The sequence below is a fragment of the Undibacterium sp. TC9W genome (assembly GCF_049339865.1).
In the GTDB taxonomy this organism is placed as follows: domain Bacteria; phylum Pseudomonadota; class Gammaproteobacteria; order Burkholderiales; family Burkholderiaceae_D; genus Undibacterium.
The window spans coordinates 1-57671 of the sequence record NZ_JBMPPJ010000031.1; the positions used below are offsets into that span (position 1 = coordinate 1).

The following is a 57671-nucleotide window of genomic DNA, read 5'->3' on the forward strand; positions in this document are numbered from 1 at the left end:
TCGCCAGCTCTTTGGCCAGCGCCTGCAGTTTGCTTCTTTCCATTGCGTTTGTCGTCATTTTGGCAATTCCTCATTATAGGAGCTTCATCTGCCAGAATTACTTACACACTTTTATTTACAGGCTCGACAAATCGCAATTCTGTCTCAGATTGAACGTCGGAATTCTCCCCGACGTTCTGCGATAATTTGAGTTGCCATCCTCAATTTTTTGCAATCGGGAATAATTAGAAAATCTAATGCATATTTATTTCAAAAAAATACTGATTGGATTTGAAAGTCGAGTTACAAGTCAAAACTTTTTTTACGCCTCGTTCTCGCTATTTCTCTATGCAGTCGTGCCTACATTGTTAATTGCTTCAAGCGCGCTACTACTGGCGAAGTTCATTTCGCCCTCCATTTATGCGACAGTTGGGACTGGCGGTGGACAGAAAAATCTTAGCTTATTCCCTACTCTCATTTTTAATCCATTTGTTGAGTCTCTGTTGTTGGCATCCCTGATTTTTCTTTCCATAAAATGCCGGTTCAAAACAACTTTAACTGTATTGCTCCCTGCAATACTGATGGCAGCAATGCATGCTGTTGCCAATCCTATGTGGGGAATAACGATACTTTGGACATTTATTACTCATTCTAATGCCTTTCGCTTGTCTTTCAGAAAAGGGCTAATGAGAGCTTACTACACTATTGTTGTCGCCCACTCGCTTCAAAATGGATCAGTGTTGCTCTTTGCCTATTTTTGGGAACAAGGTCGTGGCCTCGGATAGGTCTGCTCTTCAAACTAGCCAGAACAACATAAAGATAAGCGGTGAGCCTCGCTGCATGGCACGATTAGTAGCATTTATACTGCCATTCCTGATCTGTTCACGGCAGCAGTTATTACTCTAAAGCACTCAAATTCACCAGACCCACACGTTGCCCCGCACAGGCCCGGCAAAAAAATTTACTCAAGCAAAAACCGCATTCAAACTAGCAATAATCGCTGTCTGACTACCATCCGCCAGCGGAACCGTAACGGTGGAACCTTTGAAGGCGACCACGCTTTGCCCGGATGGCGCAGCTTGTGAGAAAGCTTTGCTGGAGCTGGCGTGGGCCATGCTGCCGTAAGGGCCATAAGTGGTGCCGCTTTTTCCGGTCAGGGTCAGTTGCAGGACGCATTGCCAGCCAAACCATGTACCTGTATAGCCAGAGACAGACACTATCGGATCGTTATACGGGATGTTGACAACCTGGCTGGTTCCGCTATTGCCACCGTGCTGCAAGGTGGTGAAGATACCGGTTTCCTTGTTCTGCGTACCGATGTTGTATGGGCCGGTGCCGGTATTGATGGACTGTATGGCATTGAGCACATCGCCAGAGCGCACCATCACCTGCGTAATATTCGGGTTACCCGCTGCTGCGATAATTGCGGTGTCGTCAAAGGCATTGCCTGATGGCGGATTGGCGAGCTGATCAAGGATCATGAACTGTGCCTGCTCGAACTGGAAGTTGCCTGAGTTCAGGCGCCACATGAAAATATCCTGATAATGGTACTGCTTGTCACCGCTGTTAAAGCCTGCGGAAACGACATTCCATACCTGTTGTGCGCTGGAGTTTGGGGCAGAATTACCTGGTTCAAACTGCGCGCCATAACCGATGACAGAGGGGGATATTCCAGCATCGAGAAACTTAAACAAACGTGTGCCATCGTAGAATTGCGGCGAGACAAAATCGAAGGCGCTGTTGACGGTGGGATAGTCTATGGAATCAGTTGGCCAGGCGGGTGTGAATGACAGGAAATATTTAACGGGCTGCTCATCAAACACCTGGCGTATCGTGGAGAACAATATCTTGAACTGGTCCTGGGTCATATCGTCAGAGACATCACCTTCCCAGTCTACATCGAGGCCATTCATGCCATTGCCTTGCAGATAGCTGACAAGATTATTGGCAAATTGTGTTGCCTGTGTCTGCGGGTCGCCTGTCTTGGAAAAAATCGCAGCCAGGGTATTGGCGCCTGCATACACCATGGTCGCCAGAAACTTGATGCCAGGGTTGACCTGGCGCGCATCATGCAGCACAGAATTCAGGTAATCCTGATTGCTGAGTCCGCCTTCATGCGTTGAACTGCCAATTTCTATGGTGTCACCATTGACGGCTGGGGTGACGGCAAAAAATGCGATGCCGAGAAAGTTGGCGCTGTTATAGGTTTTATTGTTGATGAGTGTTTGAAAGCAACTGTTTGCGCTGTTGTAGTTGGTGCCGGGTGGTTCATCTTCGTTCAGATAAATCCACGCATTGACTCCATTTGCCATGTCTGCCATGTTGATACTCCTTTGGATTGATGTGATAGTTTGCCTATCCTCAATATGCAGCCATCAGCACAATGGCCGTAAATGCCATAAAGTCGGCGTGACACCTCATGCCATCTGCATATCTTCATAAAGAAATCGGACTGGGTGGGCTTTGCAATCGCGCTAAAAAGCGGATTGACGTTAACAATTCCGGTGCCAGGATCAACATCTGGACTTGCATAAAAGATAACATTTTTATTATATCAAAAAAACAATATGTTTCCAGTTTTTTTGCTTTTTAAATATGATCTATAGGCCCCAAGCCTTTTGATGAGAACAACTGTGTTGCTTCGTCAAAGGCAGGCTCCAGTCCACCACAATAGTCGAGTGCGCCAAAAGTATGGGCGAGGTCTTTCAACCAGACAAAAAAGTCTGTGGCCAACACCAGGCCTGCGTCCCTGCAGTCTTTGGTGGATAAAAGTATGACTACATCAAAAGCATTTTCCCCGTAGATAATCTGCATGCTTGGATTTTTCAGCATTTGCTGATCAATCTTCATTTCATGAAGATTCAAGAAAAAGCTGCTGTAGTTTTCGCCTTTGGATATCTGCGCCCAAAAGTTTTGACTAAAGACGTTTTGAAATTCAAGTTCTCCAAGACCACTTTGCTCAAAGCTTCGCACATTAGAAATATCGATAGCGAGCCTGGACATCAAAGATGCAAGCTGATTTGCAGGAACTGATTCCAGCAAAAACTCTAGTAGTCCATTCAATCTGTAGCCTTTACAAGTTTTATCCGTGTGGTTCATATAGCGCGATCTTCAGAAACGCAGTCGCGATATCGCCTCAAGTATAAACCACGCGCTTGCTCAATTAGCGCGCGAAAGCCGCAGAATATACTAGTAGCCCATTCTTCAAAAAATCCCAAGTCCGTTTCTGGCGAGACTGTGCGGGCCTGAACATCAATACTGCCTGCTCTTGTCCAACACGATATAGACACCATAAAGAGGAAGAGCATGATAGAACTGAACAATAAAATCGCCATCATCACCGGAGCCAGCTCGGGCATTGGGCGGGCTGCCGCCTTGCTATTTGCCAGCGCAGGCGCAATCGTGATTGTCGCTGCGCGGCGGCAGCCTGAGCTGGATAGTCTGGTAGCACAGATAAGGCAGGCTGGTGGCCGTGCCGCAGGCATTGCGGGCGATGTCAGGCAAGAAGCCTATGCGCAAACCCTGGTTGAATTTGCCGTGCAGGAATTTGGCGGGCTGGACATTGCCTTCAATAATGCAGGTACCATGGGCGAAATGGGGGCAACGCTGCAAGTGTCTGCCGCAGGCTGGCAAGATACGCTGGATACCAATTTGAACAGTGCATTTTTTGGCGCGAAATATCAGATACCTGCGATGCTCAAACGCGGTGGAGGCAGCCTGATTTTTACATCTAGCTTTGTCGGCCATACGGTGGGTTTTCCTGGTGTAGCCGCCTATGCCGCCAGCAAGGCGGGGTTGAATGGCTTGACGCAAGCACTCGCAACAGAATTTGGCGCGCAAGGCATACGCGTGAATGCGATCTTGCCTGGCGGCACAGAGACACCGATGGCACATCAAATGAACCACACGCCAGAGGCCATGGCCCAGGTCGCCAGTCTGCATGCCTTAAAGCGTCTGGCGCAACCGGAAGAAATTGCGCAGGCAGCACTGTTCCTGGCATCGGATGCATCTTCATTCATGACGGGTACTGCGATGCTGGTGGATGGCGGGGTGTCGGTGAACAGGACTTGAGGCGGGTTCCTTACTTGTAGTGATATTCCACTGGTAGGGTGCGCACGGCGCATCCTGCTCACCTTGCTGGCACCTGCATATATACAAGTTCCTGTTTTTTTGCGATGATGCTGACTCTTTTGGCAAGGCATTGCCCCACTCCCGCTCAGCAAGAAGGTTTTTAGATGGCCACCGAAGTCGAGATCCAGAATTTGTACATTGCTTATTTCAACCGCCCTGCCGACAAGGCTGGTCTCGCTTACTGGAAGGATGTCAGCCTTAGCCTCTTGCAGATCGCGCAAAGCTTTTCTGAACAGAAGGAATATGCGAGTGCCTTTGCCGGGTTCACGGCAGAACAAACCATCAATGCCCTGTACAACAACCTGTTCAACCACAAGGCTGACGCGGATGGTCTGGCCTACTGGAGTGGTCAGATCAAAACCGGCAAGGTCAGCATAGGGGCAGCGGCGATTGCGATTTTGAACGGGGCCACAGGTGCAGACCAGATGGCGGTGCAATCCAAGAATGCAGCGGCGATTGCGTTCACAAAAAAACTGGTCGCTGATCCCCTGGCCGATTATGCCTATAACCTCGGTGGCGCAGCATTCAACACAGCCAAGAGCTGGCTGGCCCCTGTGGTTGATATCCCCAGCGGTATTGATGCCATCAACAGCCTCGCCAGCATCACTGACAAATTAACGTCGAGCGCAGCCTATGGTAACGACAAACTGGCAAACGCTGTACTCGTGCCTGTGCTGGCGGGCCAAAACAATACGGGTAGCAAGACTGGGGACTTTTATTTCACCGCGGACGATAGCCAGTTGCTGGCATCGAATACCAGGCTGACAGGCAACGGCGCGGCAGTGGCGCTCAATGTCAACAGTTTTTTTACGCCAGTCTCGCACAGCAGCGCAATGGTTAGCGCCGTGCAGACACTGAACCTGCAAGCGGGCGCTGACACCAGCAATGCGGGCAACGATTTCATCAACAGTTTCACGACGATCAATGCCAACCGCATCAGTGGTGGTGACAATATCGTGCTTGGCAATCTGTCTGGCCAGACCGTGAACCTGAATAACCAGAGTGGTACATCTACAGTGACGCTGGGCGGCATCAACCAAAGTGTAAAACAGGCCGGAGCGCAGGCCAACTCTGTCGTCAAGAGCACAAGCGCCAACCTCAAAGGGGCGAGCTTCAATTTCAGCAATACCGGCACGGGCGACCATACACTGGATGTAGCAGCAGGTGGCAATGGTTTCACACTGGACCGTGTCAATATGATAGGCCTCAACAAGATCATTGCGCGCGGAACCGATGACACTTACCTGGACATTACACCCTCGCGCGATCTGGCCATCAGTCTGTCCAGCAGCAAAAATGTCACTATCGCTGCCAAGGGCGGACAAAATGTGAGTATCAGCGGCGTCAAGGCATACGGGCTGACACTGTCCGGCAATAGTAAATTTACGGTAGAGAACAGTCAGTTTTCCAGCATCAACCTGTATGACAAAGGCGCTACGCTGACGGTCAAGGATACCAATGCCGAAGACCACACTATCTACAGCGCAGTGGCAACCAAACTTGACATGAGTGGTGGTGGCGGTGGCACGATCAAATTCGCGGGCGCAGGTAGTTTTGATATCACGGGTGCGGGCAACAAGACCAACGTCTTTTTCTATGAAATGGGCACAAGCGGCGACATCAGCCTGACCACGTCTGGCAGTAATCTTGTCGGTTTTTACGAGGTCATGGGAACGGGTGCAGTCACCATCAATCATGCCAGCACCGGCACCCTGAGCTTCAGCGCCAACTCATCGCATAGTTCAAACACGGTCAATATGCTTCAACCTGGCGCCAGCTTGTGGCTGTCTGGTAATGGATTGGTGAATGTGATAGGAGCTGAAGGAAAGACTGGGAAATTCAGCTATATGTCAGGCATATCCACCACCAGCAACATCAAGCTTGCGCAAACTGGTAGCGGGAACGATATTCTTGAAATCAGGTTCTCTACGATAGAGAATATCAAGACTGCACTGTGCACGATCAGCAATTTCAATGTAGCTGGCAGCGACAGGTTTTCAACTGGTACAAAGGCAACATCGCTAAGTAAAATAAGTATAGGCAGTTCTGACTTTTCCAGCCTGGCCAGCAATATTGCCAGCAGCGCAGCAGGAGCAGGACAGGCACTGTCAGCAACGGCAGGGCAGGCATATCTGATCACCATCGGTAATGGAGAGGCTGCTGGTACATATCTATACCAGCACACGTCAGCAACGGCCAACACAGTCGATCGCGCAGACATCATCGTCAAACTAGTGGGGGCCAGCCAATTTACTGCCGCCGATATTCTGGACTATGCGTTTTAAAGTGTGACTGAAGTGTAATCAGGGTCCAGGGGCATTGTTGTCCCTGCCCTCTGTTTCCAGTAACTTGCCCTTTCCTCAGCACTTGACGCACCCGCCCACTACTGGCACACTACAGCTTCCATCAACCACCACAGGAGACAACATCATGAGAACCACGGATATTGCCCTCTTGTCGGCTGCCTGATCTGCTCACATCGCTGCCTATATCGCCGCACACATCTTCTCTTGGCGTCTTACAAAATTTATCGCTAGTGTGCTGATGCGCGCCTAAAATCGCGCCTGCTTGTGCGTCTGCTTGTGTGTCTGATCGCGCGCCGACTTCCATTTTCTTTTTTCGTTCCTGCTCGCCCCGGCTTTTTTCTTAATTGCCGTGCCTGCGGGATGGTTCAGTGCATCCAAAAACGATGCACGCCCATGAATATGGACAGACACACTTATCATGATCAATTTTGATTTCGCATCCCTGCGCCTGATCGGCCTGACACCGGCTATCGCTAACCAGTTACACGCACTGGCAGCAGATAATGACGACGATGCCAGCCTGCAAATGGCACGTATTACTGAAATACACCGCGACAACCTGGTCGTCCACAATGGCAGCCAGAGCATGCAGGTGCGCGCCCTGCCGCGCCTCTTGTCTGAGCTGGCGGCAGATGACAGCAGCCTGGCTGTCGGTGACTGGGGCCTGTTGAGCAATAGCGGCGATATCGGCGCTGACTATAGGTTCATCGCCAGCATGCCGCCATTCACGCATCTGGCACGCCGCAATAATGAAGGACGTTTGCAAGCCCTGGCCAGCAACGTCGATACCGCCCTGCTCGTCATGGGCCTGGACAGCGACTTCAAGCTGCGCAGGCTGGAACGTTACCTGGCACTGGTGCAGGCAGCCGGAGTTGCCCCTGTCATCGTGTTGACCAAGGCTGATGTGCACGAAGATGCGCAGGCACGCCTGGCCGAGGTGGAACAACGCCTGTCTGCCAGTGTGCCTGTGCTTGCCGTTAACGGCCAGAGCAGCACGACGGCAGACTTGCTGGCACCGTGGATGGTGGCTGGCCAGACTCTGATCTTGCTCGGCTCATCCGGCGCAGGCAAATCGACGCTGACCAATACCCTGGCAAGCAGCGCGCAAGATACCGGTGCGGTGCGCACCACCGATGGCCGCGGCCAGCACACCACGACTGCACGCTCGCTACACCTGTGTCCCGGCGGTGCCTGCATCATCGACACCCCCGGCCTGCGCACCCTGCAACTCAATCTCGACGAGCAGGAACTCAGCGCCAGCTTTGCCGACATTGATGCACTGGCCGCAGAGTGCCAGTTCCGCGACTGCAGCCACCAGAGCGAACCCGGCTGCGCCGTGCGCGATAGCGTCGATGCAGACAGGCTCAGCAATTTCCAGAAACTGCAACGCGAAACCCGCCGCCACCAGCAAACCCCGCTGGAACGGATAGCAGCAAGATCAAAGTGGAAGGTCTTGATGCGCTCAGTGAAGGAGAAAGACAGGATGAAGCGGAGCTAAGTTTGCGATAGGCCTGAGATGCGATTGGGATACGTTCTATCTATGATGCAAGAGTAACGCAAAGTGTTGTGACGCAAGCTGGAGGCCACTGACTGGTACTCCAGCAGCGTTATCGCCGCCCGCAAATCCGGTAAATTGTGAGATGCGGTTTACAACGCTTGAATGGCTTTGCCATCCCGGCATCGCATCTTAAATAAAATTCGCAACCAAGTTAGTTGCAATTTAAATATAAGTAATTTATAGTATGGACCTTACAACCCAAACCGAGCGCATCATGACTACGCACAACATCACCACCGTCACACTCTACCGCCCTACCGGCCCTGAGGAGCTGGCACTGGTGCGCGACAGTGGCAACAAGAAATGGCCACCCCGCCTGCCTGAGCAACCTATCTTTTACCCTGTGACCAATGTGGAATACGCGATACAGATTGCCAGGGACTGGAATGTGCCAGCAAGCGGCTCTGGCTATGTCACGCGCTTTGAGGTCAGCAAGAGTTTCATGGACAATTACCCAGTCCAGACCGTTGGTGGTGCCATACATACCGAGTGGTGGATACCGGCAGAAGATGTCGAGCTCATGAATGCCAATATCGTTGGCCAGATTGAGCTCATCCATAGTTTTACTGCCTGAGGCAAGTCTCAAGCTTGATAAAATGCAGGGCGAACATGGCATGCCCTGCATTTTATTTTTCAGCTTATTCGCTTTCCCTGAGAAATTCCTCATACCTCAATTGTTCACGCACCATCCGTCGTACGCTGCGCACGACGCTCATACTGCCTATCACGCAGATTGTCATCACAAGCAATATCAACCTGTAATCAAGCCCCATGTGGTAGCGACCGATGGAGAACAGATACGCCGTCACTGCATAATAAAATGTTGGCAAAGACCAGTAAATGATGCCAGAACCCACCCACAGCAATTTGCTCTTTTTGGCGACTTCTACCAGATGCTTGAGGATGTGCAAATGCCAGATAAAAGCTGGGAAAGCAATAAAATATAAAGGCGCATGGGCTTTATCGAAGATGGTGTAAAAACTGATGAGCCATGGTTTTATCGGGAGCCAGTGCAAACACATTACGATCAAATACAGTGCCCCTGGCAATAACATCAGCAGGCAACTTAGTGCCAGGTTTCGCATAAGCTCAGGCACATCTCTCAATGGCTGATATTTACGCGCCCTGCCCAAAACCAGCCGGGTAAACAAGAAACCAGCAAGCGTTGAAGATAACAAGACATGGAGAGTCAGGAAACCGCCATAGCGTAAATATGGAGATAACAAGGGCTTGTCTGGAAAAAACATGTAAAAAACGAGGCGCAGAAATAAGGCAGTTACCACCGTCAGGATAATCGAAGGCGCAATCCAATTGCGCCTGGAATCAGAAAACGCACCGGCTTGCGCAAAGATAATGATTTGCAGCAAAACAACCACAAGCAAAGACGGTAAAGACAGAAAAGCAAAAATGGGGAACAGGTCCGTCATGAACCTGGACAAAGGCATGGAAACACCTAGGGCGACAATATTCATTGATTTATTTGTATATTGGAATTAAGCGCATCTTACACTGACTCATGCTGTATTTGCCTGAAAACATGAGGCTAAAGAGCCTTGAATAAAGTGCCGTCATCCCGCACGGCAGGCGGTATGCATACAGAGGTATATGTCAAGACGCAAAGCATCCTCATGAGCAAGCCGCATGCTATAGTCGCATCGCCATCAAGCCTCCTTACTTCTGTCACACTCGAATACGTACATAAACTGCGGACAATATCTTGAGCAATACAAAAACCTGCAATACGACCAGTTTAATTTCTTCATGCGACAAGCATTGCACAGGCCAGCTGAGCCGCCTGCTTTTCACACTATTCTGTTTCTCGTTCACCAGCCCGGCCTTTGCTTTTTCACCCACATCCAACCTCGAAGAGCTGATCTATGCAGCCATTGGCAGTGCGATAGTCAGCCTGATTGCCATGGTCGTGGTGCTGGTCAAATTGAAGATCAGTTTATTGCCGCGTTTGCTCGCCATGCTGGCGACGCCTGTGCTGGTTTTCCCGCTGTGCATGGCGGGCAGCATGGGCATGGGTTATGTCGCGCATGAAATCAAGCAGTACCAGCAAGAGCAGGATGCGGCACACATCGCCAGCGTAGAAGAAGACGCCTGGCAGCATAATTTCTTGCGCATCAATGCCTGCGAGGGTAATCATGCCTTGCTGCAATCAGAACTGGCCTCGGGTAGGCATCAGATAGAAAGCAAGTTGCGCGCCTTGAATGAATGTGTGCTGCCGCAGGCCGATGCGCAGGCATTGCGCATCCTGTTGCAGGATGCGGTGAGTAATGACAAGGAGGAGCGTACCTACTGCACTTACCTGCCGCCAGTCTTGCAGAGCATGAATACCGTTTTGCTGGATGTATTTGTCGAGCAAAAGCTGTCGCTCGCCTGCCCTTCGCCCAAATATGCTTATGTTCCCGACACAAGCAAAGTCGCGCCAGCATGGTGGGATATTCTGAACGATGAGCAAATCACATCAGACACCAAAGACAAAGATCGCCTGTTGACTGTTTTGCGCTATTTGCAGACGCATAATGTGGATATGAAAGTCGTCGCGAATGACCGCTCGCTGCTGACTATCGCCATGGAAAGCGGCAAGGTCGATCTCGTCCTGTTTGCCCTGGATGCAGGTGTCGATCCGTACGCGCTGCCTGATAACGATAACGTGCTGTCGCCACAGCAAATCTGGACGCTGCAAAGATTTGGCTATGCCGATGCGGGGCCAATAGCCTACAGCGAAGCAGACCAGAAACGCATACAGTCATACCTGCGTGAAATGAATAGCAAGGAGGCAGCATCACTGGCACAGAAACTGCCCCTTAAAGGCGGCCTGGCAGCAGCCAAAGATGGCGGTGCCGGATTACTGGCCTACCTGATCAAGAGCAGCAACAATATGCGCGAGCTTAACCGCGCTGGCGGCGATCTCATTGACGTATATGCCCAGACATCAACGGCGGTATTGGACGTGCTTGACCGTCTTAACGATCAGCAATTGCGCGATTTTATCTGCCCGGATGCCAGCAACAAGGGTGATGACAGTGACAATAGCAATGGCCATGCACTGTATGCACGTGCCGTCAGCGCTGAGAATCAGGCGCTGGTCAATTTCTTCAAACGCCGCAAGATGCCTGAGACTTGCCCGGGCATGCCCAGGCAAGAGCAGTAACACAGACCCAGCACTTGCGTTGACTTGATGGCAAACCCGTGCTGACCTGCTATCAGGTCAATGCAGGTGCCGGTTTGATATTTGGCAGCGGCACGTTCTTGCCATCGACAGTCAGGCTGAATGTCGCCCCATTGTGCACCAGCCGCACTTTCAGCACGCCCTTCTTTTTATAGACAACGGTACCATTGAGGCTGAGTTCACCATCCTTGAGTTCAAGGATATTGCCGCTTTCATTGGCAATGCCTGCCACGCCATCGATGGTCGAGACTTTGGTATCGCCATCTATCTTGACGCTGCTGCTATTGGTATCGGGTGCTGCAATGGCGGGGATATTTGCCGACAAGGCTGCCAGCATACTGAGCAAGACAAATGTGGATTTCATTTTTGATCGTGTCATCACAAAAAATAAAGAAACACTACCCTAAGACATATCAATTGCTTTGTCAAACAGGCAATGCAAACAACAACGCAAGACGAAAAAAAACCTACCAGTGGCAGGTTCTTTTAAAGTCACCCAAGCCGGATTAAACGCCCTTACTATCTGTAAAGTGAATTTATATCCCAGGATGACATGTTATGTATGCCGTGTTTATTCCTGCTCCCTGGCTTATCTGCCAGGTGATGCAGTTCTTTGCAACGTGAAGCTATTCTAGACAGCGCAGGCGTTCAAGTCTGTGCGCTGGCACACACACTTTCATTTCCACCGGGTTTTACCAAATGTAATTAAAGCTGCATCCAAACTGTAACTCCTTATACTCGCGGCTTATAGAATAATTAAGCTTATTTGACATGAAATTTTGCCGCGCTAATTTACCCTGCTATTTACCCCAGCTTCAGTTACTGGCAACGTTGCTCAGCGTCGCCCTGGTGACGCCAGCATTGCAAGCCATGCCTGTTGAAGTGCATACCCGCATCGCTACGCCCACCATCACAGGCAAAAAAATAGCGCTGACACTGGACGCCTGCTCGGGCAAGTTTGATGCTGAGTTGCTCGATTTTCTGATACGCAAGCGCATCCCCGCCACCATCTTTGTAACCAAGAAATGGCTGGACAAGAATTCGCAAGGCGTTGCCATCATCAAGGCTAATCTTGATCTGTTTGATGTTGAAGACCACGGCGAAAAACACATCCCCGCCATCATAGGCCCGGGCAAAAAAGTCTATGGCATGGCCGGTGAACCCGACATCGCCAGCCTGCAGCGTGAAGTCACCGAAGGGGCCAAAGCCATCACCAGCGCCATCGGCACGACCCCGCAATGGTACCGCGGCGCCAGCGCCAAATATGACCCGCAAGCCATGGATGAAATCAAACGCATGGGCTACAAGATCGCTGGCTTCTCCCTGAACGCCGACCAGGGCGCAACGCTGCGCAAACAAGCCATCATCAAACAATTCAAACGCCTGCAGGCGGGTGATGTCATCATCGCCCACATGAACAAACCAGCCTCTGACTCTGCTGAAGGTTTGGCAGTAGCACTGGAAGAGACACTGAAACAGGGCTTTGTGTTTGTGCGACTGGATCAGGTGGAGTTGCAGAGAGTGGATTTGCAAAAATTACAGACTCCCAGACGCAGCGTTGCACTATCCAATTAACGTGGCAAAAAACTGTCTGTCATCCCCCACAGCTGCAGGCATCTTAAACGCTTGCAAGCCTCACGCTTCACTCAGCGCGCCCATCCACATCAAGATTTGACTGGCAACATACGCCGCAACACGCCGTCTTTTTTGACCAGGCCATGCCACAAGGCAGCCGCTGCATGAAAAGCGGCCAGTGCGAGCAGGATATTGGCCAGCAAGCCGTGCAGCTCAACGACATTATGTCTGAGTTCTTTGTTGGCAGGGTCAAATGCTGGTACGGTAAAGAGATTGAATATATTGTCCCCGCGTATCCATACTGCGGCGACCCCAATGATCACTATAGCCACCATGAGCAGGTACAGCAGATGATGTATGCCTACCGCCAGTTTGCCCAGCATGCCGGGATCAGCCGCTGGTAACCGGGCGCCCGAGGTTCTGCGCCAGATGAGTCGCAATATCAATACCGCGCCCAGCAAGACACCAAAACTGATATGCAGACTGCGTACCGTAACACGCGGCGTCCCTTTTGGGAAAAAGTCTATCGTCTGCCCGATTACCCAAAGCCCCACCACCAGAATGGCGCTGAGCCAATGGAACAGTATGGTACGGCGATCATAGACCAAGGCTGAAGTCAGAGCTGAACTTGTATGCATGAATACCCTACCAAAAAAATTTGTGAACTCAAAAATTTGCACATCATTAGCAAGAGAAGGCACCCATCAACTCGATCAAGGCCAAGACAGCATGGAAAATCATTTCTGTGCTTGCCATCCGTAATCCATCGTGTCTTGATTACATTTGCCGTTACGGTGAAAACCGGGTTAATTTCACAAAAGCCAAGTCCTTAAATCAAGTTCATTCTCAAAAGCCAGGACTTCAAGGCAAGATACTGCCCTTTAACAATATTGACCATTCCGCTTTGGCTATGGTGAAAAAGGTAAAGCTCGGTCTCTGCATGGAAATCAGCCAATTGATCAATGATATCTCTCCGAACCCATTCGGGTAAAGAATGCCATAACTCAATATCAATCTCTGATTTGCCCATTAACTGCACTGCGGCATGAATTACCTCATCTTCAGTATAGAAGCCTTTAGAGTGCATCGTTAATATTCCTATCAATTTCCTCTTAATTTCTGCCATCTCCTTTGTTTTCTGCAAATTTTGCTGACATAGCTGTGTTTCTTCAAACACGGCAAAAGCCTGCAACGTTTTTTTCCGGTCCATCGCAGATTTGATTCTCTCAAAAATCCAAGTTGCGCCTTTGTTTGCATAAATCAAATCGATTGGCTCATCACCTGGTTCGAATACCCATACGCAATTTGGCGTAGCGTCGCAAATGTGCATAATGACGATATCAAGGCCTGTAGGTTTCGCCTCGTCTGGTTCAATCCAGCCATTAGCTTCTGTCTCCAGCATATTGATGTAATCCCCGCACAAAACAAAGGAATACCAATTAACTTCTCCATCCGGGATAAATTTGGCCAGCCACTGGTATATCGGCCTTGGTTCTATCTTAATATGCTCGCCAAAGCGGAATGACACCGGGTTGACGATACCTTGCACTTCTAATTCTTCTTTCCAAAGGGTTTCCGTTTTATCGAATTCCCAATTCAAAAAACAGGGAACCATAACAGTAAGAATTGCATCCATGCAGAAGTCCCTCGGAGGTCGATTTTCTAAATATAGTTTAGTTCGTATGATTAAGAATAAGCTCTGACATTCGCACAGGTGAATGTGAAATAATTACGGTTACTTTTCAGGTCTGACAGGCAAGTCTTGACTTTTAATCGCGCCGAAACTGTTAAACAGGCAGCGGGATAAGTCGGCACTTGGTGCCTGGGTACCAAACAAATAATAGCTGACACCTCATCTATCAAAATACGATCTACACCATCTGAATCAGAACTGCCTTCAGTATCACCCCACCCAAGCTCTATTCCAGCGGCCTCGCTACCAAAGAACTCCAGGCCGCCTGCGTCAGGTGCTCGCGGTATTTTTTGGGTGAGGTATACACCCGCCCTGATAGCCAGGCACGGCAATAGTTTTCTGCCTGGCCTATCAACAGCGATGGCAGCAAATCGTCTGGTATGTGTTTGATGTGATCACGCCTGCCTGGTGCTGCCCACCATGCGTGCATGTTTTTATTGCGAGTGCGGTTACGGCTTGTCAGTTCACCGGCCTGCGGCCCTTTGGCAATTGCTGCCCGCGCCTGGTACTGGAAGCGTGCCAGCTCTGGCTGCTCAGTCACCCAATCGACATAGGCGCAAACGATCGCGGCCACGCCTTCCTGTGCGGTCTGGGCTTTGCCCAGGTAGTCTGCCAGCAGGCGCGCCTGGTCTTCGAGCGCGCTGAAGAACAGTGCTGCCACCAGGCCTTCTTTGCTGCCAAAGTGGTGATAGATATTACCGACACTGGTGTCGCAATGCTGCTTGATGATTTCTATGGTGGTCAGGTCCAGGCCATGTTCATTAAAACAGGCGAGTGCGCCCAACAGGATATCGCGCTTTAGCTGCGCACGCCTGCCGGGGTAATTGCGTTCAAGTACGTCTGCTGTTGCCAAGTCTATGCTGCCTGAAAATGAGTAAGAAGGTAAATGAGCGTGACCATTTGATGTCGATGATACCGCAGCTCGACCGGGAGTAAACCGCTTGACACCGAAAAATGTTCTAGAATAATATTCTTAACAGAATTTAATTCTATTTTAGAATATTATTCTAATTTAAGGTTTTTCTTATACACTTCAGGAGACAATCAATGAGCCAGGCATTAGAGATGTTCAAACTCAGCGGCCCCGAGCAATTCAGTAAAATGGTTTGCCAGATTGCCCCTTACTTCAGCACCATCAACCCCACACTGACTGAACTGCGCCCCGGCTACGCATCTGCCTGCGTGCCTTTTCGCCGCGAGATCACCAATCACCTGGGCACTATCCATGCGATTGCCCTGTGCAATGCGGCAGAACTGGTGGCAGGCACGATGACGGATGTCTCCATCCCGGCAGGCGGGCGCTGGATACCAAAGGGCATGACAGTGGAATACCTGGCCAAAGCCAAGACCGATGTCACCGCAGTGGCAGATGGCAGCCAACTGGACTGGAGCACGGCGGGCGACAAGATCGTGACCGTGGATGTCGTCGATGGTGGTGGCGTCAAGGTCTTCACGGCGCGTATCACCATGAATGTGAAACTGGCGGAGTAAGCAGGGGCGGGGAATTGGCGTCCCCTAATTTCTCCATTTGCCGTATTTAAAGAGTTACGATCCTGCACAACATCGACTACGCAAATCACCACCGTGATGTAGGGCGCATTGCAATGCGCCCTACGATTATCCCTTTGCGAAGCTTGCCGTGGCCGCGATAGCGACATTCAGTATGCTTGTATATTCCCTCAACTATCCATGTGCCACCAGGCATTGTTCTTGAAGTCGTAATACTCTGTTTCAAACACGATATAGGTAGCAGCGTAAAAAAAGCGTGGCTCTCCGTCTTTGCATTGATAGTCAGAAAATCCGAGTCTGTTTCTCAACCAGTCTTTCGGCAAACCCAGGGCTGCTATATCTGCCGGACAATGCCCATTTTTTGCGGTGTATTGCTGCACCATGCTGACGAGTTCATTTGCAATTTAGCGGCTGGAGAAATGCAGATAAGTGTGCGAGGCAATCACGCAACCAAATGCAGCGGTCCATAGCAATATCTTGTTCCTGAGCAAGCGCCTGCGATCCGGATTTTTTATCATCATGAAAAGATTAAAAATCAGGAAAGGCAGTGACAGCAGCATGACAAAAGCCAGCATGAAGCCTGTGTGTTTTTGTGACAGGATAGCGACAACGCCGGCGGCAGCAATATAGCTTTGCAACAGCGATAGCTGCTTGTCTGCTTGCGTAGCGACAGCACTCTGATCTTGAACTTCAGCCTCGTTTTCATCCTTCAAAAGCGCGCACTCCGTAATTACTTTCCTGCATGCTCGCGTCGTTTTCAAACCATTCTATTTCCGAGAAAGCCGCTTCCTCCGCGACGACCTCATCAATGGCGGCGATGATTTCTCTTAATTCAGCAACCGGCACTGGGCGCTTGAGGATTTTGTCGAAGAACGAGCGTTCATGCATGATGGCGATGCTCCACTGTTGCTCTTCAACATGGGAGCAACCGACGATGATCTTGCTGGTATGTAAACGCGGACTGGCAAATTCGATGAGATAGCCCCAGTCTTCTTCCATGCAGGCAGCCTCAAAACTGGCGGGCAGTTTGGCGCAAAGCCAGTTGGCGAGTGCGGCACCGTTCTCGCTTTGCTCCAGCGGTGGCTGGAATAATGAAGTGGTAAACCTGACTTGATCGCGCATGATGGGAAGGATTGCCTGAGCCTGAAAAAGAAACGACAATGGCAGGAGCTAATTTGCATTAATATAAAGTCTAAATAATAACGCAAATTGAGGTATGTCAGGTTCGGGGCAGAAAGGGAGTAAAAATTTTATCGCACTGCCCTGATATCGCAGCAGTTTTTGCATCCATGTTTACATAAATCTCAACAATGGAATCCATACTCGAAGCCATACTCCGCTTTCTTTTCGAAGCCGTGTTTCAATTCATACTGTATGGCACAGGCTGGGTGCTGATCCCTGCCCTGACTTTGGGTTTAGTGCATAGCGAAGATTTTAATAGCAAGGCAGCGCCAGGAAGATCATATTACTGGCGCGACCGTAAGGGCATCGTCCTGAGTACAGATATGACCATGCTGGTTGGCCTCTTGTTCTGGGTGAGTGTGGTTGTGGCAGCCTTTACCTATTTCAACCGCTAAACAGTACAGACTTACGCTCTGGTCCAGCCTTTGGCAATGGGCCAGGCCAGCAGATAGCGGTAAAGTCTCTCTATCATCTGCATGAACGGGTTGCCCCATCTTGCCCACACCGGTAACAGTAACAAATAGGCAAACAGCGAAACCGCAAGAGCACCCAGCATATCCAGCGGAAAATGCACACCCAGAAAAATCCTTGACCATGCAACAGCAATACCCACAACAGCCGTTACCATGCCCCACAGCAGCTCACCGGTCAGCAGCAGGCTGCAAGCCATGCTGGCAAAGACGATGCCGTGGTCGCTGGGGAAAGAGGGGTCGGCAGCATGCGCTATCCAGGTATGTCCCAGGCCTATCATGAAAGGACGCGGATGCGGCCAGAACATCGCCAGCAACTGGCCTATGCCAAGAGCGACACAACAGACCAGGCAGGCCCTGAGTGCCAGTTGACGACGCTGTGGCAGCCATAGCCAGGCTAGCACGAGGGCCAGCGGAATCAGGTAAATCAGCACATCGGCTATAACCGTTGCGGTGCGGATCAGGCTGGCACCCGTTTGATCACCGGCATTCAATTGTAAAAACAGGCTACGGTTCAATACTTCCAGCGCATTCATCAACTTCGTCCTTTTGGTCCTATATGGGGTTTATGTATGAATTGTATATGACATTCATAGGCGGAAATTATGGATAGTAAGCAAAATGATTTACGTGAATAATCAGGCAAGAAATAAAGCACCGGCCGCGTTGCAGTCAGATGCGATTTTTTTCTTTGGATGAAAAACCACAATCCCGGGGTGTTTTATCCCCGTCGCATATGGTTTGAACGTACTCAGATTTCGATACAAAATTTCCTTCCACTTTGTTTTTCCAGCACGTATTTTCACTCTCTTCCACTCTCTTTTCACTTTGCATCGCATGCTATCACTAAGCAGTTTTTACATTGCTTCACACATTTGCAAAGTCCTGCGTCGCACAAGAAAGCACGATGCGGTGCCGAAACGGCACAAGGGAGAATTTGTCGCAAAACTATACTCGCTTAAGCCCAGAGAAATTTGCTTGTTACGATGCAGGATGTAGAAGCCAGCAGATTTTTTTGACTTTATTAAATGTGTTTCGCGGTATCTCACCCATACTGATGAAACCTGATAAAAATACCGGAGTCTGTATATGTCAGCACAACTGCAATCCCTTGCTGTTGAACCCAACATCACCGCGCCACGCCAGCCGTGGAAAGAAATCTGCGCTGCCAGTATAGGCAATGCGCTGGAATTTTATGACCTGTTGATCTATGGCTACTTCGCCATTATCATCGGCAAGCTGTTCTTTCCGGCAGAAAGTGAAACCACATCCTTGCTGCTCAGCGTTGGTACCTTTGGCATTTCCTTTGTCATGCGCCCGCTGGGTGCCATCATGCTGGGGTCGTATGCTGACCGCGCCGGGCGCAAGCCCTCACTGACCATGTCGATCACCATCATGATGATAGGCACAGGTATGATCGCCTTTGCGCCGACCTATGCGCAGATTGGTATCGCGTCCCCTATCATCATTATCGTTGCACGCATGTTGCAGGGCTTTTCTACCGGTGGTGAATTTGGTGCCGCCACGGCTTATATGGTGGAACATGCTGACGGCAAACGCCGCGGCTTTTTCGCCAGCTGGCAGTTGTCTACCCAAGGCCTGGCGACCGTGCTGGCGGCTGGTATCAGTGCGCTGCTCAGCTACACGCTGACAGATGCGCAACTGAGTGACTGGGGCTGGCGTCTGGCCTTTGCCTTTGGTTTATTGGTCGGGCCAGTGGGGCTGTATATACGCAACCAGATTGATGAAACACCAGAGTTCAAAAAAGTAAAAGCCATCAAGGCAGAACGTTCACCCTTACGTACCGTGCTACTGCATGAAACCACGAACCTGCTGCTGGGCATAGGTGTGGTGTCGGGTGCGACGGCATTCAATTATGTGCACAAGCTGTACATGCCAACTTACGCCTTGAAGCAATTGCATATACCCGCCACATCTTCATTTTTGGGGGCGATGATCACTGGCGTGGTGTTGATGATTACGGCTCCCATCTTTGGTGCTATGTCTGACCGCTTTGGCCGCTTCCGTGTGTTGTCGATTGCGCTGATGCTGATAGGCCTGACGTCTTACCCGCTGTTTTTGATCCTGAACACCTGGCCAACGGTGACGACGCTGATTGCCGTGCAATTTCTGGTGGGCTTATTGATCGCCGCCTGTCTGGGCCCGATACCGGCAATGCTATCAGATATCTTCCTGACCACATCGCGCGGCACTGGCCTGGCCTTGAGCTATAACTTCTCTGTCACCATCTTTGGGGGTTTTGCACCGCTGCTGGTGACCTGGATGATCTCAGCTACCGACAACAAGATGGCGCCCAGTTTTTATGTCATGGCGACGTCTGCCATCAGCGTCATCGCCGTGCTGGCGCTTGGTCGGCGCATGACGCGCAGGCCGCAGAGTTAACACTCAGCTCACGCACCTCAGACATTTCCCCATTTCTACCGCTCTCCTGCATGGCAGGCTGGGTCACCCTTTGTCTTTTTTTGGAATTATTTACATGAAAACCCTGGATCAGATTCGTGCCGGATTACCTGTTTATCCTATCGAGGTCGATTTCCCTGACATTTCCAGATGGCAGAAAAGTAATACCGGCGTCGATTACATTCACACTTTCGACAGCGGCATCGCCGGCCCGCATGTGATGGTGATGGCGCTCACGCATGGTAATGAAGTCAGTGGCGCGATTGCTGTCGATGCCTTGTTGCGGATGCGGCCAAAGCCCTTGCAAGGCCGCATCACGCTGGGCTTTGCCAATGTCGATGCCTACCTGAAGTTCGATATCAACAACCCGGATGCCACCCGCTACATTGATGAAGACATGAACCGTGTCTGGTCAGCAGCCAGGCTCCATGGCAAGGGCGCCAAGGACGACAGCGTGGAATTGCGGCGCGCCCGTGCACTGCGGCCCATCATCGACAGCGTCGATTACCTGCTCGATATCCATTCCATGCATGAAGAATCACCACCGCTGATGATGAGTGGCCCTCTGGAAAAAGGCTTGCGCTTTGCCGCGCAAATTGGCGTGCCAACCAATGTCATTGCCGATGCGGGTCACCCGAACGGCAAGCGCATGCGTGACTATGGCGGCTTTGGCGATGTCAACAGTCCCAAGAATGCCTTGCTGGTGGAAACTGGCCAGCATTTTTCTGCGCGCAGCCGCGATGTGGCGCTGGATACAGCCAGCCGCTTTCTGGCAGCCACAGGTGTCATGGACATCATGAGTCTGTCACATTTCTTGAAACTGGCTTACCCGGTCACGCAACGCTTTTTGCAAGTCACGCAACCGGTTGTCGCCAAAACCATGGATTTTTCGTTCAGCCGTGATTTCCGTGGGCTGGAACTGATCAAGACTGCAGGCACCACGATAGCCACAGATGACGGCGCAGACATCGTCACACCCTATGACGATTGCGTCATCGTCCAGCCTTCATTGCGACACCTGGGGCCGAATGTCACCGTCATGCGGCTGGCAAAAAAAATACCGGATGGCCATGCAGACAACGAAGGACATGTTTGATTTTTTACCTGATTGATTTATCCGTTTTTTCCATCAAAACCTTGCAAGGAATTATCATGAAAACTCCACTCTTGAGCATCGCCGCATTGCTGTCTGCCATGTTAGTCACGGGCCTGGCGCAGGCACAATCCAGTGTCACCGTGTATGGCGTTGTTGACGCTGGTATCGTATATGAAAACAATGGCAGCACCACCGTCACCCGCATGGACAGCGGCATCTTGAACAGCAGCCGACTGGGTTTTAAAGGGACAGAAGACCTGGGCAATGGATTGAACGCCATCTTCCTGCTCGAAAGCGGCCTCAATGTCGATACCGGTGCGCAGTCAGACGCGGCCAGGCTGTTCAACCGCCAGGCCTTTGTTGGCCTTACCGGTGCGTTTGGTGCAGTGCGCATGGGTCGCCAGGTCAATCCTGTGTATGCCAACAATGCGACTTTTGATCCTTTTCGCATAGGCATGGCGGGGGATTCTTCCCGCCTGATCAGCTTTAACGGCAGCCGCACCGACAACCTGCTGACATATAGCTATGCCGCCAATGGCTTGCGGGGTGAATTGCAATATGGTGCGGGTGAAGTGGCGGGCAATAACAGCGCCAACCGCACCCTTGCTGGTTTTGCAGGCTACCAGGCCGGGCCTGTGGATGTCGTCATCACGCACCAGAACATCAGGAATGCGGCTGACACCAATGCCACAAAAATGACCCTGATAGGCGGCAATGTGCAAGTTTCGTGGGCGACTTTGTATGCCGCTTATGGCTGGGAAAAAGGTGTGATCCTTGGCACCACCGCCCCGCTGGACCAGCGCGATCTGTTACTGGGCGTGCGGGCCAAGGCTGGCGAAGCTGGCACTGTGGTTTTCTCCTACATCCGCAAGACTGACAAGGCGGTGGCCAATGCGGATGCAACACAAGTGGCGATAGGCTATATCCATGATCTGTCAAAACGCACTGCGCTGTATACCAGTTATGGGCAAATTCGCAATGACGGTGCGGCCAAATACAAGGTGCTGGTTGGTGGTGCGACGGACAAGGTATTGAACATGGGTGTGCGTCACTACTTCTAACTATCCGGCTTGGGCAGAGTGTCATGATTTAGTGTGGATTCTGTATGGATTCCCGATATTTAATCTGCGGCCTGCCCTGATGCCCATTGCATTATTCGTCGATTGAATTACCAAGGACTATGATCATGAAAACATTGAAATTATTCGCCCTGTCCTTGCTGATGGGGGTTTTTGCTCCTGCTTTTGCGGCAGATACGCCCGAAGACGCCATTGCCATCGTCAACAAGGGGCTGGCTTATGTCGATGCGCACGGCAAAGACGCGCTGATCAAGGAAGTCAATAATAAAAACCCGGCCTTCATCAAAGGCGATGTCTATCTTGCCCTGCGCGCGATGGATGGCACCACCATCGTCCATCCAGTCAACCCGCGTGCGGTGGGCAAGAATATGGTGGTCTTTGCGGATGCAGACGGCAAATTTTATAGAAAAGAAATCATCGACGTTGCCAAGACCAAGGGTAAGGGATGGGTGGAATATCGTTACAATAATCCCGAAACCAAGGAATTGGAAAAGAAAGCAACCTATTTCGTGCGCAGCGGCGATATCATATTGGAAGCGGGAATTTACAAAGGTAAGTAAGGCTAACATCGTGCCATTCGTGCCATTAGTGCCATTACGGATTGCTACCCAGAGGGAATCAAGATGCAACTGACATGGCTGGAAGATTTTGTCGAACTGGCGCGCACGCGAAGCTTTTCACGGGCGGCTGAAAACCGTTTTGTAACCCATCCTGCATTTGGGCGGCGCATACGCGCGCTGGAAGAATGGGTCGGTGCCAGCCTGGTAGAACGCCAGCAACCGGTGTCGCTTACCCCGGCAGGTTTGCTCTTCCTGGATGCCGCCGTCCACACGCTGGATGTGCTTAACGCCACCAGGGCACAAGTGCAGGATACGGCTTACCGCCAGGACGATACACTCAGGATAGCCACTGGCCGCACGCTGGCCAAAACTTTTTTTCCTGACTGGTACGAATCGGTAAACCGGCGCTATGGGCCGTTTTCTGCCTCTGTCACCACCAGCGGCGCACAAGAAGCCATCAAGCATTTATCTGCCGGCGATGTTGATCTGGTAGTCAGCTATTCCAGCCCGGCCACGCGCCTGCTGCTGGACCCAAGGCAATTTGAAACGATGACGCTGGAACGTGAGTTGCTGGTGCCTGTCAGTGCACCAGATGCACAGGGGCGACCCAAATTCCGCATCTCGGTTTCAGGCAATTCTCCAACTCCCTGGCTGGCGTATTCGACCTCGCTCACCTTGCGCGGCGTGCTGGCCAAGCACCTGTCTGAATTGCCGCGCAAGCTTGCCTTGCAAACCGTGTTCCAGGCCGACTCCTATGAATCGATACTGGAAATGGCCAAGCGCGGCACCGGTCTTGCATGGTTGCCCCAGCGCCTGATACTGGACGACTGGAAACAAGGCAATTTGATGATCGTTGGCGACGCCAGCATGCGTGTCAGTTTCGATATCTGCCTGTGCCGCCTGCGCAACAGTAACAACCCTATCGCAGATAAAATCTGGAATGGCCTGTTGTCTGACTCTGGCTTGCTTGCATAAGCGCTGCTGCCATCCTGCCTTGCGCTGAATGGCAGGATGGCAGCAGCGCTTCATTCAATAAAATGCCCGCCCGCGCCAATCACGGTGACCGTCACAAAACTCGATCCATTGTGCTTGCCAGCAGAGAAATCGACGGGGAAGTCGCCACAATTCCAGTCATGCATGGATTCCAGCGCGGCCAGCAAGGCTGGTCTGGTCAGCTTGTTACCTGTGCGCTTCAGCGCTTCTACCATAACCTTGGCGGCGATAAAACCTTCCAGCGAAATATGGCTGGGCGTGGTCTTCAGTGCCGCCGTGGTCGTGGTATTCAACGTGGCCTGGTATTCGCGGGCGATCTGGGTCTTGCCATTGAATGGCGACGGCACCACCTGCGACAAGACCAGGCCACGGCTTTCTTCACCCAGCTCGGCCACCAGTTGATGCCCGGCGATCAGGCTGCGGGCAAAGTATTGTATAGGCTTGACCAGCGCGGCCTTGTTGAATTGCTGGATAAACTGGACAGCATCTTTTCCAGACACGCCCAGCACCACGGCATCGGGGTGCGCCTGTGTCAGCACATTGATGTTTTTGGAAAAGTCACTGGACTGCAAAGAAATCACCGTGCTGACCAGCGGTGTCAGTTTCAGCGTCTGCACCTTGCCTGCCAGTTCTTTTTCCAGTGCGGCGCCTGACGAACTGTCATAGCGTATCAGCGCCATCCGCTTCAAACCCATGACAGAAAATTGTTTCATCAGGGTATCAAGCTCGGCAGAAAAACTGGCGCGTGTCATGAACAGATAAGGGTTGACGGTCGCATACAATTCATCATTGCCGGCATAAGGCGCCACATACGGCACTTGCGCCGCCGTAGCGATGGGCAAAGACACTTTCACCGTATTGGTAAACATATGCCCAAACAGCGCCAGCACATGATGTTGCGCTATCAGCTTGCGGGTATTGTCTTCTGCCTGTTTCGGCACGTAGGCATCATCAAAGGTCAGCAGTTTGATGGAATGGCCGTTGACACCACCCTGGCGGTTAATCTTGTCGAAATACAGCAGCGCACCATCGCGGTAAGCCTTGCCCAGTTCACTGAAACTGCCCGTCAAGGGGGCAGATTGTCCCAGCACGATGTCTGCCGCAACCGGATTATCCGCCAGTGCGCTGATGTTCGTTACTCCTAAAAATGCGCAGGTAAGCGTGATTTTCTTCAGCAAGTATCTCGTTTGCAATCTAGTCCCCTCAAAGTTGCCGCTCTATCTGAAAATCCATCTCGCAAGTCGCAAGTCGTAGCTTGCGATCAGGTTCGAGTATATAAATCAGCCACTGCGTATCCTTGCCGATAAGGCACACACTATTGCTGATTTGCAGAAGGGTGAAGCGCGAGAACGGCGATGACTGATAGAGGGCTGGCAACCATGATGTTTAATTACCATTCCCGGTGGCATTTACTGACTTAAAGTACAAGGACGTACCACTATTGCTATACGAAAGCATGCGTTTAAGCGAGCTTTCTTCACGCATGATCCATGTGTGCATAAAACCTTCATATGGAAGAAAAAGATTTCTCCACCTTTCAGTATTTTCTTCGTGTAGAATTATTCTAGCTTAATTGATAATTCTTATTATATGAATAGATAGGTCCGCAGAGCTATGCGCTGAAAGTACCAATGTCAAACATTCGATCGCAAAAGAAATCGAATAGCACTTTGTTTGAGGTATTCAAGCTACACTGCTTCAAGTTTCATTATGTTGTTCTTGTACCACCAAATTAGCCTGTATAAATCAGGTATCTCTACCAATAAGCAGTAGACCGGGATCGCCTTGCGTGCCCGGTTTAGCCCGGCGTATATATCGACAGGGTACAGACGATGGCCAACACGTCTCTGTCCTCAGTATCGATTGACCTCCTTCAGGCACGTTCACGGCAGTGCTTTGCTGCTTGCGCTTACCAATATGTATGTAGTCTGAAGGTCTGTTCAATAATGACAACACGCACTGACACGCCAATCCGTATACGTATTTGGCAACTGGCCATACTAGCCTGCTCTGCTTTGGGTATGTTCGCCCTGGTTCTCACCTGGATGCAGGCTCGCACACGTGAGGCCAATTTACGGATAGAGCATACGCAATTGGTACGGCGTGAACTTGCCAACTATGCGAAAGAATTGATTGATGCCGAGACCAGCCAGCGCGGATATCTGCTGACAAGACAGGAGGTTTACCTCGCCCCGTATCAACAGGTGATAGCTGATAATAAGCTGCATTTTGTGCGACTCACTGAATTGGTTAAAAACCCTGTCGCGGTAAAGCTATTGCCCCGATTGGGCCAAGTTTTTGACGCCAAACTTGAGGAAATTGGCGAAACCATACAGCTCGCCAAGGCAGGTCAGGCAGAACAAGCGCTTGCTATCATCCGCGAGGGTATTGGTCGGCGCTATACGGAAGAATTTCAGCAAATCGGCCAGCAAATTTCTAAAGCGGAAGTGGAACAACTTGAATCGCAACAGGCCATGGCTGAAGTCGCGAACAGCCGTGTACTTTGGGCAACAGGGATGGGTGGGGCATTTGCCGTCTTCCTGATTCTGTTCGCGGCGAGAAAAACAGTCACCAAGATTGATGTCCCGTTGCGAGATCTCATCAAGGGTCTGGATGCGCTGGCACAAGGGGATTTGACGCAGCGCGTCCACCTGCAATCTCAGGACGAAATCGGCAAAGTCGCCACGGCTTTCAACGAGATGGCCGATCGGCTGGTTACGGCGAATCTGGCAAGAGAACAGATAGAAGCCAAACTGCGCGAACATCATGAACATCTTGAAGAAATGGTCGCTGTAGCCACTGGTGAAGTCAATGCGATCGTAAGTACCGCCGTCAGCGGCATCATTACCATCGATATTGAAGGAATTATTCATGTCTTCAATCCAGCCGCTGAAAAACTGTTCGGCTGGCAGAATCGGGAAGTCACTGGCAACAATGTTGCCATGCTCATGACTGAACCTGACGCTTCACAGCACAATCACCATCTCACCCATTTTGCAGATACTGGCTTGAACAAGGTCATAGGCATCAAACGTGATCTTGTCGCACGTCGCAAAGATGGCAGCACCTTCGCCGCCCAGCTGGCTGTAGGACATGCAGAGCTTTCGGCAGGCAAACACTTTTTTGTCGGCTTCATTACCGATATCAGTGACCAGAAAGCGCTGCAAGACAAGCTGCAGCGGGCCAAGGACGCCGCTGAAGCCGGGGCGCGTGCCAAAGCCACATTTATTGCAAACATGAGTCACGAGATTCGTACACCCATGAATGCGATTATCGGTTTTTCCGAAGTACTGCTTCAAGATACCGCACTATCACCACAAAGTGCCGAGCATGTTCGCATAGTGCTTGAGTCAGCGAAAGCCCTGCTAGCCATCATCAACGATGTGCTCGACGTTGCAAAACTGGAAAGCGGGAAATTTGCACTGGAGTCTGTGGTTTTTCATTTGCCCAACGCTTTGGCAGATATGCTGAAGTTGCTGGACCACCAGGCATCTGAAAAGGGCTTGAAGATCGTACTTGAATATGATGTTGACCTGCCTTTGCGATTTGCGGGTGACCCCACCAGACTCAGGCAAGTCGTTTTGAATCTGGTGAGCAATGCCATCAAATTTACTGAAAAGGGAAGTATCCTGATTTCTGTCAAGCCAACTGAGCTCGAGAATGTGTTGCACTTCGCTATCGCAGATACAGGTATCGGTATGCTGCCAGAGCAAGTCGCAAGCGTATTCGACTCTTTTACCCAGGCTGATTCTTCGACAACACGACGTTTTGGCGGCACTGGATTAGGAACCACCATATCCAAACAAATCGTCGAACTGATGGGTGGAAAAATCTGGGTTGATAGTTGTAAAGGCGAAGGCTCAACTTTCCATTTCACCACCCTGCTCCAAGTAGCCACAACTTCGGCAGGTAGCTTGTTCGAAGAAGGCAGTACCATCGTTGACGGTTACATTTCACCCAGGCTATTCAATGTGCTGCTGGTCGAGGATATAGAAACGAATGCAACGCTGGTGACTTTGCGGCTACAACAGCAGGGACACCAGGTTGAATGGTGCCGTAACGGGCAAGAGGCATTATCCCGATATCAAGAAGCGCCGTTTGACTTGATACTGATGGACGTGATGATGCCAGTGATGGACGGGCTGCAAGCAACAAAAAAAATTCGTCAGCTGGAAGAACCACGCGGAGAGCACACGCCAGTGATTGCTCTCACAGCAAGTATCATGCGCGAGGATAACGAAAAATGCCTTGCAGCAGGAATGGACGGCATATTAGCCAAACCCATTGATTTTAACGATTTGATGTCAGCGATGGAACGCGCAGTACCTGCCGGTAAAGGTATCCCGAACGCAGTTCTGAGGATAGAGATCGCCGCGCCGACCACAGATGTTGACTTCTCGGCGCTGGATGGGATTGCGGATCATCCTGCCGCCATTCGCACCTGGCGCGATCCACTGGCGTATGCCAGGGCGCTGTCCTCTTTTGCGACTGAGCGCCGTAGCGATGCTGATGAAATGGAAAGACTTCTCAACACAAATTCGGACAACTGCGACAAAGCAAGAGAAGTAGCTCACGCACTTAAAGGTCTTGCGGGTAATCTGTTCATCACACAAGTGGCAGCGCAAATAATCGAGATTGATGCATATCTGAAAGCTGGAAAAAGAATAAACGCGATTGCAGGGCTAACACAATTGCGTGTGCTGCTTGCCCAGGCCTCCGACGCCATCGGGAAAATTGAGTTGGTAGAAATCAGCGAGAAGCCAGCTATGAAAAACTTCGATGTAAACACCGTGATGGAATTGTTTACGTCTCTTGAAAAAGCACTGGCGACTCTCAATCCGGATTTTATCGAGCCGGTCTTGTTGCAACTACGAGACTATTTTCCAAAAAGTGATCTTGCCCCCATCGAGAAAGCTGTCGAAGCGTTTGATTTTGAAACCGCGGCTGAAAAATCGGCAGCGCTTTCCAAAATGCTTGGCCTTGCGGGAGAATGAAAGATGATTTACAAAAAAATACTTGTAGTCGATGATGATCCGAACAATCTGCAAATGTTAAGGCAGATACTGAGAGAGCATTATCAATTGATATTTGCGGCAAGCGGCGAAAAGGCAATTCAAGCAGCCATATCTCACCAACCAGATCTGATTTTACTAGATATCATGATGCCGGACATGAATGGTTATCAGGTATGTGCAACACTAAAAGCAAACTCGGCTACGAGCGGCATACCTGTGATTTTCGTGACTGCAATGAGTGATATTGAAAACGAGGCGCAAGGTTTTGATGTCGGTGCCGTTGACTACATACAAAAGCCAGTATCTGCCCCCATACTTTTGCGCAGGGTCGAAACGCATTTATCATTGGTAAAAATGCGTTCACTGGAACTGAGCCACGAGCAATCCATCTTCATGCTGGGCGAAGCCGGACATTTCAAAGACAATGATACAGGCGCGCATATCTGGCGAATGGCAGCTTATGCTTGCGCATTGGCTGTAGCTGCTGGCTGGCCAGAACATCAGGTTGAGCGGCTGCGGCTGGCTGCGCCCATGCACGACACCGGCAAGATTGGTACGCCAGACGCCATTCTCAAAGCACCGCGCAAGCTGACGCCTGAAGAATGGATCATCATGAAGCAACACACTGATGACGGCTATAATATTTTGAGCAAATCTGACGACAAAATATTTACGATGGCAGCTGAAATTGCCCGCTATCACCATGAAAAGTGGGAAGGCAGCGGCTATCCAACTGGTCTGGCTGGTGGCAATATTCCAGAATCAGCCCGCATTGTCGCTCTGGCAGATGTTTTTGATGCCTTGACCATGAAGCGTCCCTATAAAGAAGCCTGGAGTATTGAAGACAGCATGGCAGAAATACACAAAGGTGCTGGCAGCCACTTTGAGCCACGGCTCGTTACATTGTTTGACGACATCCTTCCAGAACTATTACGTATCAAAGCTGAGTGGCCGGAGTAATAGATAAACGTAAAAGATAAAGTTTGATCAAAGTTTATCGACACGCAAACTCGACGTATGATTTCGTGTTCATTAGCAATGTAATGGCAAGGGAAAGAACTTGCGGAATTGAGGTGCCGCACCTGGGCCAAACCATCACCAACTCAGATTTTCCAGACTTTTTCCAGCATCGCATAACCATGCGCATCATATTTCTTGAGCTCTGGGTTTTGGTAAGGGTAGAAATCATTCTCGCCAAAGTAGGCTTCACTGAGTTCTGCAAAGTATTCCTGATGATTGCTCATGGCATAGGCTTCTTGCAGCTCTGGTCTGTGGTCACGCGTGACCTGGCGGTAAAGTCCGGCGGCTTTGGCCTTTTCATACGCGCCCAAGATAAGCGCATCCAGTTCAGGATGCTGGAAGTGGTAGGCATGTGCCATTTCATGCAACAGCCCATAAGGCTGGCTGCGCACCAGGGTGATAAATTCTTTCCAGTTGCAGATTTCTATATTTCCAGAAAACTCGACCGGGTAGCCATGCTCCTGCAGCCACTGGGCAGAGGGATGATGTTGCGCACCAAAGGCACGGTAAGTGCCGCTGGACACATAGATGCTGACGCTACGTAAACTGCTCTGCGCATGGACAGGTAATTTCCTGAGTTTGTTCAATTGATCAGTCACTACGCTGATGAAAGCAGATCTTGCTGCCGCATCTGCCGCCTGCAAACCCTGGTCGAACATCAGTGTCCAGCCATCAATTTGCTGCTTTTGATAAGTGCTGGCGGCGAAAGTTGGGGACGTGGTTAGCAAGAGCAGGGTTGAGCCAAGCAGCAGTGTGCGGCGGTTGATATTGAAAGATGGCATCGAATCCAGGTGCAGTGAATGTGCTAAGTATTATGCTGACATGCAGATTTTTGTCAGCAGGATTAAAGCACAAGCACCTGCCACGGCGCAATAGTCTGCGCCATGGTCTTATTGGTCTCACAGAGCGACAGCGATGCGTGGATCAGCGACGGTGTGGTGCCCAATGACCTTCCCTGAAATGCCAGGAATGGCCTACCTGTTCCCAATGATGCCCGACCCAGTAATGACCAGAGCGCGGTGCCGACCAGTAACCACGGTGCCAGACATGGCGGCCACCTTCCCAGAACCAGGCGCCACCTATCCAGACATAGTCAGGGTTAGGTGCTACACCGATCACTTCAGCATACGGTGCTGGCGGTGCAGTTTCTACGACGACAACGCCAGGGGCGTAGGCGGGTTGCGTATATACAGGCTGGGGTTGCGCATGATAGTAAGGGCGTGGCGCAACCACGCAGCCAGTCATCGCGGCTGCGGCAGCAATCGCCGTCAAGCCAAGTACAATTTTTTTCATTTTATTCTCCAGATCAATTCCGCACCATGTGGCGGGCAAGCACGGTGCATGCTTGCCATGTAGTGTCGATAACGGCCATCGTAAAGACGTTGTTGACCGGGTTTTGTAATGATTTGTAGCAGACAATTACAAGCAGACAGAGCTGGTAAGCAAATGAAACCACAGACATTGCTTCAAACACGCGGCAATACCGTCATGACAATGAAAATTGCTTGCCCGGCATGGCTTTGTATTGCACACTTTACACTCTGAACTGCCCTTTATCGCCTGCTTATTATCACGACATCAACAATCTGGAGACATCATGCTCATCAACAAAACGTCTGCCATTGCAATGGCTTTTTTCGCTGGCCTGGTTGCGTCACCCCTGCTGCAACATGCGGTCAGCGATGCCCATGCCGACGCACCAGGTCTGACTGCCAGCATCACAGACTTGCTAGCGATCAAGCATGATGACTTGCCCAAGACCAGCAATCCTGAACTCAATGCCCGCCCACTGGTGGTCACGGACAATGCCACGGTCGGCATACAATCCGGCAATGTTGCCAAGCACATCCACCCGCAGACTGACGAAATCCAGTACATCATCGAAGGCAGCGGCAGCATGTGGCTGGGCAAAGAGCGCAAAGACTTCAAACCCGGCAGCCTGATCGTCATCCCCAAAGGCACAGCACACGCTGGCAGCATCGTCAGCAACGGCCCGGTCAAAGCCATCGCCATCAAGATCCCGCCTCAGGGCAAGACGGATACAGTGTTTGTGGATTGATGTTTGATGGCAGCAGTTAATTCAGTAGTTTGTTAACAGCAGCCTGCCACAATTCATAGGGTGCGCATGCGCACCGTTTTTATCATGTACCAATTCGCGACAGTAAACTTGTTCAGTGAAAATCAAAAAGAAATACGCTCCAGTCATCCTGGAAGAACTAAAGCTGGGTCGTGAGCACATTGAAAATCTCGATTTGCTCGAAGAGCTGGTATTTGACTGCCTGTCACTCAACAAAGCCGGGTTACAAGAGCGCTGGCTTGGTATAGGGAAAATTTTATATGCCAATGCAATACGTCTGGAACTTGATGAAGACATTGATCAGTTGACCAGTTTCGCAAGATCGATCGCTGGCGAGATCATATCTCCCAAAGCACACCGGGATTGGTGGGGCAATGGTTCGAGCTGGGAAAGTCAAAACTATCGCAACTTCCCGCCATTTATCAAAAAAGGCAGTGGTGTCAAAATGTCGCCGGACGGCATACTTAGTCCGGAAAAATCGCAGCATTTCATGGCTGGCATGTTTTTGTGGGTTGTGCGTACCGACAAGGATATGCATGCAGATGCGCAGGCGATAATGGATGCTGCCCCAATGAAGCCGCTTCTGCTGGAGCGTTTGTAAAATGACATTCGCTAGCAATCGACATAGTCTAAGATTGGCGTTTGAATGGTGCGCACGGCGTACTAACACTAAAATGTCGTCATTTGTAGGGTGCGCCATGCGCACCGCTTTTTTTGCCAAGTCGATTCCGTGATCAAGTTAAGTTGACACTTGAACGGTGCGCACGGCGCACCCTACTGCTGTATTTACCCATTTTTTTGATACCTGAGCGACACGCTTTTTATGAAATTTACCACGCCTTCATCAGATGTTGAAACCAGAGTTACCTCGGGCAAGTCAATGCCAGCATTTTTGTTATTTGGCCTGACATGCTGCCTGCCCAGCCTTGCCATGGCGGATGACTGGAGCGGGTTTCTGGGATTGCTTATCGTCCTGTTTTCACTCCCGGTTGCTGCCGTCAGTCTCATAGCGAGCCTGGTACTGGTCAGCAAGGGCAAGTTCAGACAACCTGGATTTTTCATAAAGTATGCCGCCGTTTTTACAATTGTCGCAGTCGTACTCGTGATTGCCAGCTATACGTGGAATGACAGGAAATCACTTCACTATGCGTTTATAGGTGAATCCATACTGCTGCTCATCATTCTGCTACCGGGGCTCATACAATATCTGCGGCGGCATCTGTATGATGAAAAGAATTGATGCTCAACCTAGGTTGCAGCCAGCGGCAGCCTATTTATCGACAAGAGAAATAACATGAATTATGTAAAGGCAGCAATGACAGAACAGGATGCAGCAAGAATCAGGTCTGACATCAAGGCAAGCACGCATTTATATGAACTTGCCAGAATGTATGTGGAGACCATGACAAAACACCAGTGGATGATAGACCGCGTCGGCAATTCTTATCTGTACAGGGCAGGCGTCCCACGCCTTGACTCTGCAATATCCAACGTATATGCCTACTTTTACGAGGGCAGGCTCTATGAAATGCTGGTTACCGGAATGCTTGGTCATTTTTCGGTCAAAATCACGATGAATGATGACTCATTGAACTGGCAGGATGAAAACATGCACCGGGCTTTCAAGGCAGCCCTTCAGGAACTGGGATTGCCTTTCCAAAGCGCAGCAGATGTATTTACTGAAAAATTGGGCATCACCTTTGATAATACCGCTGCCGTTTTTGAATTTTCGGCAAAAAAAACGGGTACCTGAACAGTCTCTTATTTGGCTTAGCGTATTTTAATAATAAATAGATAATTTTTCTCACGAGAAGTTTGCCCCATCAACGTAGCAGGCACGCGTGCTTCCCCTTAAAATCCAGACCGTTTGTGCTATCCTTACAAATAGACAATATACAACAGCTACAAACACCAACGATAAGCCATCACTTCCGATGATGCACCTGCCACTGCCAAGGCTTTATGGATAATTCACCTGACAAAAAGCCCATCTACGTCACGCAACCTCATTTGCCTCCGCTTGAGGAATTTATTCCTTATCTGGAGCAAATTTGGGGCAACAAGATACTGACCAATGGCGGGCCTTTCCATCAACAGCTGGAAGCTGCGCTGTGCGAATATCTGGGTGTTGAACACCTGGCGCTGTTCACCAATGGTACGCTGGCGCTGGTCACGGCCTTGCAGGCCTTGCGCATTACTGGTGAGGTGATCACTACCCCTTATTCATTTGTGGCAACCGCGCATTCGCTGCTGTGGAATGGTATCAAGCCCGTGTTTGCAGATATAGACCCGCATACCCTGAATCTTGACCCGACAAAAATCGAGGCCGCCATCACGCCGCAGACCACGGCCATCATGCCTGTGCATTGCTATGGCAACCCATGTGATGTCGATGCAATTCAGGATATCGCTGACCGCTATAACCTCAAAGTGATCTACGATGCGGCGCATTCGTTTGGTGTCAGGGATCAGGGGGCAGCATATTGCGCCATGGTGATCTGTCTGTACTCAGCTTTCATGCAACCAAGGTATTTAACACCTTTGAAGGTGGGGCCATCGTCTGCAGAGACGCCAAAATCAAGCGTCATATTGACCATCTGAAAAACTTTGGCTTTGTTGATGAAACCACGGTCACTGCACCTGGCATCCATGGCAAGATGAGCGAGATCAATGCGGCTTTCGGCCTGTTGCAGCTCAAGGATGTGGATAATGCCATTGCCAGGCGCAGGACAATTGATGCGCACTACCGTTCGCTGCTCAAGGACGTAAAAGCCATACGCTGCCCTGAACCTGTGAGTCATGAGCTGGCGAACTGCGCTTATTTTCCACTGATGGTAGGGCCAGACTACCCCATGAGCCGTGATGCACTGTATCAAAAATTACGCGACCACCAGATATTTGGCCGCCGATATTTCTATCCACTTCTGTCCGACTTTCCTATGTATCGAGGATTGCAATCTGCCAGAAGCTCCAATTTGCCACATGCCACACTTGCCGCCCAGCAGGTCTTGTGTCTGCCCATTTACCCTGCACTTGAATTGGAACAGGTTGAATCTATCGCAGCGCTCATCACTTCATAAGCTAAATATAAAGAAGTTTTCTAAAATGGACGTAACAAAAACGGTTTCTTCATACAAGCAAAAGGATATGCATTATTTGTGTTTGAAAAGTTAACCTCTTTGGGTCGAAAATGCCTAGCATATGAATATTGAGATCATTTTTTCACAAAACCAGGCAACTCTGTGTCACATTGCGGAACATTTGCGGCAATGTGATACAGAATTTATGCCCCCCCTTAGCAGTCGATTGAACATTGACGATTACGCTTATAAAATTTGGAAGCGGGCAATGAAATTTGAGGCGATCACCAACGGAAAATTGGTCGGACTGCTAGCTATGTATTGCAACGATAAGCTAAATCAGTTAGCTTTTATAACCAATGTGAGTGTTCTACCTGAATATCAGCATCAAGGAATAGGTTTGAAACTTCTTAATCAAAGTTTAGCTTATGCGAAAAAAAGTGCGTTTTTGAATGTGGATCTTGAGGTTAATAATAACGATGTTAGAGCAATAGACTTATACTCCAGGATTGGCTTTTTTCATCACTCCCTAAATGAGGACACGAGCCAAATGCGTTGTTCGCTTGTATAGAGTTTATTGTGATGGCAATCAATTTACAATGTGCAGATCACGAAGCGAATTCAGCATCAAAGCATGAAAAACGGGCTGGCTATATAAATGCATGCAAACTTCACTAAACCAATTCATACGATTTGATCATTCTTAAAACATCATCTAGGCGATTATGCATTACCACGTCGATGATAGACAAGCCGGAAGAAAAATTATTTGATTTAACTTGTTGATATTCAAGCAGTCTAGGCTTCACAAACGATAAGTGAATCCCTTTATCTAAAAAATAAAGCTTGTCATAAATTGTTGTGCCACCTAACGCGTTTATGTAACGATCTGATCTTAACTGTTTAGTGATTTTGATTAACCTGTCAGCTTTTTCGAATCCTTTGGAATCAGAAAAACTTTGCGAAGACCGCAGAAATGTCTTGTCAATACCTATTAGTTTATAGAAATTAGTAATAGAACTAATTGCAAAATCAGCGATGAATGCATGTTCCGTGTTGAAAACTTCCTGTAAATACATCATACCGTTGTTGTAGAACGGAGCGGATTTGTATGCCAGTTCTATCTGTCGGCAAAACTTTTTTTTGAAGTAAGCAAAAGAATTCGTCTTGACATCGCAAATGAGTTGGTTTTGGCTACTATTCGAAAGTGGCACAGTGAAACGGTATGGCGCGCCGTCAACCAATATCTGATTTCTGTTGATCCAGCCTTTCTGGATAAAATTGACATCGTCATAAAAAACAAATACATCAGATGCATCAATCAAGCAAAAATATCCCAGGTAAGGGAATATGTAAGGCTGCATAATCGCTATCGTATTATTCATCGCTAGAATTTGAATTTAAATCCTTTTCAAGCACCTCAAATGCGTGTTTCGGAACACCCTGGCACCAGCCTTCCCACATTATCCGCAGAGCCCGCCTTAAACTAAGTTCGATTAGTTTAGGTTGGCCTAATGCGGTTCCCCTCATATTTTTTCGCGCATTGAGTCGAATGTCAGCAAGTCCTGCAAGATCTTCAGTAATGGCGACAAGTTGATGAATAAATTCATCTGGATTTGCAGCGATAAAATTATCAAGGCCAAGATGTCTCATTACACATGTACTGGTCCGGGTTGCTGCTGTTTTTCCAAATATGGTCATTACCTGAACTCCCATCCATAAAGAGTACAGAGTCGTGGTACCGCCAGAGTAAGGGAAAGTATCAAGACATACATCAACCTGATTGTGTAATCGCAAATAGCTTTGAATGTCGCAACGAGGTTTGAATGTTAAACGCTCACCAGTAACACCCAAATTTTCAAAGCGCTGCCTGATTTTATGTGTCGTTCCATCGTCCGGCATGGAAGCGATCATCATCCGCGAATTGGGGACTGAAAGCATACTTCTAGCCCATAATTCAATCACCTCATCATTAATCTTCACAATGCGGTTGAAGCTGCCAAAAGTAATATAGCCGTTGGTAAAAGCCGGTAATTCAGAAATGTCAGGCAAAGGTTCAGACGGCTGGAAAGTTGCGCTTGCTGGTATGCGTACAATCTTTTCAACAAATTGATCTTCAAATTCATCTGGTGGAAGGAAAAACTTATCGGAGATGTAATAATCAATGGCACTAAATCCAGTTGTGCCCGGGTAGCCGATCCAACTGATCTGAACAGGTGCCGGCTTATGCGCAAATGCCAACAACCTGTTCATGCTGATGTGGCCGGACAAGTCTATCAAAATATCAATACCATCTTGCATGATTTGGGCTGCCAGATCGATGTCAGACATCTCAGCCACCTTGCGCCATTGCCTGAAGCAGGAACGGATGCGGTAAGTTACCTCATCTTCCACGCTGTTGTTGTAGTAAATGAAAACGGATACATCACTGGCTTTGGCTAGATGTTCAAAGACCGGTTCAATAAAGGAGGCAACAGCATGATTGCATAAATCTGCCGAGACAAAGCCTACCCTCAATTGCTTTTTAGGGTCACGCTGGTTTTGATGTCTGGGCCAGGCATCGCGCAAGCCAGCTTCATAGATATCGCCGATGCGGCAATGTTCAGCAAACAGGGCTTGCGGATCAGTCGCCTGATTTTCAACCATATTGAATAATTTCCAGCTGGCCAGCTCAAGGCGCTGGTCGATCAGGCCGGGATCAACCTCCAGAGCCTGTTTAAGTGCCTGCTCTGCATCCGCCATCTTGCCCTGTGATTTGAGAATGGACGCCAGTATGCAATAAAAATCACCGGTCTGCGGCGCATGTTCAATCGCGCTGCGGCAGCTCGCTCTGCCTCTTCAGGCTTGTGCTGCCCCATCAGCAACAGGGCGAGATTGATATGTGCATACGCATGCTGCGGGTTGATCGCAAGCACGGCCCTGAAACTGCGCTCGGCACTGGCCGTCAGCCCCTGCCCTATCTGAATGCCGCCAAGATTAAAATGCGCCTCGACAAAATCAGGTTTGATTTTGATCGCTGCCTGGTAGCAGGCTACCGCTTCGGCCATATGCCTTAGCTGCGTCTGCTTTTATGCTAGCTGGAAATGCCAGTTGGCATCATCCGTCACGGTGTCGATCAGGCGCTGGTAGTGGCTGTCGGCCTGCACCAGACGGTCTTGCGCACCCAGTGTTTCAAGCAGGATGGCGCGCGCTTCTGCGTGGGTGGGCTGTACTTCCAGCAAGCGCCACAGCCAGGTTTCAGCTTCTGCACCTTTGGCCTGGGCCAGCAAGGCATTACTCAACATCCACAATAATTGAGGTGATACCGGCGCATTGGTAGTGGCTTGTTTCAGCAATGCTTCAGCCTCGGCAAAGCGCGCCTGCGTCAGCAGTATGCCACCCAGGTTGGCATAAGTATTGACGGAATCGGGATTGATCTCCAGCACGCGCCGGAAGCATGGCTCAGCCTCAGCCAGTCTGTTCTGCCCCTGTAATAAAGTCCCCAGGTTGAAATGCGCGAAAGAAAAAGCAGGGTTGATCTGTATGGCCCGGTGATAACTCACCTCTGCCTCTGGCAAACGGTTTTGCACTGTCAGGTTGGTTGCCAGGTTGAATTGCGCCACCGCATTACCCGGTTCACGCGCGATCAATTGCTGGTAAGTGGCTTCAGCCTCTGCACTGCGGCCTTGCCCATCAAGGGTCAGGCCCAGATTGATCGCGGCATCGCTAAAGCCCGGCGCAATTTCCAGGGCACGGCGATAAGCCGCTTCAGCCACCGCCATATCCCCCCGCTCATAGGCAATATCGCCCAGCTTGTTATGCGCCTGCGCATCTTGCGGGTCAAGCACAAGCGCCTGCTGGCAGTAATCTTTTGCCTCGTCGAGTTTGCCAGCAGCAAACAAATGATTAGCCTGCTCCAGCAAGCTAGCCACTGTTGACAGTTGCCCTGCGACAGGCGTCAGCTTCGCCGGGCTCTCAATTGGCCCGCCAACCGCCTGTTCAGGCGGAGTCACTAGCTTTGCCACAGGCTGAACTTCAGCCTCATTGCCTGCACCCAGGCGCTTTTTAAACCAGGAAAACATCCAGATATCCTTTGCTCAGTACCGTTTGCCACTATATCCCAGGCGATGAGACGGCCTCAGTGGCCAAACACAAATATTAACGCAGGATAACATTGCTAAGCCTGAATCTAAAGCTTGATTCTAAAGCTTGATTCTAATGCCCGCTACGTGAAACAACCTGGGTTACTCCAGTCACGTCCCCAGTACATCGAAGTATTTCTCACCCGGCAGCCAAATCATTGCATAATTGCTACCGCGCAATTGCTTGCGAGTGCCAGCAAACCCGGCAAAAAAAGTGAGCCACAAGTTCACGCACAATACGGAGACACCATGAAAAAGAAAATAGCCAGTGCATACGCACTGAACCTGTCGGCTGCAATATTCGCAACGATATTGGGAGGATGCGGTGGCGGCTCAGGTGGCAGCGGCAGTGCCAGCACTGCGCCAGACACTGGTAATCAAACCCAGGTCAGCACCAGCCTGGTACCCATCATCTTGCCAGGGCCGGTTCCGGCAGATTCACCGCCACCACCCACGGGTGGCAGTTACGCGATGTCACTGGCGATTCCGCCGCGTCACCAATGGAATGCCAACTACGGCTATTGCGGCGAAACTGCCTTCATCAGCGCCGGTTTGTATTACGGCCAGTATGTATCGCAATACACGGCGCGTGCTGCCGCAACACCGGGTTTAAGTCAAAACGATGTCAACAGCCAGTTGCTCGTCTCGGTCAATGATTTGACCGCAGCAGCCAATATGCACCTGAATGCAGTTGAGTGGAATGGGCAATCCAGCACCACTACGACCAACCAGTACCTGGCCTGGATCAAGGGCTATGTGCTGGCGGGTTATCCGGTCATCATGGGTATCTATGTGAACCAGTACCAGCCTGGCAGCAACCCTGCGACTGGTTTTTCCAGCTATGACCATATCGTCCCGGTGAATGGCATCGCCTCCAGCCACCCGCTGGTACCGGGATTGAACCAGACTTATTACGCCGACGATATTTTGCAATTCAGCGATAACAGCGGCACCAATAATGCCAATTACCCCAATCAATTCACTGCCCCGCCAGTGGCCGCAGCTTATCTGTTCCAATATGGCTTCGACAAATTCCAGATGACACGCACCCAGGCCAATGCCCAGTCTGCACCACCGTATTCGCTGGCCCTGCATAGCAGCAGTAACAACATCAATTCAGCCGTTGCCATTACCGGCGTCATCGATATAAATAGAGAAACGGTGCCAGTGCGGCTGGCAACCGACCTGAATTATGAAAACCCGGCAATGAGCAATGGCGCCAATACTCCGCCCATGGCAGCCCCACTGACCCTGACCGCAACCGTATATGGCCTCAGCGTTGGGGTGAAATACAATGTGTATCAATACAATTCGCTGGCAGCCATCCCCAATTCATCCTTCAACGCCAATGCTGCCGCTGCCACGCAAACCTTCAGCTTCACTGCCACCGACTCCACCTATGTGCTGCCCCCGGTAAAAATCATGTCTAACCAGACTGCAGCTTTTCGCGCTGTGCCTGCATCGGCGCGTTGAAGAACAATCCTGAAACCGCAAGCTGTCTGCATGAATCAATTTCCATGATGCGGGAACGTTGTTCCCCGCTACGACTCCAAAGCATAATAAATCAACCTGAGTGCTCACCGATGATAAATAAAAACCTGCTGGTCTTGCTATTTACCGCCCTGATCCCATTCTCTGCATGCATTGCGCAAGACATGAAACAGACCCAGCCTCAAACCACGTCCATAAAAATCGACAAAACGCTGACCCCGGAAATAGGTGGAATAAAACAGCTGGTCGAGATTAAAACCGATGATGCCAGCAAGCCCGTCCTGTTATTTTTATCGGGCGGCCCCGGAAGCTCAATGATGAACAATGCGGATGCTTTCACGACTATCTTGAAAGAGAGATTTACGATAGTCCAATGGGACCAGAGAGATGCCGGTAAAACCCTGAAACTCAATCCATCACCCGTACAGCCCTCGGTCGAGCTTATGGAGAAGGATACCTATGAAGTCATACAGTTCATCAGAAAAGAATTAAAGCAGGAAAAAATATATTTGCTCGGCAGCTCCTGGGGCAATGTCCTGGGTTTTTACATCGTCAAAAATCACCCTGAATTATTGCATGCCTATTTTGCGTCCAATCCCGTCATCAGCCAGCTCGCCAGTGAAAAAGAATTGCTGGCCGCCCTGAAGAAGCATTTCAAGGACAATGCAATCGCCAGCCAGGAACTGGCCAGCGTCAATATCCCATTTAAAATCGATGAAGACCTGCTCTACCTGAGAAAATGGCTGCTGTACAAAGAAGGCAAAGAGTTCGCAACCAGCGCTGAATTCACGAATGGTTTTCTGCAATGGGCAAAAACCTGGTCGCCGGTGTGGAATGCCGTCATGGATGTAGATTTACCAAAGACCTTGAAAGAAGTCGATTGCCCAGTGTATTTCCTGGTGGGTAAAAACGACATCCAAACATCTACCCAGATTACCCAAGACTATTTCGCGCAATTGAAGGCACCAAAGAAAGCGCTGTTTTTATTTGAACATTCCGGGCATCAAATCCATAAAGAAGAAGCAGAAAAATTTCAGCAGACTATCATCAGCACCTTGCCTGCGGTGGCGACCGGGAAGTAAACTTGCTTTGAGAAGCCGGGGGCACTCCGCAACTGTGTCAGCGCATCCAAGACATCTATCCCGCTGATTCTAGAGCAGGTGTCTATCCAGCTTAATAAACGACACCTATCTCGGCAATTGGCCCCCGAAACGCGCTGGCCAGTTCATTGACAAAATCACGTGTAGGCAACTGGCGTAGTTTTTCGCAAAAACCCGGCAAGCTTTTACCAAAATCCAGCATCACGGCACCGCGCCAATAGCCTGCATAGTCACTCCAGTCATACAACTCCGGGAAATTTTTACTGACATGAATATTCATCTCAGGTACACCTGCATATTCCCCATGAACCAGATAGGCATCAAAGGCTTTTGAAACTGGCCAGGGAATTGCATCCAGGTCATACACAAAACCAATGCAGGCCTGGTCAGGCGCAGGTGAAATCTGCTCAAAGTAACAGTATTCATCAGACTGCTGGATGCGGATATCATTGCCAGCGACAACAATGATTTGTGAAATGTAATGATCCTCGTCCCCTACGGTATCGTAGTAACACCGCCCGGCGATATCTACTACAGGCTTGCCGCTGGTCTCATCATAGACGAGCGCCTTGCCTGCACCCGGCATAGCGCCGGGAATGGTTTTTTCTGACGATTCTTTCATCGTCGATAAATCAAACACCGTGGCCGGTTTATCGATCAGCGACCATTTATGCAAGACCGCATCGACACGTGCCAGGGTATCCGCCGCTGGTAGCCAGCTCTTGTCATTGACGACCAAAAAATGCCGGTATTCAACACCCATCTGATGCTCCCTTAAAAGTAGGCATTAGTGTACTTGCTTTCGCATTACGTGGATACGAAAGGAAACCCGGGAGTCACGGCTGCTTTTCGAGATTTTCCTGCAGACGTTTTATACCAATAGCCGACCTTTTGTGTAAGACGCTCCTGAATACATGCAGGAGCGTGGCCTTGAACAAAAAGCTGTCATTGCGGCTATACATGCGCCACGTGACGCTACAGGACTCAGCACCCGTCACCTGAAAGAGTATCTCCATTTTTGGCATCAAAGGCAGGAACTCACCCTCTGTCATAAACACTTTGCCAAATTCTGCTTCCTTGACGCAGATTTTTATTTTTCTCTTACCCCTGACAGGAACAACAATAGTTTCCAGATATTCCTTGCCGCGCTGCCCATGCTCAAGTGTATTGGCTGACTCTATCGACAAAACCCCAGGAAACCACTCGGCAAAATGCTCAAGATTGGTCGCGTATTGATACGTGGCCTCGGCCGATCTGGTGATGGATATAGTCTGTTCAGTGAGTAGTTGCAATGCAAACGCCAGTTTGGGAATTAACGGGGCTGGCAAAAATATCACGTACTTGGTGGGAGCGCGATTTCGGGTGTAACTTTTTGGGCTTTTTGGTACAACAGCTCTTCATCAATGCCATAGTGAATGAAGCTCACATGCGACGCATTATAATACGCCCTACAATCTGGAACTTACTATCTGTGGTAGCGGCTCCAAGCTTGCATGGTTTTCAGAAACATCCATTTCTGCTAAGGTAAGCCATCACCCACAATTTGTCCTGCACGCCATGTCCCTGCTCAGAAAACCCAAACCTGTCCCGGCAAATACTGTTGAGACCAATCAACAGATTGCAGCGCTGGTGGCTGTGCAAAACCAGATTTTCCCGAAACTGATTGATAGCTTGCAGGCAGGTGTCAGTACGGCTGACGTCGCGGTGCTGGCGGATGAGCTGGCGCGGGAGCATAGGGTGCATAGCTCGCTGCCATTGATGAATGGTTTTCCGGCTGGTATCAGCATTAGTGTGAACCAGGAAATCATGAATGGTGTGCCGCGTAGCGACAAGCTGCTCAAGGATGGGGATGTGGTGAAGCTGGCGTTTGGTCTGCACCATCAGCAACGGGCGTTCAGCATGCAGAACTGGACTGTGCAAGTCGCAGCGGGTACGGCCATTGCCGGCGACTTGCTGGGGCCCAGCCATGCAATTTTGCAGGAAAGCATATCGCTGTGCCGGCCTGGCGCGCTGGTCTCGGCAATTGGCAGCCATTTGCAGCAGGCGTGCAGCAAGACTGGCTTGTTTATCTCAGAGCTGTTTGCTGGTCATATGATCGGTGAACAGGCGCATATGCTGCCGCAGGTTTTACCGCGCCGTGGCATGTTTGAAGCTGAGCATGTCTTGAGTGCGGGTTGCATGCTGCATCTGGTGGTACTGGCCCACCCTGCCAAGCCCAGCGCCAGGCAGCTCAAAGATCACTGGCCTGTGACTGAGCGCAACTACTATCCATCTGCCTGCTACAGCCATATGCTGCTGATCACCGAGGACGTGCCGCAGATACTGACAGCGACCTATCCTTTGCTGCCGAACTGCTAAACCCACAAAGCAGAGGTGATCACAAAGTCCCACAATCCGACCATGCTGGCCATGCCTGCCATGCATCAAGACGCGGCATTCTCCTACAGACAAATGAAATCTTGAGGTGCAGCATTACTCCACGGCAAATACTAGCCAAGCCACAAAAGCGTAAAAAAATGCAAATTAATCATATCAATATTGTAGCGTTATAGACAATTACATAATATGAATGTAAATTTGGTAAGCATGATATATTTGCATTGACATACGTGTATATTGAGGGAATACGTAAGCGGGGCCGTACTGTGGCAATAAGTACGGTGCGAGTTTGTGAGCAAGCTTGGCTTGTAAAAGGCTTGTTACAAATTTCGCGCTGCAACAAAGTTGCTCTGGAGTATTATTAATTATTGTGCGCAGGCGAAAGGTGTCAAATGAATGACAGCATTCCGCAGACCAGGCCAGTGACTATCCTCGTTGTCGATGACGACGATGTTGATGTGCTGGGTATAGAGCGCGCACTGAAAAAACTCAAGATCGCCAATCCCATCGTGCGAGCCCATGATGGGGTAGAAGCGCTGGAAATTCTGCGCTCGTCTGAAGGTTTGCCACGTCCCTACCTGATTTTGCTGGACATTAATATGCCGCGCATGAATGGGCAAGAGTTTCTGGTAGAACTGCGGCGGGACAAGAATTTATCGTCTGCGGTTGTATTTGTACTGACCACTTCACAGGATGACCAGGACAAGCTCATGGCTTATTCCAGACATGTGGCTGGTTATATCGTCAAACAGCATGTTGGTGATGGTTTCATGCGTGTGACAGAAATGCTCGACCACTACTGGCGAGTCGTTGAACTTCCTGTTGCCTGAGGTGTAATCATGATGCTGACCGCGCCACCGCAAACCTCTACCCTCGATATTCTCATCATCGACGATGATGAAATCGACAGGCGCAATGTCATCCGTGCGTTGAAGCAGGTATCGGTCAGTGTCAAGATCGTTGAAGCCAATAATGCGCTTGATGGCCTGCTCAAAGCCAAGGAAACCCTGTTCGATGTCATCCTGCTTGACTACCGCCTGCCCGACCGTGACGGCATCGAGGTATTAAAGAGCCTGCGTCTCGACAAGACCCACCACGCTGCCATCATCATGCTAACGCACCAGGAAGATGTGAGCCTGGCAGAACAAGCCATCGAAGCCGGTGCGCAAGACTTTTTACTGAAAGAAGAAGTCAGTGCGCGCCGCCTGATGCGCGCCGTGCACCAGGCACGCCACCGCCACAAGCTGGAATCTGAACTCAGCCGCAGCTACAACCAGTTGCGCGAACTGGCTGAGCATGATGCCCTCACTGGGCTGGCAAACCGCTATGATTTTGAACGGGCACTGGCCTTTGCCGTCAGCCGCGCCAAGCGCGAGAACCTGCATGGCAAGATGGCGGTACTGTTACTCGACCTGGACCGTTTCAAGAATGTGAATGACACCTATGGTCACGCGATAGGTGACCAGTTGCTCATCAAGGTGGCACGCCGCCTGGGTACCACCACCCGCGGCAGTGATTTGCTGGCGCGCCTCGGTGGTGATGAATTTGTGGTGCTGGTGCAGGATATGGACAGGGTCGATCAGGCCATCCTGCTGGCGACCCGTATTGTCGAAGCGTTCAAGAAACCCATTGTGCTTGATGGCATGGAATGGCATGTGACGATGAGCATAGGCATTGCCGTGTTTGGCTCTTGCGCCAATGATGCGACTGAACTCATGAAATGTGCTGACATTGCCATGTACCGCGCCAAGCAAGAGGGTCGCAACCAGAGCCATTTTTATTCTGACCAGTTGCACCAGGCCGTACGCCACCGCATGTACCTTGAGCGCGATCTGCGCCATGCTTTGCGTAATGAGCAGTTGCAGGTGTATTACCAGGCCAAGATCAATCCTTTTGATGGCAGCATAGGCGGCATGGAAGCCCTGCTGCGCTGGCACCATCCGGTAGAGGGGGTGCTGACACCAGGTGTGTTCTTGCCGATGGCAGAAGAACTGGGCCTGATGTTTGATATAGACCAGTGGGTCATGCGCACGGCCTGTGCCCAGTTGCAGGAATGGCGCTCACTGCCCTTCCTACATGCCCAGGACCTGACGATGGCGGTGAATGTCTCTGCCATACAATTGCAGGGCGATAACCTCATCTATACCGTCGATGATGCCCTGCTGAGCAGTGGCCTCGACCCTTGCTGTCTGGAGCTGGAAATCACCGAGAATGCCCTGATCCGCGACCCTGTCCATGTTGCGGCCATTTTGCACAAGCTGGTCGGACGTGGCGTCAAACTATCGCTTGATGATTTTGGTACCGGTTATTCATCTTTCGGGCATTTGAAACTGTTCCCCATCCATGTGCTGAAGATAGACCAGAGTTTTGTCGCCGGTGTTGGCAAGGGTGAATCGCAAGAACGCCTGCTGGCCGCGATGATTGCCTTTGCACAAACCATGGAATTATCCCTGGTGGCGGAGGGCATAGAAACTGAGCAACAGGCCATGTTCTGTGCTGAACGTGGTTGTGAACTTTTGCAGGGCTATATGTATTCACGCCCTATTCCTTCGAGTGAATTTGAAGATCGCTACCTGACCGGAAGTTTCCGCCATGCGCCAATTGGACCACAGTCAGAATAATGAGCAGGCCAGCACTCAACAATCCGGAAAGCAGCCAGCTTATGTCAACGAGCAGCATGCCTTGCTGGCTGCCATTGTCAACTCATCTGACGACGCCATCATCAGCAGCGACCTCAGCGGCAATATACTGAGCTGGAATCACGCAGCAGAAATCCTGTTTGGTTATACCGCCACGGCGATTTACCAGCGCCCTTTTGCCAGCCTTTTCCCGGCCGGGCAATTGCCTGACCACCTCTCACTGATCAAGCTCATGCAGCAAGGTGCTTCGATAGGCCATTTTGAAACCATGCGGCGCTGCCAGGATGGTACCGAGTTGCCAGTGGCGCTGACCATCTCGGCCATGCGTGACGAGGGCGACAATATCATAGGCCTGTCACTGATCGCGCGCGACTTTAGCGTGGGCTACCGCATCGCTGCCCGCCTGACGCAGAGCGAGCGCCATTTCCGCCAGGTGGTGGATGCGGCGCCGAATGCCATGGTCATGATAGACCGCCGCGGTCTCATAGAAATGGTGAATTCACAGGCCGAGACCATATTTGGCTATACCCGCACCGAACTGCTGGGCAAACCGCTGGAAATCCTGATCCCCTCGCGCTTCCAGCGCCATCACCCCAGCCTGCGCACCGGTTACTTTGCCAACCCCATTAGCCGCGTCATGGGGCGCGGGCGCGAACTGTATGGCCTGCGCAAGGATGGTACCGAGTTCCCGGTAGAGATAGGCCTGAACCCGATAGAAACTGCCGATGGCATCAAGGTCTTGTCAGCCATCGTCGATATCACTGAGCGCAAACGCCAGGAAGAACGCTTCCGCCTTGTCGTGGAGGCTGCACCGAATGCCATGGTCATGATAGACAGCCGCGGCATGATAGAAATGGTGAATGCCCAGACCGAGCACCTGTTTGGTTACCCGCGCGCAGAATTGCTGGGCCAGCCCATGGAAATGCTGATACCGGCCCGTTTCCGCAGCCAGCACCCGGATTTGCGCGCCCAGTATTTCACCAGCCCCAGCACCCGCGCCATGGGTAGTGGGCGCGACCTGTTTGGCCTGCACAAGGACGGTAGCGAATTCCAGATAGAGATAGGCCTGAACCCCATACAAACAGCCGATGGTCTCAAGGTCTTGTCAGCGATTGTCGATATCTCCGAGCGCAAGCGCTTTACTGATGAACTGTCGCGGCGCAACCAGGAGTTGAATAATTTTGCCTATGTCGCCTCGCATGACCTGAAGTCTCCCCTGCGTGGTGTCGATCAACTCGCCACCTGGCTGACCGAAGACCTGGCCGGCAAGATCGATGATGAAACCAATGAACACCTGCGCCTCATGCGCATGCGCATCAAGCGCATGGAGAGGCTGCTGGACGATTTGCTGCTCTACTTCCGCGCCGGGCAGCTCGGCGGCGCAGTAGAACACATAGACTTTGCCGATCTGGTGCGCGATGTATTTGAACTGTGCTGCCCTGACCAGTCGTTCAGGCTGGAGCTGCAGGGCGAATTCCCGCGCTGTCATACCCACAAGGTGCCGCTGGAACTGGTGTTCCGCAATCTCATGAGCAATGCCATCAAACATCACGATACCAAAAAAGGCTGCATCGTCGTACGGTCCATGCCCAATGAACAATGGCTGGAATTTTCAGTCAGCGATGACGGCCCCGGTATCCCGGCTAAACATACTGAGCGCGTGTTCGCCATGTTCCAGACCCTGCGTCCGCGTGATGAGGTTGAAGGCAGCGGCATGGGCCTGGCCATTATCAAGAAAACCATAGAGTCGCTCGGTGGCAGTATCAGGCTTAGTGCCAACCAGCCACGCGGCGCCGTGTTCAACTTCACCTGGCCGCGCAACATGGCGGAGGCTTTATAAGATGATGTCACATCCCCGCAAAACAGAAGCAGGCACTGACCCTGTGACCTTGCTGGCCGCCATCGTCAATTCATCGGACGATGCAATCATAGGCAGTGATACCGGTGGCCGCATCATCAGTTGGAACAATGCCGCCAGTCTGCTGTTTGGGCATGCGCATGAGGCAATCCTGGGCCACCCCTTTGCCGTCCTGTTCCCGGACGGGCAATTACCCGACCATCAAACGCTAGGCCAACTGCTGCAAAAAAATAACGCCATCGGCCAGTTCGAAACCATGGGCAGGCGTGCTGATGGCAACGAAATACCAGTGTCACTGACCATCTCGGCCATACGCGATGCCAGTGGCAATATGTTTGGCCTCTCGCTGAGCGCACGCGACTTCAGCAGCGGCTACAAATTGGCCGCCAGGCTGACACAGAGTGAAAGGCATTTCCGCCAGGTAGTCCAGGCTGCGCCAAATGCCATGATACTCGTCAACAGCCAGGGCCAGATTGAACTGATCAATGACCGCTGTGAACAGATGTTTGGCTACACACGCGCAGAACTCATAGGCAATTCCCTTGACATGCTGGTACCTGAACGCTTTCGCGGCCAACATCCCGAACGGCGTGCAGCTTACTTTGCCCATCCGGACGAACCTGTCATGGGCAAGGGCCGCGAACTATATGCCTTGCACAGGGATGGTACCGAGTTCCCGGTAGAAGTCAGCCTCAGCCCCATCGACACAGCAGATGGCATGAAGGTATTGTCTGCCATCGTCGATATGTCAGAACGCCAGCGCTTCACCGACGAACTCTCGCGCCGCAACCAGGAACTCAAGGACTTTGCCTACGTCGCCTCGCATGATCTCAAAGCCCCGCTGCGCGGCGTTAACCAGCTCGCCACCTGGATCACCGAAGACCTGGCAGGCCAGATCAATGAAGAAACCCAGGAACACCTGCACCTCATGCGCGTGCGCATCACCCGCATGGAAAAACTGCTCGACGACCTGCTGCTCTACTTCCGCGCCGACAACCTTGGCGGCAGCACAGAATGCATAGACTTTGCAGAGATGGCGCGCGATGTCTTTGAACTATGCTGCAACAACCCCTCGTTTTCGCTCGAATTGCAGGGCACTTTCCCCAAAGATTTCACACACAAGGTGGCTCTCGAACTGGTCTTGCGCAACCTCATCAACAATGCCATCAAGCACCACGACAAGGCCAGCGGCCACATCTTCGTACGCGCCCTGCCTGCGCCTGATGAGCAGCACTACCTCTTCGAAGTCGCCGACGACGGCCCCGGCATCGCCCCCGAACACCGCGACCGCGTGTTCGCCATGTTCCAGACCCTGCGCCCGCGCGACGAAGTAGAAGGCAGCGGCATGGGCCTGGCCGTCATCAAGAAAACCATAGAATCCCTGGGCGGCAGCATCAGCCTTGCAGCCAATGCGCCGCGCGGTGCGGTGTTCAGGTTTAGCTGGCCGCGGGTGGTGAGGTAGTTGGTGCCTCACGTAGCAGCGGTCTCAGCCGTAAATAGCAAACGGAATTGAAAATTCAAGACCAAAAAGCTCACCACAGAGACACGGAGTCACAGAGAAATGCAAGAGAGGGGAAGACAGTATTGACAAGCAACACCCTCGTAGAAGCGGCTTTAGCCGCAAATAGCAGACTGCAAGAGGCTTGGACCAGGATACCTGTCTGAAATTTTTATCGCATTTCAAATGCGTGCAGCACAAATACGATGGATTCCTGCGTGCGCAGGAATGACGATTGAAAGATATCCAGATAAAAAGGCCACACGGTTTGTATGGCCCTGCATAGAAAATCCAGAATGAGCGTCCTATCCCGCAACTACACAAAAACGCCCATGCAAATCTTACTTCGGTGGGAAGCTGTAAGTCACCGTGTAGTTCCCGCTCCCCGCATACGATTTGACCTGCACGTAGTAGTAACCCGCCGTGCCTGCATAATTAATGGATTCAGTCGATGTACTGCCTTCGCTACTGGCTACCTTGGTCCAGGCGCTGCCTGAGTATTTGTACAGGTAGAGGTCAAAGTCTGTACCCGCTGGTCCGCTCAACTGTATGCTATAGGTGCCATTGCCTGCCTGAACATAACCGGGTGATGCACTGGGTGCATTGGCGGTCGCACCGTTGGTCAGGCTGCCGGTCTGGGTGACAGCGCCACCAGGTGCTGGCGTGTATGAAGCAAACACCGTCCTGGCCAGGCCTTCATTGACTGCATGCCATGGATAACCCAGCGTTCGCATGCGCGAGTTTTCTGTTGGCCTGTATTTCCCGGTCTTGCAATATTGCGCGCCCTGAAAGGTGCCGACCGTGCCGTTCGGATATTGCCCCAGGCCGGTTGGCACGGCAGTGGATGATGAGATCAGGCCGCCCCATTTGACATTGCGTGTGCCATTCAATGACACATCCCCAGAAGTCGGTTCAGCACTCAGGCTGCAAGTACCGTAATCATATTCATCAGCCAGGGCAAAGGCGGTGTGGCCTATCTCATGCAGGGCAATTTCCACGGACTGTGCATGCATGGACAGCGTCGCTATCTCACCGCCAGAACCACCGTAGCGGGTGGAGTTGGACACCACGACAATGACGTCGCGCTGGTCAGGCGCAAGTACCGAACCGACGATGTCATACACCTTGGTTGAGTTCACACACAGCAGGCGGTCGATGTTATAGCAGTAGAAGCTGCCATCCATGGCGGTGTCGCGATAAACGCCCTTGTCTGGCTCATCTGCGCCGGACTGGTTGCTGGCGACATCAACGCGGTGCACATTGATGCTGGTGCGATTCGCTGCAAACAGGGGGTCGGCCATAAAGCCATCGATGACTTTTTGCGCGTCGGTACGCCATTTGCTCATCTCGGCAGCGGTATAGCCATCGCCAACAAAGACCAGGTCCATGCGTGTATTGGACGGGCCATTATTGATGATAGTCGTGACGGTTGCTGCCGGGGCGGCAGATGGTGGCGGCTGCATACGTGCGGCCTGGCCGTTGCGCACTATCTTGTCGAGGGCAGCGCGCTTGAATACCGCCGGCTGCGGTGGTGGCAGCGCCATGCGCGCGTCGCCCGTGGCTTGCGGCTGGATTTCTATGCTGGCGACCTTCTCATCAAAAGGCAGAGAAACCTCAAACACGCCATCAGCCTGCCTGACTTGCTGCGACACGTCGATGGCACCGGTTTTGGGATCAAATGCCTCGACATGGCGCTGCTGCGCATTACGCACCAGCACTTCATGGATGACAGTACCCTGAGAATTTCTGGCGATGACACGCCAGGGCTCGCCCTGACCGCTGTCAGGCATGCTGGGCGTCAGCGCAAACTCGCCAAGCTCGGCCCGCACAGGCGTAAAACTGGTGCCCTGCCTGCCATCGCTGTAGGCAACACGCAACGAAATATTCGCTGCCTGAGCCGCACTAATTTGAAAAGCTGAAATTGCAACGGACATCAAAATAAGTTTGAGTGAATTCATACTGTCTCCGAATAAAATAAGGTGAATGTGTGAACTACCGATGCTGATGGTGCTAATGCCGATGTTGATGCTGATATTGATGCTGATATTGATGCTGATATTGACGCTGATGTTGATACTGCTAAAGCTGATGACTAAGGAGGAACCTCCCCCGATGTGAGAGAACCGTTGATGGAAGATGTTATCGGGGCAGTCGCTGCGCGTGATGCTGGCAGTTGGAGATCAGTATAGTAAAATAAATATATTCAACAAATATTAATGTAAGCAAATGTGAGTGAGATCGCGGGATGCAAATGAAGATGGCCGGGGTCGATATGGATACTGGCGGCCTGCCCTGCTTCTCTTATGTCACAATAGCTGGTCTATCCCAGTCTATGACCTGCATGAACCGCATCACACGCTCTGATCTCTATTTGTTTCTGAAGCTGCTGTTGACCAGCCCTGTCACTGTGCCATGTGTACTGATCTGCCTCGTGCTGTTCGGCCTGTTATGGCTGCTGAGCCTGCTCCAGATAAAATTGATAAACGTTGTATTTATCATCTTGTTCATGGTGATTGGGTATCCGTTTATTATCGTATTGCAGCTAAGTACTGGCGCACTGTGTCACCTGTTACGCACACGTCCGCAAATTGACGATACCGGTTTTACTTTCCACCGCCGCTTTAAAAAAGTGACGGTCTTGTGGACTAGCATCAAGTTCATCCGCGAGGTCTGGACACCCCCAGGAGGATCGGCATTTCAATTCCACTTCCATGAGGGGCAGCATCTGCAAATATCCAGCACTGAAGACAGTCAGCCAGTCATCGAAGAGACAAATAAGCTGGGCATACCATTTGAACTGGACAAACGCTGTCAAGCTTTCCGTGATGACAGGCCTGCAGCAGATATTCCTGCACCAGATAAGCCAGACCCAGACTAAGCCTCGTTCGCCATACTGTGACAATCCCATATTTCTACGAAAACCAATACCGCGATAGCATGGATCAACTCCCGATTATCTTCTTCCCTGGTATCAATGGCGATGCACGCATATTTGCAGAACAGCTAAAAGCCTTCCCCACCTTAATGGTCGCGCAGTGGCTGCCACCAACCCGCTCAGAGAGCATGGCGGCGTATGCCAAGCGTATGGCAAGAGCAGCTGATCCAGGTGGCCTCTGCCTGATCGGTGGCACCTCTTTTGGCGGCATCATCGCACTTGAAGCGGCGCATCACCTGCAAGCGCAAGCCTGCCTGCTATTTGCGTCCAGCCGCGATGCCCATGGCCTGCCGACCAGCTTGCGCATGGCGAGGCAGTTGGGCAAACTGATCAGTGCTGACACCATCTGGAAATGGACAATGCAGTGGCAAGATGTCAGCATCGCCAGCCTGCCATCGGCCAGATACAAACGCCAACGCCTGTCGCCAGCGCAGCAGCATTTTCGTGACTGGGCCCTGTCTGCCTTGCTGGGCTGGAAGCCTGCTCCCGCAGCCTGCCCGGTCATGCAACTGCACGGCAGCAGGGACAATGTCTTTGCCGCCAGGCGCAGCAAGGCCGACAGCATCATCGCCGGTGCCGGGCATGTGATGACGCGTACGCATAGCGAAGAGGCCAATCAATTCATCGACGGCGCGATAAAAACTTATGTGAACACATAAAACAAGTTCGCAACCATCAGATAAAAGCAAAACAAGCAATGACACTACCCCGCCCCGCTGATTTTGAAGGCATACTCAGCCTCTCACGTACCGACAACGACGGCAGGCAGTCTGCCGTGCTAACCGGGTACAGAGCTGCCCACCAGTTGCATGACAATCACTGCAGCACCGGCATCCATGAATATCTGGATGGCGACCAGGTGCAGCCGGGTGAAAGTGGCCGGGTGGCTGTGTGTTTATCCATACCCGACATGTACCCGGCCTGTCTTTGGGAAGGCCGTGAACTCAATATTCTTGAAGGTAAAAAACAGGTAGGCACACTCAGGGTCACCAGCATATTCAATGCTACTCTGCGCACCAGCCCTGGCGAATACCTGATCAGGTGGCAGGCCCCGCGCCTCACAGAAATTGGTGCCTGCCTGCTTAATCTCTTCCAGGGTGACGACTATCAGATCAATCAACAAGCCTTGCAAGGCCTGCATGCACTGCATGCATCTCCCCTGGTCTTGCGCATGGACGCCACACTATTCAAAACCGTCATGAACATGCCGGGCTTTGACAAGGCAAATTGCGTCGCCCGCATGCTGACTGGTTATCGCCTGAATTACACGCGCAGCCTGGCTGCTTTCAAAGCTGCGTCGGGCGATGAAACTTTCCTCGGCCTGTTTAAAGGCGCTTCCAGAAAGAAAGCACAAGAAGAATACACACAAGTGGTGGCCGACCTGGGTAGCCTCATGTATGCCCTACCAGGCTATGGCCATCTGGCGCAGGAAGAAGTACTGGCCCTGCTCGATACTGGCGACAGTTTCTTGACCTCCTTTGCCGGAACCATCATGGATGCGTTTCCCACGCTAGACGACCGGCACATAGCACAGCTCCTCGACACGATGGAAGAATACGGCGTGCATGAATGGCCCTACCAACCCGGCATTGCGCTGGCTGCTGCATTGACGAAAAACCCCAAAGGCTTTGACATAGTGATGAGCAGGTTTGAGCATGGCAACGACAATCTGCAATCCGGCATACTAAGAAGTTTTGAATCACTGGAAATGGCACTGCCTTTGCAGGCACAAGACATGATTGTGCGCCGGGCACTATCGTATGGCGGCAATCGCGATGACGAGGCATACAGTAGCGCAGTCATTGCACTGGCACTATGCAAAGACCGGCAAGCAGAAGCAGTAGCGATACTGACCCCCTGTCTTGACAGTGAAGCCTGGTTTATCCGTGGTAATGCAGCCATGTCACTGGGCTTGCTGGGTATAGAAGATGAAGCACTGATCAATCGCCTCGGTGACTTGATCTTTGATACCGAAGGCAACGACTGGAGCGTGCAGTCAGCTACGCTGGGGGCTTTGACCGCACTTGGTGACAAGGCCCGCAGCCAGATAGACAAATTGCTGCGACTGGCACGTGACGATGAAGAGGTGGAAGATTTCAGTGGTTATCCTTGCCCCAATCAATTGCTGGCAGATTGTTTTGGTGCCATAGGTGACGACTCCGCCGCCGTTATTGAGTCCCTGCGCAAGACAGTCGCCAGACAAGGTTTTATCAGCGCCGGGCCAGCCGTCATCGCCCTGGGCAAACTAGGCAAGGCAGCCACACCTGCCATGGAGGCAATCAAGGCGTTTATTTTCAGCGAAGGCTATCATGTCGACGATGCAGAAAAAGCCCGTGCCGTCATCGATGCCTGCATCGCCATCAATGGTGCTGACAATGTCGATGTCAACAACTGCATCAGGCATTTGGCAAAGTCTGTGCATGCGGATGTGGCTGAGGTGGCACATCAGTATTTGAGCGGTGGAACTCAAAAGTAAAACCGTCATGCATCGACACGATGATAGCAAGATGTGAGACTGAAGCCGCTCCCGACATTAGCAAAGCCCCGGTCGTAGGGCGCATTATAATGCGCCCTATGTATGCGATGCACACGGCACAAATATTGGCCACGGCAGGCCGCATGCTCATGCGGCGCATTGCAATGCGCCCTACTTCACGGCGATGTCGTCATTCACGCGGTTGCGATTATCGGAGCTTTATCTGACCTAAATGTGGCTTACAGCAAGTTCAAACGTATGGTTTTGAATAAGATGGATTCCTGCCTGTGCAGGAATGACGATAGAGAAGATGTCCAAATAAGCGGGTGACGCGGTTTGCCCAGGCTGGTGTCAGCCATTAGCACAGCCAAGCATATTCACACCAGCTAATCCAGTTTCAGATAAAGGTATTTCTGACCATTGTCCGGGCTCGCTTCATAACCCTGTGCTTGCACAATACGTCCTGCCAGTTTGAACACTTTCTTGCGCATGTCACTATCCTGCGGTAATTCGATCACCAGATGTCCGGTATTTTCATATGGGCTATCGGTGCGGTCTATATCGCAGGCAAATACACTGCCACAGTGTGCATTTTTCAGAGTGGTCAGCATACGCCTGCTCTTTGCCCTGTTCATCAAACCCAGTGTCGCTTTGGGGTTATCAAACCATGCAAAGGCATCTTCCCCACTCGTCTCAGCAATCAGATTGCCGCACCATTGGTCATGCGCCAAACCTGCTGCCACATCGTGTAATTGAACTTTCGATTCAGTTTCGGTGTGGCTGTCACCTTCTTTTAACGCCCTGCGAAACGCCACATCAAAATCAACAGTATTCTGGTCGGCAGCAGGCATGTCGGGATAAGCAAGTCTGGCTAATTCATACTTCTTCTTTGATGCCATTTTCTTTTTTACCCTATAGCTTACGATAGGCTGTGAGCAGGTGAACTCAATATCTATCATGATATCCATGATGCCATACCAGTGACTCTCGCTCCACTGCTTGCCATGCCGGTCAAATTCTTTACTTATACATTTACCTGATGGCAGTTTCTCCAGATGCTGTATGCCTGTAAGAACATCATTCTCATAGCGCTCACTGATGTGAACGCCATTGACTTCACGGCGCTCATGCCTGACTTGCATTGCTCACTTCCCTCATAAAATTTTTCCGAATCCAGCCAAAAGCTTATTTTTCAGAGCCTTACTCTACATGTGGTTTATATCTGCACCAGCCGCTTTATCTCTGAAAAAATCTCATTGAAATCACCATAGATATCAACATCAGCATCAAACAATGTTTGATTTTTTGCGACGTACTCGATTGTAGGCATGAGTTCATTCATTATTGGAGAAATCGCATCAGATTCATCTCTCAATTTGCTCTCGACCAGTCGCAAAAAACAACTGGCAGCATCTGAAGCATCCCATCTACCCAACACTGCAGTTGATGTCAGGTACTGGCAGTAAGCGAAAATATAATAGCGAAACGAAATTACCGGCATGAACCTGAGTTCTTCTGTTCGTTCTATGACCGCCCTTTCAAAAAGAAGTCTTGCTTCTGCCAAGTTTTTTCCAAAAAACATTTTATGCGCATATTTTTGGTCAAGGTCATTTTTATATTCGCCCCAGTCTTCTTCAGTCGGGATTTGCAGGATTCGCTTCATTTTAAAACCGGTCTATGTTTTGTTTGATGCATAGGTCAATCCCGTTGGCAAGTATTGTGATCTCATGCATGTGCGAGATTAGTATAAGGTATTCGCAGGCATGCGCCCACAAGTAAACGCATTACAAATCGGTGTCTTCTGTAGGCAATGGCACTGCGCTCAGCACGCCTGGAAGCAGACTATTCAGGTATGATTTACCATTTCTCGCTGGATGAATGGCAATCAATAACGCCAGTTGACCTGTTCGGTCGCCCGGTCAAATGATCATTTACTGCATTACGCCTCAAGCTTTCACAAATATGAACTCAATAAAATCAATAAAATCAATAAAATCAATAAAATCAATAAAATCTTTCTTCGCTATATGCCTGTTCTCGCTGGCATCATCCAATGCATGCCTGGCAGCCAGTAGCAACATCCTGGACGAGCTCATATCTGAGGCTAGTTTACAAAGGCGCTACGAAAACTACGCAGGCGCCTTAAGAGTGAATGATCTGGCACTCAACATAGTAGAAGCGAACAAAAGTGCTTACTTTACCTATTTGGGGTCTATTTATGGATCCCGCTTTTATCTTCTCAAAGATCTGAA

General features: G+C 50.8%; 54 protein-coding genes and 2 pseudogenes (1 of these 56 running past the window's edge). 33 read left to right on the plus strand and 23 right to left on the minus strand.

Annotation, left to right across the window (positions count from 1 at the left end):
* The first annotated feature begins 236 nt into the window (after positions 1-236).
* Positions 237-764 (plus strand): hypothetical protein, encoded by a 528-nt coding sequence (locus ACO0LN_RS27300; protein ID WP_422979387.1) that lies wholly within the window; start codon positions 237-239, stop codon positions 762-764.
* Between the two features lie 180 nt (positions 765-944).
* Here ACO0LN_RS27300 and ACO0LN_RS27305 read toward each other — a convergent pair whose 3' ends face one another.
* Both ACO0LN_RS27305 and ACO0LN_RS27310 read right to left on the minus strand, forming a co-directional pair.
* Entirely contained in the window at positions 945-2300 is a 1356-nt protein-coding gene (locus ACO0LN_RS27305; protein ID WP_422979389.1) for a glycosyl hydrolase family 18 protein, read from the minus strand.
* A gap of 268 nt (positions 2301-2568) precedes the next feature.
* Positions 2569-3078, minus strand: coding sequence for a hypothetical protein (locus ACO0LN_RS27310; RefSeq protein WP_422979391.1), 510 nt, complete (start codon positions 3076-3078; stop codon positions 2569-2571).
* Between the two features lie 207 nt (positions 3079-3285).
* Between ACO0LN_RS27310 and ACO0LN_RS27315 the strand changes: the two genes are divergently transcribed.
* The 4 genes from ACO0LN_RS27315 (at position 3286) to ACO0LN_RS27330 (ending at position 8548) form a co-directional block, all read left to right on the plus strand.
* Entirely contained in the window at positions 3286-4050 is a 765-nt protein-coding gene (locus ACO0LN_RS27315; protein ID WP_422979393.1) for an SDR family oxidoreductase, read from the plus strand.
* Positions 4051-4214: 164 nt separating this feature from the next.
* A complete protein-coding gene (locus ACO0LN_RS27320; RefSeq protein ID WP_422979395.1) occupies positions 4215-6395 on the plus strand; it encodes a DUF4214 domain-containing protein in 2181 nt (726 codons plus the stop codon).
* A gap of 439 nt (positions 6396-6834) precedes the next feature.
* Positions 6835-7914, plus strand: coding sequence for a ribosome small subunit-dependent GTPase A (rsgA, locus tag ACO0LN_RS27325; RefSeq protein WP_422979397.1), 1080 nt, complete (start codon positions 6835-6837; stop codon positions 7912-7914).
* A gap of 274 nt (positions 7915-8188) precedes the next feature.
* Positions 8189-8548, plus strand: a complete 360-nt coding sequence (locus ACO0LN_RS27330) for a hypothetical protein (protein ID WP_422979398.1) — start codon at positions 8189-8191, stop codon at positions 8546-8548.
* Positions 8549-8612: 64 nt separating this feature from the next.
* On the opposite strand, the gene ACO0LN_RS27335 is transcribed toward ACO0LN_RS27330, so the two are convergent.
* Positions 8613-9446 (minus strand): hypothetical protein, encoded by an 834-nt coding sequence (locus ACO0LN_RS27335; RefSeq protein ID WP_422979400.1) that lies wholly within the window; start codon positions 9444-9446, stop codon positions 8613-8615.
* A gap of 245 nt (positions 9447-9691) precedes the next feature.
* Here ACO0LN_RS27335 and ACO0LN_RS27340 point away from each other — a divergent pair, with 245 nt between their 5' ends.
* Positions 9692-11134 carry a hypothetical protein gene (locus ACO0LN_RS27340; RefSeq protein ID WP_422979402.1) on the plus strand — a complete coding sequence of 481 codons (1443 nt, stop codon included), beginning with the start codon at positions 9692-9694 and terminating at the stop codon, positions 11132-11134.
* 52 nt (positions 11135-11186) lie between these two features.
* Here ACO0LN_RS27340 and ACO0LN_RS27345 read toward each other — a convergent pair whose 3' ends face one another.
* Complete coding sequence (locus ACO0LN_RS27345) at positions 11187-11516, minus strand: hypothetical protein (protein WP_422979404.1); 330 nt, start codon at positions 11514-11516, stop codon at positions 11187-11189.
* Positions 11517-11923: 407 nt separating this feature from the next.
* On the opposite strand from ACO0LN_RS27345, the gene ACO0LN_RS27350 reads away from it, so the two are divergent.
* On the plus strand, positions 11924-12727 hold the full coding sequence (locus ACO0LN_RS27350; RefSeq protein ID WP_422979406.1) for a polysaccharide deacetylase family protein: 804 nt from the start codon (positions 11924-11926) through the stop codon (positions 12725-12727).
* An 89-nt stretch (positions 12728-12816) separates the two neighbouring features.
* On the opposite strand, the gene ACO0LN_RS27355 is transcribed toward ACO0LN_RS27350, so the two are convergent.
* The 3 genes from ACO0LN_RS27355 to ACO0LN_RS27365 form a co-directional block, all read right to left on the minus strand.
* Positions 12817-13365 (minus strand): cytochrome b, encoded by a 549-nt coding sequence (locus ACO0LN_RS27355; protein WP_422979408.1) that lies wholly within the window; start codon positions 13363-13365, stop codon positions 12817-12819.
* A 191-nt stretch (positions 13366-13556) separates the two neighbouring features.
* Positions 13557-14363: a hypothetical protein gene (locus tag ACO0LN_RS27360; protein ID WP_422979410.1), complete on the minus strand. Its 807-nt coding sequence runs from the start codon at positions 14361-14363 to the stop codon at positions 13557-13559.
* A gap of 283 nt (positions 14364-14646) precedes the next feature.
* Positions 14647-15273 (minus strand): TetR/AcrR family transcriptional regulator, encoded by a 627-nt coding sequence (locus ACO0LN_RS27365; protein ID WP_422979412.1) that lies wholly within the window; start codon positions 15271-15273, stop codon positions 14647-14649.
* A gap of 194 nt (positions 15274-15467) precedes the next feature.
* On the opposite strand from ACO0LN_RS27365, the gene ACO0LN_RS27370 reads away from it, so the two are divergent.
* Complete coding sequence (locus ACO0LN_RS27370) at positions 15468-15911, plus strand: hotdog fold domain-containing protein (RefSeq protein WP_422979414.1); 444 nt, start codon at positions 15468-15470, stop codon at positions 15909-15911.
* A 188-nt stretch (positions 15912-16099) separates the two neighbouring features.
* Here the strand turns inward: ACO0LN_RS27370 and ACO0LN_RS27375 are convergent, their stop codons facing one another.
* The 3 genes from ACO0LN_RS27375 to ACO0LN_RS27385 are packed head-to-tail and all read right to left on the minus strand — an operon-like array spanning position 16100 to position 17051.
* Complete coding sequence (locus ACO0LN_RS27375) at positions 16100-16312, minus strand: hypothetical protein (protein ID WP_422979416.1); 213 nt, start codon at positions 16310-16312, stop codon at positions 16100-16102.
* A 21-nt stretch (positions 16313-16333) separates the two neighbouring features.
* Positions 16334-16642, minus strand: coding sequence for a hypothetical protein (locus ACO0LN_RS27380; RefSeq protein ID WP_422979418.1), 309 nt, complete (start codon positions 16640-16642; stop codon positions 16334-16336).
* Positions 16632-17051 carry a hypothetical protein gene (locus tag ACO0LN_RS27385; protein ID WP_422979419.1) on the minus strand — a complete coding sequence of 140 codons (420 nt, stop codon included), beginning with the start codon at positions 17049-17051 and terminating at the stop codon, positions 16632-16634. Before ACO0LN_RS27385 ends, ACO0LN_RS27380 begins: the two co-directional genes overlap by 11 nt.
* Positions 17052-17239: 188 nt before the next feature.
* On the opposite strand from ACO0LN_RS27385, the gene ACO0LN_RS27390 reads away from it, so the two are divergent.
* Entirely contained in the window at positions 17240-17506 is a 267-nt protein-coding gene (locus ACO0LN_RS27390) for a hypothetical protein (protein WP_422979421.1), read from the plus strand.
* Positions 17507-17517: 11 nt separating this feature from the next.
* Here the strand turns inward: ACO0LN_RS27390 and ACO0LN_RS27395 are convergent, their stop codons facing one another.
* Positions 17518-18117: a phosphatase PAP2 family protein gene (locus tag ACO0LN_RS27395; protein WP_422979423.1), complete on the minus strand. Its 600-nt coding sequence runs from the start codon at positions 18115-18117 to the stop codon at positions 17518-17520.
* Between the two features lie 553 nt (positions 18118-18670).
* Between ACO0LN_RS27395 and ACO0LN_RS27400 the strand changes: the two genes are divergently transcribed.
* From ACO0LN_RS27400 to ACO0LN_RS27420, 5 genes are all read left to right on the plus strand, one after another.
* The gene (locus tag ACO0LN_RS27400) at positions 18671-19984 is read left to right on the plus strand and encodes an MFS transporter (protein WP_422979425.1); all 1314 of its coding nucleotides are present in this window, start codon (positions 18671-18673) and stop codon (positions 19982-19984) included.
* Positions 19985-20078: 94 nt separating this feature from the next.
* On the plus strand, positions 20079-21098 hold the full coding sequence (locus ACO0LN_RS27405; protein WP_422979427.1) for a succinylglutamate desuccinylase: 1020 nt from the start codon (positions 20079-20081) through the stop codon (positions 21096-21098).
* A gap of 56 nt (positions 21099-21154) precedes the next feature.
* Positions 21155-22159: a porin gene (locus tag ACO0LN_RS27410; protein WP_422979429.1), complete on the plus strand. Its 1005-nt coding sequence runs from the start codon at positions 21155-21157 to the stop codon at positions 22157-22159.
* Positions 22160-22284: 125 nt separating this feature from the next.
* On the plus strand, positions 22285-22737 hold the full coding sequence (locus ACO0LN_RS27415; protein ID WP_422979431.1) for a cache domain-containing protein: 453 nt from the start codon (positions 22285-22287) through the stop codon (positions 22735-22737).
* 63 nt (positions 22738-22800) lie between these two features.
* Complete coding sequence (locus tag ACO0LN_RS27420) at positions 22801-23712, plus strand: LysR family transcriptional regulator (RefSeq protein ID WP_422979433.1); 912 nt, start codon at positions 22801-22803, stop codon at positions 23710-23712.
* Positions 23713-23762: 50 nt separating this feature from the next.
* On the opposite strand, the gene ACO0LN_RS27425 is transcribed toward ACO0LN_RS27420, so the two are convergent.
* Entirely contained in the window at positions 23763-24923 is a 1161-nt protein-coding gene (locus ACO0LN_RS27425) for an ABC transporter substrate-binding protein (RefSeq protein ID WP_422979435.1), read from the minus strand.
* 753 nt (positions 24924-25676) lie between these two features.
* Here ACO0LN_RS27425 and ACO0LN_RS27430 point away from each other — a divergent pair.
* Together ACO0LN_RS27430 and ACO0LN_RS27435 are read left to right on the plus strand one after the other, a co-directional pair.
* Entirely contained in the window at positions 25677-28724 is a 3048-nt protein-coding gene (locus tag ACO0LN_RS27430; RefSeq protein ID WP_422979437.1) for an ATP-binding protein, read from the plus strand.
* A 3-nt stretch (positions 28725-28727) separates the two neighbouring features.
* Positions 28728-29705 carry a response regulator gene (locus tag ACO0LN_RS27435; RefSeq protein WP_422979439.1) on the plus strand — a complete coding sequence of 326 codons (978 nt, stop codon included), beginning with the start codon at positions 28728-28730 and terminating at the stop codon, positions 29703-29705.
* Positions 29706-29848: 143 nt separating this feature from the next.
* Here the strand turns inward: ACO0LN_RS27435 and ACO0LN_RS27440 are convergent, their stop codons facing one another.
* Complete coding sequence (locus ACO0LN_RS27440) at positions 29849-30547, minus strand: hypothetical protein (protein WP_422979441.1); 699 nt, start codon at positions 30545-30547, stop codon at positions 29849-29851.
* A gap of 142 nt (positions 30548-30689) precedes the next feature.
* Positions 30690-31058, minus strand: a complete 369-nt coding sequence (locus ACO0LN_RS27445; protein WP_422979443.1) for a hypothetical protein — start codon at positions 31056-31058, stop codon at positions 30690-30692.
* Positions 31059-31362: 304 nt separating this feature from the next.
* On the opposite strand from ACO0LN_RS27445, the gene ACO0LN_RS27450 reads away from it, so the two are divergent.
* The 6 genes and pseudogenes from ACO0LN_RS27450 to ACO0LN_RS27475 all read left to right on the plus strand — a co-directional run bounded on the left by ACO0LN_RS27450 (position 31363) and on the right by ACO0LN_RS27475 (position 35493).
* On the plus strand, positions 31363-31824 hold the full coding sequence (locus tag ACO0LN_RS27450) for a cupin domain-containing protein (protein WP_422979445.1): 462 nt from the start codon (positions 31363-31365) through the stop codon (positions 31822-31824).
* Between the two features lie 115 nt (positions 31825-31939).
* Positions 31940-32443 (plus strand): hypothetical protein, encoded by a 504-nt coding sequence (locus ACO0LN_RS27455; protein ID WP_422979447.1) that lies wholly within the window; start codon positions 31940-31942, stop codon positions 32441-32443.
* Positions 32444-32722: 279 nt separating this feature from the next.
* On the plus strand, positions 32723-33082 hold the full coding sequence (locus ACO0LN_RS27460) for a hypothetical protein (protein ID WP_422979449.1): 360 nt from the start codon (positions 32723-32725) through the stop codon (positions 33080-33082).
* 54 nt (positions 33083-33136) lie between these two features.
* Positions 33137-33595, plus strand: a complete 459-nt coding sequence (locus ACO0LN_RS27465; protein ID WP_422979451.1) for a hypothetical protein — start codon at positions 33137-33139, stop codon at positions 33593-33595.
* 209 nt (positions 33596-33804) lie between these two features.
* Positions 33805-34922: pseudogene (locus tag ACO0LN_RS27470) on the plus strand (DegT/DnrJ/EryC1/StrS family aminotransferase).
* A gap of 121 nt (positions 34923-35043) precedes the next feature.
* Complete coding sequence (locus ACO0LN_RS27475; RefSeq protein WP_422979453.1) at positions 35044-35493, plus strand: GNAT family N-acetyltransferase; 450 nt, start codon at positions 35044-35046, stop codon at positions 35491-35493.
* Positions 35494-35596: 103 nt separating this feature from the next.
* Here ACO0LN_RS27475 and ACO0LN_RS27480 read toward each other — a convergent pair whose 3' ends face one another.
* From ACO0LN_RS27480 to ACO0LN_RS27495, 4 genes and pseudogenes are all read right to left on the minus strand, one after another.
* Positions 35597-36307, minus strand: coding sequence for a WbqC family protein (locus ACO0LN_RS27480; RefSeq protein ID WP_422979455.1), 711 nt, complete (start codon positions 36305-36307; stop codon positions 35597-35599).
* Entirely contained in the window at positions 36300-37664 is a 1365-nt protein-coding gene (locus ACO0LN_RS27485) for a hypothetical protein (protein ID WP_422979457.1), read from the minus strand. Before ACO0LN_RS27485 ends, ACO0LN_RS27480 begins: the two co-directional genes overlap by 8 nt.
* Positions 37610-37978, minus strand: a pseudogene (locus tag ACO0LN_RS27490) (tetratricopeptide repeat protein); the annotation flags it as partial. The pseudogene ACO0LN_RS27490 and the gene ACO0LN_RS27485, both read right to left, overlap by 55 nt.
* A 12-nt stretch (positions 37979-37990) precedes the next feature.
* Entirely contained in the window at positions 37991-38983 is a 993-nt protein-coding gene (locus ACO0LN_RS27495; protein WP_422979459.1) for a tetratricopeptide repeat protein, read from the minus strand.
* A 309-nt stretch (positions 38984-39292) separates the two neighbouring features.
* On the opposite strand from ACO0LN_RS27495, the gene ACO0LN_RS27500 reads away from it, so the two are divergent.
* On the plus strand, positions 39293-40516 hold the full coding sequence (locus tag ACO0LN_RS27500; protein ID WP_422979461.1) for a C39 family peptidase: 1224 nt from the start codon (positions 39293-39295) through the stop codon (positions 40514-40516).
* Between the two features lie 110 nt (positions 40517-40626).
* Complete coding sequence (locus tag ACO0LN_RS27505; RefSeq protein ID WP_422979463.1) at positions 40627-41616, plus strand: alpha/beta fold hydrolase; 990 nt, start codon at positions 40627-40629, stop codon at positions 41614-41616.
* Positions 41617-41707: 91 nt separating this feature from the next.
* On the opposite strand, the gene ACO0LN_RS27510 is transcribed toward ACO0LN_RS27505, so the two are convergent.
* Both ACO0LN_RS27510 and ACO0LN_RS27515 read right to left on the minus strand, forming a co-directional pair.
* A complete protein-coding gene (locus ACO0LN_RS27510) occupies positions 41708-42397 on the minus strand; it encodes a hypothetical protein (protein WP_422979465.1) in 690 nt (229 codons plus the stop codon).
* A gap of 73 nt (positions 42398-42470) precedes the next feature.
* Positions 42471-42971, minus strand: coding sequence for an SRPBCC family protein (locus tag ACO0LN_RS27515; RefSeq protein WP_422979467.1), 501 nt, complete (start codon positions 42969-42971; stop codon positions 42471-42473).
* Between the two features lie 220 nt (positions 42972-43191).
* Here ACO0LN_RS27515 and ACO0LN_RS27520 point away from each other — a divergent pair, with 220 nt between their 5' ends.
* The 5 genes from ACO0LN_RS27520 to ACO0LN_RS27540 all read left to right on the plus strand — a co-directional run bounded on the left by ACO0LN_RS27520 (position 43192) and on the right by ACO0LN_RS27540 (position 49972).
* Positions 43192-43992: a M24 family metallopeptidase gene (locus ACO0LN_RS27520; protein WP_422979469.1), complete on the plus strand. Its 801-nt coding sequence runs from the start codon at positions 43192-43194 to the stop codon at positions 43990-43992.
* Positions 43993-44405: 413 nt separating this feature from the next.
* Entirely contained in the window at positions 44406-44843 is a 438-nt protein-coding gene (locus tag ACO0LN_RS27525; protein WP_422979471.1) for a response regulator, read from the plus strand.
* 9 nt (positions 44844-44852) lie between these two features.
* Positions 44853-46634 carry a GGDEF/EAL domain-containing response regulator gene (locus ACO0LN_RS27530; protein WP_422979473.1) on the plus strand — a complete coding sequence of 594 codons (1782 nt, stop codon included), beginning with the start codon at positions 44853-44855 and terminating at the stop codon, positions 46632-46634.
* Complete coding sequence (locus ACO0LN_RS27535; protein ID WP_422979475.1) at positions 46606-48492, plus strand: PAS domain S-box protein; 1887 nt, start codon at positions 46606-46608, stop codon at positions 48490-48492. The genes ACO0LN_RS27530 and ACO0LN_RS27535 overlap by 29 nt, the downstream gene beginning before the upstream one ends.
* Before the next feature lie 4 nt (positions 48493-48496).
* Complete coding sequence (locus tag ACO0LN_RS27540; protein ID WP_422979477.1) at positions 48497-49972, plus strand: sensor histidine kinase; 1476 nt, start codon at positions 48497-48499, stop codon at positions 49970-49972.
* A gap of 377 nt (positions 49973-50349) precedes the next feature.
* Here ACO0LN_RS27540 and ACO0LN_RS27545 read toward each other — a convergent pair whose 3' ends face one another.
* On the minus strand, positions 50350-51966 hold the full coding sequence (locus ACO0LN_RS27545; protein WP_422979479.1) for a M64 family metallopeptidase: 1617 nt from the start codon (positions 51964-51966) through the stop codon (positions 50350-50352).
* 287 nt (positions 51967-52253) lie between these two features.
* Between ACO0LN_RS27545 and ACO0LN_RS27550 the strand changes: the two genes are divergently transcribed.
* From ACO0LN_RS27550 to ACO0LN_RS27560, 3 genes are read left to right on the plus strand one after another with little or no spacing between them, the layout of a single operon-like run.
* Positions 52254-52886, plus strand: coding sequence for a hypothetical protein (locus ACO0LN_RS27550; RefSeq protein ID WP_422979481.1), 633 nt, complete (start codon positions 52254-52256; stop codon positions 52884-52886).
* A gap of 59 nt (positions 52887-52945) precedes the next feature.
* Complete coding sequence (locus tag ACO0LN_RS27555; protein WP_422979483.1) at positions 52946-53602, plus strand: alpha/beta fold hydrolase; 657 nt, start codon at positions 52946-52948, stop codon at positions 53600-53602.
* 38 nt (positions 53603-53640) lie between these two features.
* A complete protein-coding gene (locus tag ACO0LN_RS27560; RefSeq protein WP_422979485.1) occupies positions 53641-55419 on the plus strand; it encodes a HEAT repeat domain-containing protein in 1779 nt (592 codons plus the stop codon).
* Between the two features lie 386 nt (positions 55420-55805).
* Here the strand turns inward: ACO0LN_RS27560 and ACO0LN_RS27565 are convergent, their stop codons facing one another.
* Together ACO0LN_RS27565 and ACO0LN_RS27570 are read right to left on the minus strand one after the other, a co-directional pair.
* Complete coding sequence (locus ACO0LN_RS27565) at positions 55806-56561, minus strand: hypothetical protein (RefSeq protein WP_422979487.1); 756 nt, start codon at positions 56559-56561, stop codon at positions 55806-55808.
* A gap of 74 nt (positions 56562-56635) precedes the next feature.
* Positions 56636-57082 carry a hypothetical protein gene (locus ACO0LN_RS27570; RefSeq protein ID WP_422979489.1) on the minus strand — a complete coding sequence of 149 codons (447 nt, stop codon included), beginning with the start codon at positions 57080-57082 and terminating at the stop codon, positions 56636-56638.
* Between the two features lie 299 nt (positions 57083-57381).
* Between ACO0LN_RS27570 and ACO0LN_RS27575 the strand changes: the two genes are divergently transcribed.
* Positions 57382-57671 carry the beginning of a TonB family protein gene (locus tag ACO0LN_RS27575; RefSeq protein ID WP_422979491.1) on the plus strand. The gene runs 754 nt beyond the window's last position, so only the first 290 of its 1044 coding nucleotides appear in the window; its start codon is at positions 57382-57384; its stop codon lies off the right edge, out of view.

Coding starts and splice junctions, on each gene's coding strand:
- ACO0LN_RS27430 (WP_422979437.1), top strand. CDS start 25,677: ATGACAACACGCACTGACACGCCAATCCGTATACGTATTTGGCAACTG.
- ACO0LN_RS27330 (WP_422979398.1), top strand. CDS start 8,189: ATGACTACGCACAACATCACCACCGTCACACTCTACCGCCCTACCGGC.
- ACO0LN_RS27570 (WP_422979489.1), bottom strand. CDS start 57,082: ATGAAGCGAATCCTGCAAATCCCGACTGAAGAAGACTGGGGCGAATAT.
- ACO0LN_RS27415 (WP_422979431.1), top strand. CDS start 22,285: ATGAAAACATTGAAATTATTCGCCCTGTCCTTGCTGATGGGGGTTTTT.
- ACO0LN_RS27435 (WP_422979439.1), top strand. CDS start 28,728: ATGATTTACAAAAAAATACTTGTAGTCGATGATGATCCGAACAATCTG.
- ACO0LN_RS27475 (WP_422979453.1), top strand. CDS start 35,044: ATGAATATTGAGATCATTTTTTCACAAAACCAGGCAACTCTGTGTCAC.
- ACO0LN_RS27460 (WP_422979449.1), top strand. CDS start 32,723: ATGCCAGCATTTTTGTTATTTGGCCTGACATGCTGCCTGCCCAGCCTT.
- ACO0LN_RS27395 (WP_422979423.1), bottom strand. CDS start 18,117: ATGAATGCGCTGGAAGTATTGAACCGTAGCCTGTTTTTACAATTGAAT.
- ACO0LN_RS27535 (WP_422979475.1), top strand. CDS start 46,606: ATGCGCCAATTGGACCACAGTCAGAATAATGAGCAGGCCAGCACTCAA.
- ACO0LN_RS27530 (WP_422979473.1), top strand. CDS start 44,853: ATGATGCTGACCGCGCCACCGCAAACCTCTACCCTCGATATTCTCATC.
- ACO0LN_RS27390 (WP_422979421.1), top strand. CDS start 17,240: ATGGAATCCATACTCGAAGCCATACTCCGCTTTCTTTTCGAAGCCGTG.
- ACO0LN_RS27480 (WP_422979455.1), bottom strand. CDS start 36,307: ATGAATAATACGATAGCGATTATGCAGCCTTACATATTCCCTTACCTG.
- ACO0LN_RS27510 (WP_422979465.1), bottom strand. CDS start 42,397: ATGGGTGTTGAATACCGGCATTTTTTGGTCGTCAATGACAAGAGCTGG.
- ACO0LN_RS27555 (WP_422979483.1), top strand. CDS start 52,946: ATGGATCAACTCCCGATTATCTTCTTCCCTGGTATCAATGGCGATGCA.
- ACO0LN_RS27450 (WP_422979445.1), top strand. CDS start 31,363: ATGCTCATCAACAAAACGTCTGCCATTGCAATGGCTTTTTTCGCTGGC.
- ACO0LN_RS27410 (WP_422979429.1), top strand. CDS start 21,155: ATGAAAACTCCACTCTTGAGCATCGCCGCATTGCTGTCTGCCATGTTA.
- ACO0LN_RS27385 (WP_422979419.1), bottom strand. CDS start 17,051: ATGCGCGATCAAGTCAGGTTTACCACTTCATTATTCCAGCCACCGCTG.
- ACO0LN_RS27400 (WP_422979425.1), top strand. CDS start 18,671: ATGTCAGCACAACTGCAATCCCTTGCTGTTGAACCCAACATCACCGCG.
- ACO0LN_RS27350 (WP_422979406.1), top strand. CDS start 11,924: ATGAAATTTTGCCGCGCTAATTTACCCTGCTATTTACCCCAGCTTCAG.
- ACO0LN_RS27550 (WP_422979481.1), top strand. CDS start 52,254: ATGCAAATGAAGATGGCCGGGGTCGATATGGATACTGGCGGCCTGCCC.
- ACO0LN_RS27465 (WP_422979451.1), top strand. CDS start 33,137: ATGAATTATGTAAAGGCAGCAATGACAGAACAGGATGCAGCAAGAATC.
- ACO0LN_RS27525 (WP_422979471.1), top strand. CDS start 44,406: ATGAATGACAGCATTCCGCAGACCAGGCCAGTGACTATCCTCGTTGTC.
- ACO0LN_RS27375 (WP_422979416.1), bottom strand. CDS start 16,312: ATGGTGCAGCAATACACCGCAAAAAATGGGCATTGTCCGGCAGATATA.
- ACO0LN_RS27445 (WP_422979443.1), bottom strand. CDS start 31,058: ATGAAAAAAATTGTACTTGGCTTGACGGCGATTGCTGCCGCAGCCGCG.
- ACO0LN_RS27335 (WP_422979400.1), bottom strand. CDS start 9,446: ATGAATATTGTCGCCCTAGGTGTTTCCATGCCTTTGTCCAGGTTCATG.
- ACO0LN_RS27565 (WP_422979487.1), bottom strand. CDS start 56,561: ATGCAAGTCAGGCATGAGCGCCGTGAAGTCAATGGCGTTCACATCAGT.
- ACO0LN_RS27520 (WP_422979469.1), top strand. CDS start 43,192: ATGTCCCTGCTCAGAAAACCCAAACCTGTCCCGGCAAATACTGTTGAG.
- ACO0LN_RS27495 (WP_422979459.1), bottom strand. CDS start 38,983: ATGTTTTCCTGGTTTAAAAAGCGCCTGGGTGCAGGCAATGAGGCTGAA.
- rsgA (WP_422979397.1), top strand. CDS start 6,835: ATGATCAATTTTGATTTCGCATCCCTGCGCCTGATCGGCCTGACACCG.
- ACO0LN_RS27485 (WP_422979457.1), bottom strand. CDS start 37,664: ATGGCGGATGCAGAGCAGGCACTTAAACAGGCTCTGGAGGTTGATCCC.
- ACO0LN_RS27320 (WP_422979395.1), top strand. CDS start 4,215: ATGGCCACCGAAGTCGAGATCCAGAATTTGTACATTGCTTATTTCAAC.
- ACO0LN_RS27500 (WP_422979461.1), top strand. CDS start 39,293: ATGAAAAAGAAAATAGCCAGTGCATACGCACTGAACCTGTCGGCTGCA.
- ACO0LN_RS27540 (WP_422979477.1), top strand. CDS start 48,497: ATGTCACATCCCCGCAAAACAGAAGCAGGCACTGACCCTGTGACCTTG.
- ACO0LN_RS27360 (WP_422979410.1), bottom strand. CDS start 14,363: ATGGATGCAATTCTTACTGTTATGGTTCCCTGTTTTTTGAATTGGGAA.
- ACO0LN_RS27370 (WP_422979414.1), top strand. CDS start 15,468: ATGAGCCAGGCATTAGAGATGTTCAAACTCAGCGGCCCCGAGCAATTC.
- ACO0LN_RS27440 (WP_422979441.1), bottom strand. CDS start 30,547: ATGCCATCTTTCAATATCAACCGCCGCACACTGCTGCTTGGCTCAACC.
- ACO0LN_RS27315 (WP_422979393.1), top strand. CDS start 3,286: ATGATAGAACTGAACAATAAAATCGCCATCATCACCGGAGCCAGCTCG.
- ACO0LN_RS27305 (WP_422979389.1), bottom strand. CDS start 2,300: ATGGCAGACATGGCAAATGGAGTCAATGCGTGGATTTATCTGAACGAA.
- ACO0LN_RS27420 (WP_422979433.1), top strand. CDS start 22,801: ATGCAACTGACATGGCTGGAAGATTTTGTCGAACTGGCGCGCACGCGA.
- ACO0LN_RS27560 (WP_422979485.1), top strand. CDS start 53,641: ATGACACTACCCCGCCCCGCTGATTTTGAAGGCATACTCAGCCTCTCA.
- ACO0LN_RS27545 (WP_422979479.1), bottom strand. CDS start 51,966: ATGAATTCACTCAAACTTATTTTGATGTCCGTTGCAATTTCAGCTTTT.
- ACO0LN_RS27300 (WP_422979387.1), top strand. CDS start 237: ATGCATATTTATTTCAAAAAAATACTGATTGGATTTGAAAGTCGAGTT.
- ACO0LN_RS27355 (WP_422979408.1), bottom strand. CDS start 13,365: ATGCATACAAGTTCAGCTCTGACTTCAGCCTTGGTCTATGATCGCCGT.
- ACO0LN_RS27405 (WP_422979427.1), top strand. CDS start 20,079: ATGAAAACCCTGGATCAGATTCGTGCCGGATTACCTGTTTATCCTATC.
- ACO0LN_RS27310 (WP_422979391.1), bottom strand. CDS start 3,078: ATGAACCACACGGATAAAACTTGTAAAGGCTACAGATTGAATGGACTA.
- ACO0LN_RS27505 (WP_422979463.1), top strand. CDS start 40,627: ATGATAAATAAAAACCTGCTGGTCTTGCTATTTACCGCCCTGATCCCA.
- ACO0LN_RS27345 (WP_422979404.1), bottom strand. CDS start 11,516: ATGAAATCCACATTTGTCTTGCTCAGTATGCTGGCAGCCTTGTCGGCA.